General features: G+C 53.7%; 48 protein-coding genes and 2 pseudogenes (1 of these 50 running past the window's edge). 31 read left to right on the top strand and 19 right to left on the bottom strand.

The window, feature by feature from the left end; translation table 11 throughout:
- The 6 genes from acs to GX147_05030 form a co-directional block, all read left to right on the top strand.
- Nucleotides 1–1250, top strand: the 3' portion of a protein-coding gene (gene acs / locus GX147_05055; GenBank protein NLN60068.1) for an acetate--CoA ligase. Its footprint begins 721 nt before the window's first position; the window shows 1250 of its 1971 coding nt (coding positions 722–1971); its start codon lies beyond the left edge, outside the window; its stop codon occupies nt 1248–1250.
- A 119-nt stretch (nt 1251–1369) separates the two neighbouring features.
- The gene (locus tag GX147_05050; GenBank protein NLN60067.1) at nt 1370–2140 is read left to right on the top strand and encodes an electron transfer flavoprotein subunit beta/FixA family protein; all 771 of its coding nucleotides are present in this window, start codon (nt 1370–1372) and stop codon (nt 2138–2140) included.
- A gap of 27 nt (nt 2141–2167) precedes the next feature.
- The gene (locus GX147_05045; protein NLN60066.1) at nt 2168–3145 is read left to right on the top strand and encodes an electron transfer flavoprotein subunit alpha/FixB family protein; all 978 of its coding nucleotides are present in this window, start codon (nt 2168–2170) and stop codon (nt 3143–3145) included.
- 148 nt (nt 3146–3293) lie between these two features.
- A complete protein-coding gene (locus tag GX147_05040) occupies nt 3294–5462 on the top strand; it encodes a (Fe-S)-binding protein (GenBank protein ID NLN60065.1) in 2169 nt (722 codons plus the stop codon).
- Between the two features lie 295 nt (nt 5463–5757).
- A complete protein-coding gene (locus GX147_05035) occupies nt 5758–7170 on the top strand; it encodes a long-chain fatty acid transporter (GenBank protein ID NLN60064.1) in 1413 nt (470 codons plus the stop codon).
- A gap of 118 nt (nt 7171–7288) precedes the next feature.
- Entirely contained in the window at nt 7289–8986 is a 1698-nt protein-coding gene (locus tag GX147_05030) for a long-chain fatty acid--CoA ligase (protein NLN60063.1), read from the top strand.
- A 61-nt stretch (nt 8987–9047) separates the two neighbouring features.
- Here the strand turns inward: GX147_05030 and GX147_05025 are convergent.
- The 4 genes and pseudogenes from GX147_05025 to GX147_05010 all read right to left on the bottom strand — a co-directional run bounded on the left by GX147_05025 (nt 9048) and on the right by GX147_05010 (nt 14042).
- Nucleotides 9048–10255 (bottom strand): annotated as a pseudogene (locus GX147_05025) (2,3-bisphosphoglycerate-independent phosphoglycerate mutase).
- Nucleotides 10256–10272: 17 nt separating this feature from the next.
- Nucleotides 10273–11055 carry a crotonase gene (locus GX147_05020; GenBank protein NLN60062.1) on the bottom strand — a complete coding sequence of 261 codons (783 nt, stop codon included), beginning with the start codon at nt 11053–11055 and terminating at the stop codon, nt 10273–10275.
- Between the two features lie 134 nt (nt 11056–11189).
- Nucleotides 11190–12476 carry an acetyl-CoA C-acetyltransferase gene (locus GX147_05015; GenBank protein NLN60061.1) on the bottom strand — a complete coding sequence of 429 codons (1287 nt, stop codon included), beginning with the start codon at nt 12474–12476 and terminating at the stop codon, nt 11190–11192.
- Between the two features lie 87 nt (nt 12477–12563).
- Nucleotides 12564–14042: a long-chain fatty acid--CoA ligase gene (locus GX147_05010; protein ID NLN60060.1), complete on the bottom strand. Its 1479-nt coding sequence runs from the start codon at nt 14040–14042 to the stop codon at nt 12564–12566.
- A gap of 191 nt (nt 14043–14233) precedes the next feature.
- Between GX147_05010 and folD the strand changes: the two genes are divergently transcribed.
- Together folD and GX147_05000 are read left to right on the top strand one after the other, a co-directional pair.
- Complete coding sequence (gene folD, locus GX147_05005; protein NLN60059.1) at nt 14234–15082, top strand: bifunctional methylenetetrahydrofolate dehydrogenase/methenyltetrahydrofolate cyclohydrolase FolD; 849 nt, start codon at nt 14234–14236, stop codon at nt 15080–15082.
- A 91-nt stretch (nt 15083–15173) separates the two neighbouring features.
- Nucleotides 15174–16286: an aminotransferase DegT gene (locus GX147_05000; GenBank protein NLN60058.1), complete on the top strand. Its 1113-nt coding sequence runs from the start codon at nt 15174–15176 to the stop codon at nt 16284–16286.
- Nucleotides 16287–16419: 133 nt separating this feature from the next.
- Here the strand turns inward: GX147_05000 and GX147_04995 are convergent, their stop codons facing one another.
- From GX147_04995 to GX147_04985, 3 genes are all read right to left on the bottom strand, one after another.
- Nucleotides 16420–16599, bottom strand: a complete 180-nt coding sequence (locus GX147_04995) for a Trm112 family protein (protein ID NLN60057.1) — start codon at nt 16597–16599, stop codon at nt 16420–16422.
- A 17-nt stretch (nt 16600–16616) separates the two neighbouring features.
- Nucleotides 16617–17225 carry an acyloxyacyl hydrolase gene (locus GX147_04990; protein ID NLN60056.1) on the bottom strand — a complete coding sequence of 203 codons (609 nt, stop codon included), beginning with the start codon at nt 17223–17225 and terminating at the stop codon, nt 16617–16619.
- Nucleotides 17226–17371: 146 nt separating this feature from the next.
- Nucleotides 17372–18352 carry a TIGR01212 family radical SAM protein gene (locus tag GX147_04985; GenBank protein ID NLN60055.1) on the bottom strand — a complete coding sequence of 327 codons (981 nt, stop codon included), beginning with the start codon at nt 18350–18352 and terminating at the stop codon, nt 17372–17374.
- Nucleotides 18353–18403: 51 nt separating this feature from the next.
- Between GX147_04985 and mnmG the strand changes: the two genes are divergently transcribed.
- The 7 genes and pseudogenes from mnmG (at nt 18404) to GX147_04950 (ending at nt 24987) form a co-directional block, all read left to right on the top strand.
- A complete protein-coding gene (gene mnmG, locus GX147_04980; protein NLN60054.1) occupies nt 18404–20341 on the top strand; it encodes a tRNA uridine-5-carboxymethylaminomethyl(34) synthesis enzyme MnmG in 1938 nt (645 codons plus the stop codon).
- A 621-nt stretch (nt 20342–20962) separates the two neighbouring features.
- Nucleotides 20963–21658, top strand: a complete 696-nt coding sequence (locus GX147_04975; protein NLN60053.1) for a DUF1538 domain-containing protein — start codon at nt 20963–20965, stop codon at nt 21656–21658.
- A 56-nt stretch (nt 21659–21714) separates the two neighbouring features.
- Nucleotides 21715–22416 carry a DUF1538 domain-containing protein gene (locus GX147_04970; protein ID NLN60052.1) on the top strand — a complete coding sequence of 234 codons (702 nt, stop codon included), beginning with the start codon at nt 21715–21717 and terminating at the stop codon, nt 22414–22416.
- Complete coding sequence (locus tag GX147_04965) at nt 22409–22747, top strand: P-II family nitrogen regulator (protein NLN60051.1); 339 nt, start codon at nt 22409–22411, stop codon at nt 22745–22747. The genes GX147_04970 and GX147_04965 overlap by 8 nt, the downstream gene beginning before the upstream one ends.
- 305 nt (nt 22748–23052) lie before the next feature.
- Nucleotides 23053–23689: pseudogene (locus GX147_04960) on the top strand (class I SAM-dependent methyltransferase).
- 278 nt (nt 23690–23967) lie between these two features.
- On the top strand, nt 23968–24585 hold the full coding sequence (locus GX147_04955; GenBank protein ID NLN60050.1) for a hypothetical protein: 618 nt from the start codon (nt 23968–23970) through the stop codon (nt 24583–24585).
- A 261-nt stretch (nt 24586–24846) separates the two neighbouring features.
- A complete protein-coding gene (locus tag GX147_04950; protein NLN60049.1) occupies nt 24847–24987 on the top strand; it encodes a hypothetical protein in 141 nt (46 codons plus the stop codon).
- Nucleotides 24988–25014: 27 nt separating this feature from the next.
- On the opposite strand, the gene GX147_04945 is transcribed toward GX147_04950, so the two are convergent.
- Nucleotides 25015–27129, bottom strand: coding sequence for a glutamine synthetase type III (locus GX147_04945; GenBank protein ID NLN60048.1), 2115 nt, complete (start codon nt 27127–27129; stop codon nt 25015–25017).
- Nucleotides 27130–27573: 444 nt separating this feature from the next.
- Between GX147_04945 and GX147_04940 the strand changes: the two genes are divergently transcribed.
- The 9 genes from GX147_04940 to GX147_04900 all read left to right on the top strand — a co-directional run bounded on the left by GX147_04940 (nt 27574) and on the right by GX147_04900 (nt 41953).
- A complete protein-coding gene (locus GX147_04940) occupies nt 27574–28428 on the top strand; it encodes a L,D-transpeptidase (GenBank protein ID NLN60047.1) in 855 nt (284 codons plus the stop codon).
- A 138-nt stretch (nt 28429–28566) separates the two neighbouring features.
- Entirely contained in the window at nt 28567–30978 is a 2412-nt protein-coding gene (ppsA, locus tag GX147_04935; protein NLN60046.1) for a phosphoenolpyruvate synthase, read from the top strand.
- 240 nt (nt 30979–31218) lie between these two features.
- Nucleotides 31219–32037, top strand: a complete 819-nt coding sequence (locus tag GX147_04930; GenBank protein NLN60045.1) for an electron transfer flavoprotein subunit beta/FixA family protein — start codon at nt 31219–31221, stop codon at nt 32035–32037.
- An 81-nt stretch (nt 32038–32118) separates the two neighbouring features.
- On the top strand, nt 32119–33522 hold the full coding sequence (locus GX147_04925; protein NLN60044.1) for a 4Fe-4S dicluster domain-containing protein: 1404 nt from the start codon (nt 32119–32121) through the stop codon (nt 33520–33522).
- Between the two features lie 148 nt (nt 33523–33670).
- Complete coding sequence (locus GX147_04920) at nt 33671–35593, top strand: (Fe-S)-binding protein (protein NLN60043.1); 1923 nt, start codon at nt 33671–33673, stop codon at nt 35591–35593.
- Nucleotides 35594–35987: 394 nt separating this feature from the next.
- Nucleotides 35988–36464, top strand: a complete 477-nt coding sequence (gene nuoE, locus GX147_04915) for an NADH-quinone oxidoreductase subunit NuoE (protein NLN60042.1) — start codon at nt 35988–35990, stop codon at nt 36462–36464.
- On the top strand, nt 36461–38224 hold the full coding sequence (locus GX147_04910; protein ID NLN60041.1) for an NADH-quinone oxidoreductase subunit NuoF: 1764 nt from the start codon (nt 36461–36463) through the stop codon (nt 38222–38224). The genes nuoE and GX147_04910 overlap by 4 nt, the downstream gene beginning before the upstream one ends.
- Nucleotides 38225–38232: 8 nt before the next feature.
- A complete protein-coding gene (locus GX147_04905; protein NLN60040.1) occupies nt 38233–41682 on the top strand; it encodes an FAD-dependent oxidoreductase in 3450 nt (1149 codons plus the stop codon).
- A gap of 61 nt (nt 41683–41743) precedes the next feature.
- Nucleotides 41744–41953 carry a hypothetical protein gene (locus GX147_04900; GenBank protein NLN60039.1) on the top strand — a complete coding sequence of 70 codons (210 nt, stop codon included), beginning with the start codon at nt 41744–41746 and terminating at the stop codon, nt 41951–41953.
- A gap of 524 nt (nt 41954–42477) precedes the next feature.
- Here the strand turns inward: GX147_04900 and atpB are convergent.
- The 6 genes from atpB to GX147_04870 all read right to left on the bottom strand — a co-directional run bounded on the left by atpB (nt 42478) and on the right by GX147_04870 (nt 46572).
- Nucleotides 42478–43140, bottom strand: coding sequence for a F0F1 ATP synthase subunit A (atpB, locus tag GX147_04895; GenBank protein ID NLN60038.1), 663 nt, complete (start codon nt 43138–43140; stop codon nt 42478–42480).
- A gap of 3 nt (nt 43141–43143) precedes the next feature.
- On the bottom strand, nt 43144–43539 hold the full coding sequence (locus GX147_04890) for an ATP synthase subunit I (GenBank protein ID NLN60037.1): 396 nt from the start codon (nt 43537–43539) through the stop codon (nt 43144–43146).
- Nucleotides 43499–43753, bottom strand: coding sequence for an AtpZ/AtpI family protein (locus tag GX147_04885; protein NLN60036.1), 255 nt, complete (start codon nt 43751–43753; stop codon nt 43499–43501). The genes GX147_04890 and GX147_04885 overlap by 41 nt, the downstream gene beginning before the upstream one ends.
- A gap of 125 nt (nt 43754–43878) precedes the next feature.
- Complete coding sequence (locus GX147_04880; GenBank protein ID NLN60035.1) at nt 43879–44826, bottom strand: GDP-L-fucose synthase; 948 nt, start codon at nt 44824–44826, stop codon at nt 43879–43881.
- Entirely contained in the window at nt 44823–46106 is a 1284-nt protein-coding gene (gene hemL, locus GX147_04875) for a glutamate-1-semialdehyde 2,1-aminomutase (GenBank protein ID NLN60034.1), read from the bottom strand. Before hemL ends, GX147_04880 begins: the two co-directional genes overlap by 4 nt.
- Nucleotide 46107: 1 nt before the next feature.
- On the bottom strand, nt 46108–46572 hold the full coding sequence (locus GX147_04870) for an Lrp/AsnC family transcriptional regulator (GenBank protein NLN60033.1): 465 nt from the start codon (nt 46570–46572) through the stop codon (nt 46108–46110).
- 316 nt (nt 46573–46888) lie between these two features.
- Here GX147_04870 and GX147_04865 point away from each other — a divergent pair, with 316 nt between their 5' ends.
- Nucleotides 46889–47251 carry an ATP synthase F0 subunit C gene (locus tag GX147_04865; GenBank protein NLN60032.1) on the top strand — a complete coding sequence of 121 codons (363 nt, stop codon included), beginning with the start codon at nt 46889–46891 and terminating at the stop codon, nt 47249–47251.
- 62 nt (nt 47252–47313) lie between these two features.
- Here GX147_04865 and GX147_04860 read toward each other — a convergent pair whose 3' ends face one another.
- Nucleotides 47314–47685, bottom strand: a complete 372-nt coding sequence (locus GX147_04860) for a peptide chain release factor-like protein (GenBank protein ID NLN60031.1) — start codon at nt 47683–47685, stop codon at nt 47314–47316.
- Between the two features lie 209 nt (nt 47686–47894).
- Between GX147_04860 and GX147_04855 the strand changes: the two genes are divergently transcribed.
- Nucleotides 47895–48902 carry a ribonuclease Z gene (locus tag GX147_04855; protein NLN60030.1) on the top strand — a complete coding sequence of 336 codons (1008 nt, stop codon included), beginning with the start codon at nt 47895–47897 and terminating at the stop codon, nt 48900–48902.
- A 206-nt stretch (nt 48903–49108) separates the two neighbouring features.
- Here the strand turns inward: GX147_04855 and GX147_04850 are convergent, their stop codons facing one another.
- Both GX147_04850 and GX147_04845 read right to left on the bottom strand, forming a co-directional pair.
- The gene (locus GX147_04850) at nt 49109–49891 is read right to left on the bottom strand and encodes a tRNA1(Val) (adenine(37)-N6)-methyltransferase (protein ID NLN60029.1); all 783 of its coding nucleotides are present in this window, start codon (nt 49889–49891) and stop codon (nt 49109–49111) included.
- Nucleotides 49892–50055: 164 nt separating this feature from the next.
- The gene (locus GX147_04845) at nt 50056–51297 is read right to left on the bottom strand and encodes a DUF1015 domain-containing protein (protein NLN60028.1); all 1242 of its coding nucleotides are present in this window, start codon (nt 51295–51297) and stop codon (nt 50056–50058) included.
- Nucleotides 51298–51414: 117 nt separating this feature from the next.
- Here GX147_04845 and GX147_04840 point away from each other — a divergent pair, with 117 nt between their 5' ends.
- The gene (locus GX147_04840; GenBank protein ID NLN60027.1) at nt 51415–51903 is read left to right on the top strand and encodes an alpha/beta fold hydrolase; all 489 of its coding nucleotides are present in this window, start codon (nt 51415–51417) and stop codon (nt 51901–51903) included.
- On the opposite strand, the gene GX147_04835 is transcribed toward GX147_04840, so the two are convergent.
- Nucleotides 51900–52238, bottom strand: coding sequence for a hypothetical protein (locus GX147_04835; GenBank protein NLN60026.1), 339 nt, complete (start codon nt 52236–52238; stop codon nt 51900–51902). The genes GX147_04840 and GX147_04835 overlap by 4 nt on opposite strands.
- Entirely contained in the window at nt 52130–52504 is a 375-nt protein-coding gene (locus tag GX147_04830; GenBank protein NLN60025.1) for a hypothetical protein, read from the bottom strand. Before GX147_04830 ends, GX147_04835 begins: the two co-directional genes overlap by 109 nt.
- A gap of 384 nt (nt 52505–52888) precedes the next feature.
- On the opposite strand from GX147_04830, the gene GX147_04825 reads away from it, so the two are divergent.
- The 4 genes from GX147_04825 to GX147_04810 form a co-directional block, all read left to right on the top strand.
- Nucleotides 52889–53746 carry an ABC transporter substrate-binding protein gene (locus tag GX147_04825; protein NLN60024.1) on the top strand — a complete coding sequence of 286 codons (858 nt, stop codon included), beginning with the start codon at nt 52889–52891 and terminating at the stop codon, nt 53744–53746.
- 64 nt (nt 53747–53810) lie between these two features.
- Nucleotides 53811–54503 (top strand): 4Fe-4S binding protein, encoded by a 693-nt coding sequence (locus tag GX147_04820; protein ID NLN60023.1) that lies wholly within the window; start codon nt 53811–53813, stop codon nt 54501–54503.
- 16 nt (nt 54504–54519) lie between these two features.
- Nucleotides 54520–55347 (top strand): radical SAM protein, encoded by an 828-nt coding sequence (locus GX147_04815; protein ID NLN60022.1) that lies wholly within the window; start codon nt 54520–54522, stop codon nt 55345–55347.
- Nucleotides 55348–55849: 502 nt separating this feature from the next.
- Nucleotides 55850–57671, top strand: a 1822-nt coding sequence (locus GX147_04810; protein NLN60021.1) for an ABC transporter permease subunit, incomplete at its 3' end; no start/stop codon positions are given.

The raw sequence follows: 57671 nt of genomic DNA, 5'->3' as shown, positions 1-57671 counted from the left end.
GAGACCTCTGGTGGCACGACGAAATGGCCACGGTGGATGACAAATGTGAGCCTGAGTGGATGGACGCGGAAGACACCCTGTTCATTCTCTACACCTCCGGTTCGACGGGACAGCCCAAGGGCGCCCTCCACACCACGGCGGGGTATCTGGTGTTCACCGCCTACACGTCCAAGTATGCCTTCGATCTCCACGAGGAAGACATTCACTGGTGTACCGCCGATATCGGCTGGGGCACGGGACACAGCTACGTCGTCTATGGCCCCCTCTCTCTGTGCTCCACCTCGGTCATGTTCGAGGTCGTTCCCATCTATCCGACCCACAGCCGGTTCTGGCAGGTCGTGGAGAAGTACAAGGTCACGTCCTTCTACACGGCGCCCACAGCCATCCGCGCCATCGCCAAGGAAGGCGACGAGTTCCTGAAGGGAATCGACCTGTCCTCGCTGAGGGTCCTGTCTTCCGTGGGCGAGCCCCTCAACCCGGAAGCGTGGCATTGGTTCTATACGAAGATCGGCGGCAGCCGCTGCCCCATCGTCGATACGTGGTGGCAGACCGAAACGGGCGGCCACATGATCCTGCCCCTGCCCGGCGCGATTGAAATCAAACCGGCCATGCCGGCCTTCCCGATCATGGGTGTCATTCCGGCCCTGTGCGACGATGTGAGCGGCGTAGAGCAGACGGAGCCGGCCGCCCGCGGCGCCCTGTGCTTCAAGACGGCGTGGCCCGGCATCACCCGGACCATCTACGGCGACCACAGGCGTTACGAAGAGACCTATTTCGAGCCCTACCCGGGATTCTACTTCTCCGGCGACGGCGCCCTCCGTGACGAGGACGGCTATTACCGCATCACCGGCCGTATCGACGACGTCATCAACGTGTCCGGTCACAGGATGGGTACGGCGGAGATCGAGGCGACCCTCAACGCCCACGAGAAGGTGGCCGAGTCGGCCGTGGTCGGTTATCCCCACGAGGTCAAGGGCCAGTCGATTTATGCGTACGTTACCCTGAAAACGGGCATTGAGCCTTCGGACGCGCTGAAGAAGGAACTGGTCGCCTACGTTCGGACGATCATCGGTCCCATCGCGACACCGGAGAAAATCCAGTGGGCCGACGGTCTGCCCAAAACCCGCAGCGGCAAGATCATGAGAAGGATTCTCAAGAAGGTCGCCGCCGACGAAATCGACGATCTGGGTGATACGAGTACCCTGGCCGATCCGGCCGTGGTCGACGACCTGGTCAAGAACAGGCAGTAATCGTTGAAAGTGTTTTTCCGGTTCCCCGGTTTTCCGCGGGGAACCGGAAACTTAACTAAGAGTGTACCAGGGGTGAGGACGACCTTGCACCCGGCGTACATGGTATTGAGGAGGATGAAGTGAATATCATTGCATGCGTGAAGCAGGTGCCGGACACGGAAACCCTGATCAAGGTGAAAGCCGACGGCTCGGGGATTGAAGAGGGCGGCATCAAGTGGGTCATGAATCCCTACGACGAATTCGGCGTGGAAGAAGCCCTCAGGTTGAAGGAGAAGCATGGCGGAGAGGTGACCATCGTTACCCTCGGACCGGGAAGAGCGATGGAAAGCATCCGGACGGCCCTGGCCATGGGCGCGGACAAGGGAATCCACATCGATGACGCGTCCCTGAACGACGGCGACGCCTACACGACGGCCGCGGCTCTGGCCGCAGCCATCAAGACCGTTCCCTGCGATCTGATTTTCTGCGGACAGCGGGCCATCGACGATGACAGCGGCCAGGTCGGTTCGATCCTGGCGGAGATGCTGGACCTCCCGCAGGTCACCCTGGTGACCAAGGTGGAAGTGATGGACGGACGGGTCAAGACGCAACGGGCCATTGAAGGTGCCCAGCTCATCATCGAGAGTCCTCTTCCCTGCGTGTTGACGGCGCAAAAGGGATTGAACGAACCTCGTTACGCCTCGCTTCCGGGCATCATGAAGGCAAAGAAAAAACCGGTGGACATCAAGGACGCCGCCGCGCTGGGTGTGACCGCGCAGGACAAGGCCAAGATTGTCAAATTCGTACCACCTCCGGCCAGACCTCCAGGCAAGATCATCACCGGTGATGATCCGGCTGCGAAGGCCGCTGAGCTTGCGAAGCTGCTGCGGGAAGAGGCGAAGGTTATTTAATGAAAAGGATATACGGAGGTAAGAAAAATGGCTAAAGGTGTATGGATAGTTGCAGAGCAAAGAGAAGGCGCCTTCCGTAAGATCTCCTTCGAGCTTGCAAGCACGGCGCGAAAGCTGGCCGACGAACTGGGCGACGAGGTATGCGCCGTTCTTGTCGGTTCCGGGATTGAGGGTATTGCAGGCGAACTGGGAAAATACGGTGTGGATAAAGTGTATGTGGCGGATGACGCCATGTTTGAACCCTATACGACGGACGCGCACGCGCTGGCCGTTGCCGCGATCGTGAAAGAAAAGGATCCGGCGATCCTGCTCCTCGGCGCCTCGGCCCAGGGCAAGGACCTTGCCTCCCGTCTGGTCGGGAAGCTGGCGACGGGTATGGCGACGGACTGCACAGCCCTGCGTCTTGACGGGGGTAAAATGGTTGCGATTCGTCCCATGTATGCCGGCAAGTGCTACGGGGAAGTCGTGGTTTCCTCCTTCCCCCAGATGGCCTCCCTGCGACCCAATGTGTTTGCGGCGGTGGAAAATGCGAAGGCCGGCGCCGTCGAGAAATTTGATCCGGGAATCGATGCGTCCCAGTTGAAAACAAAGGTTGTGGAAGTGCAGAAGGAGACGAGTGGCAAGGTCGATCTGACGGAAGCAAACTTCATCGTGTCCGGCGGTCGCGGTGTGCAGGGCCCCGAGGGTTACGCGTGCCTGGAAGAACTGGCGGAGGTCCTCGGCGCAACGGTCGGCGCATCCCGCGCTTCGGTGGACGCCGGATGGCGCCCCCAGTCGGATCAGGTTGGCCAGACGGGCAAGGTGGTTTCTCCGAATCTGTATATCGCTTGCGGTATCTCCGGTTCGATTCAGCATCTCGCCGGTATGAGTTCGTCCAAAGTGATCGTGGCCGTGAACAAGGACGCGGAAGCCCCGATTTTCGCTAAGGCGGATTACGGCATCGTGGATGATCTGTTCAAGTTCGTTCCCGAACTGACCAAAGAGTGCAAGAAACTCCTGGCCTAGAGCGGAGGACATGGATTTTGCTTCCTGCTTTTTCAGAGGAGGTGTGTGACGATACCTGGGCACCCCGCCTGTCCCTAGCGATGGGCGGGGTTTTCTCGGAAAAGCGAGCTGACCGGTCTGCTTTAGTATATATACTCACGGAGGCGTTATGGAACATACAACCTTTTCCGTCGGAAACGAGGGGAGACAGGTATTCTGGAACGCGGATTATTTTGAACCCGTACTCTTTTTCTTTACGGCCATCGCCCTGGCGATTATGGCTTACGGCTTTTACCGGCGCTGGCGCATGTGGAAAGCCGTCGGGAAGGCGGAACCGGAAAATCGGTTCGAAAACCGCGGCGAACGGCTCAAATACCTGCTGAAGAATGTCGTTTTACAGGCCAACACCTCGAAGGAACTCTATCCCGGCGTCATGCACGGCCTTATCTTTTTTGGTTTCTTCGTCCTGATCTGGGGCGCCGCGTTCGACGCCACGGAATTTCATATCACGGAACCTCTTGGATGGGCTTTTCTTCGGGGTAATTTTTATCTGATCTTCTCCCTGATCATGGAAATTTTCGGTGTGTGTGTCCTTGTGGGTGCGCTCATGGCCATCGACCGGCGCTACCTGGCCAAACCGGACCGTTTGGGTTACAGGGGCAAACCGGACAGCGGGCCCGATGACGCCATTGTTCTACTGCTGCTGGTGGCGATCATCCTGACGGGGTTTATCATCGAGGCTTTGCGTATCCATGTGACCAAACCCCCCTGGGAAATCTGGTCCGTTGTCGGTTACGGGGTGTCGAAAATGTTCGCCGGCGTCGAGTTGGGAACGGCGAAGGCCATGCACAAGTGGACCTGGTGGATTCATGCTTTCATGTCTCTCGGCTTCATCGCCTACATCCCCTACTCGAGGTTGCTGCACATTTATACGACCCCGGCCAATCAGTACATGAAGACCATGCTGCCCGTCGGCCAGATCGAGCCGATCCGGGATTTTGAAAACGCCGAGTCTTTCGGCGCCGGACAGATTCAGGATTTTACGTGGAAACAGATCTTCGACGGTGACGCCTGCACCGAGTGCGGGCGCTGTCAGGACGGCTGCCCCGCCTACCTGTCGGGCAAGCCCCTGTCGCCGAAAAAACTGACCCAGGATATAAAGAATTACTGGTTGGAGAAGGCCCCGGAGGCGATTGCGGAAAGGAAGGCGGTTGTGGAAACCGATGGGGAGGGGAATCCCAAGACCTCTCCCAAACAGGGTTTCTTCTGTCGATGGCTGGAAAGGGTGGACAATTTTGTGGACGGTCTGAAACCCGCCGCCGGGGGAGAAAAAGCCCTGGTCGGGGAGCAGATCGATCTCCATGAACTGTGGGCCTGTACGAACTGCATGTACTGTATGGAGCACTGTCCTGCCGACATCGAACATGTGCCGAAGGTGGTCGGCATGCGCCAGTACAAGGTTCTGATGGAGGCGGATTTCGCGCCGGAACTCCAGCTGACCTTCCGGAACATGGAAAACAACAGCAACCCCTGGGGTATCGGCGCCCATTTGCGAGCCGACTGGGCGGCGGATCTGGGTGTCAAGACCCTGGCGGAAGACCGGAATGTGGAATACCTCTTCTACGTCGGCTGTTCGGGCTCGTTCGATGACCGGGGTAAGAAGGTGACCGTGGCTTTCGCGAAGATCCTTCAGGCGGCGGGTGTCAGCTTTGCCATCCTGGGTACGGAAGAGGGGTGCTGCGGCGATTCGGCCATGCGCGGCGGGAACGAGTACCTCTACCAGACCATGGCCCAGATGAACATCGAAACCATGGCGGGCTACGATGTGAAGAAGATCATCGCCACCTGTCCCCACGGCTATAACGCCCTGAAGAAGGATTACCCCCATTTCGGTGGGAACTATGAGGTCTACCATCATTCGGAGATCATTGCGGATCTGATTGCGAAGGGTAGAATCACCCTGAAAAAACCCGTGGAAGGGAGCTTCACGTATCACGATTCCTGTTTCCTCGGCCGGTACAACGACATTTACGATCAGCCCCGCCGGATCCTCAAGGCCGTACCCGGCATGAGGATCACGGAGATGGACCGCAACCTGGCCCGGAGCTTCTGCTGCGGCGCGGGGGGGGCTCGCATGTGGATGGAGGAGGATATCGGTGAACGCATCAATGATATGCGGACGGATCACGCAATTGCCGCAGGGGCCGACACGATCGCCGTTGGATGCCCGTTCTGCCTGACCATGATGAGCGACGGCATCAAGGACCGCAACAAGGAAGAGAGCATGACGGCCCGGGATATCGCCGAAATCGTCTGGGAAGCGATGGGACTGGAATAGAAAAACGGTTTGCTTCAAGCAAACGACAGGCGCCCCCTGAAGGATCATCCTCAGGGGGCGTTTTTGTCCGTATCCCCTTGGGGGAGGAAAAGGATTCCCCCTTGCATTCCGAAATCTCCCCGTGTTAAGGAATCTCAAGTTTTCAGCAACCATCCCTTCATGCCATGTAGCGCCGACAGGGGGACGGGGGTCTTCTTTTCTGAAACGGTGCCAGGTTGTACGCTTGCCGGGCGAAACGGTGATGCGGGAGCGCAGATTCTTGTTCCATGATCAAATCAAGAGAGGGGGAAGGAAGATGAGAAAGGGATTGGTCTCTTTTGCCATCATGGTCCTGGCTGTCTTGGTGGCAACCGTAACGGTGAGGGCGGGCAATGTCGATACTTACGGTATCGGCGCCAAGGCCACGGCCCTGGGTGGTGCCTTCAGCGCCTATGCAGACGATCCGTTTGCAGCCTATTACAACCCTGCGGGCCTGACCCAGATCGAAAAACCCACGCTTTCTATGGGGGCGAACGTCGTGAAGCCGGTCATACGGGTCTACGATTATCGGGTGACCGGTATGGATTATGTGCCTGACGGTGTCGTTGGTCCTGCGAACATGTACGATCAGTCGCGACTTCTCGTTGTTCCCCATCTGGGATTCGCCATGCCCATCGGGGAGGGATTCTCCGCCGGCGTGGCCGCCTACGTTCCCTATGGCCTGGACATCCAATGGAAGAAGGATGTGGCCGCCACGGGGTTGGGTTCCGGTTTTTGCTGCAATCCCGGTTCGTATAATTCCTATCGCTCCTACTATTTGCGGGAGGTCGTTTCACCGACCCTCGCCTACAAGTTCCACGACAAATTTTCCGTCGGCGCGGGGCTGTCTTTCGGGAAATCCAAAAGCGGCGTGGAGCGCCGCGCCTTTTCACCCCTTTCTTCGCTTCACAACAAGCGTGTCATCACCGAACTGGATGACGATTTCAACTGGTCCTTCAATGTGGGACTCATGTATAAACCGGTTGATTTCCTGGTTTTCGGCCTCACCTACCGGGGAAGAACGGATACGAAGTTCGAGGGAACGACGAAGATGAAAGGGGTGGGAGGGGAAATCACCGTTATGACGGAAGGAGGCCCATTGACCGTGCCGTTGTCCAACACAAAGGTGCGCGCCAAAACCGAAATTGACCACCCGGAGCAGATCCAGGCGGGGATCCGCTATATCCCCAGTGAGAAAATTTCGATTGAGGCCGATGTGACGTGGACCCACTGGTCCGTCATAGACGGGTACACCGTGAAATTCAACCGTCCCTTCCTCAATGTGCCGGCCCTGGGACCGATGAACCCGGCCAAAACATCCGAATACTTTAAACGGGACTGGGACGATACGATCCAGTTCCGCCTTGGAGCCGAATGGAAAGTCAACACGATGATCGCCCTTCGCGGGTCTTACCTCTACGACCCGACCCCCATCCCGGACCGCACGATGGACATCCAGTGGCCCGATGCGGACAAGCATACGTTTGCCCTGGGCACGGGCCTGAATTTTGGCCGTATCAGCGTCGATGCGACAATCCAGTACACCTGGATTCCCGAGAAGCGTAAAATCAAGGGGGAAAGCGCGAACCTGAACGACACGTATGAAAAGGGCGGCGGGGATCCCCGGGTTGCCCTGGAGGCGGACGGGCATCTCTGGGGCGGCGCCATGACGCTGAACTATACCTTTTAACCTGATCTCACATGTCGCGTCCCATAACGGATGAAGGAAAAACCGATACCTGGGAATTCCCCGATGCGATCGTGCTTTTTCCTGAATCCGGGCCTATATACGACTTGAGAGGGGCATGATGGAAGCGGACAGTCCCTATTTAAAAAAACCCTGGCTGAAGCACTACGAACAGGGCGTGCCCGAGTCCATCCGGTACGAGGAAATATGCCTGCCCGAAATCCTGGAGCGGACGGTTCGGCATTTTCCCGACCGGACGGCCCTTGTGTTCGAGGGCTATCGGTTGTCTTTTCGCCGGATGCAGGACATGATCGACCGCTTTGCCGGCTGCCTCGTTTCATTCGGCGTCAAGCGGGGCGACGCCGTGGCGATCCTCCTCCCCAATATGATTCCCTGTGTCGTCGCCTATTACGCGATCATGAAAATAGGGGCCGTCACGGTCATGAACAACCCCCTGTACTCGGACCGGGAACTGGAATACCAGTTCAACGATTCTGGCGCCAAAGTGTTGATTTCCATTGACCTTTTGGGGAACCGCATGATCGATCTCCGGTCCAGAACGAAGATCAGGCAGATCGTCATCACGTCCATCGGAGACTATCTCCCCTTTCCCAAGAATCTTCTCTTTCATTGGGTAGCGAAGAAAAAACGCCTGGCGGCGTCAGTGAAGCCCGCGCCGAATGTGTTTTCCTGGAAGGACTGCATCGCCGGTCACGAACCCTATACACGGGACATGAAAATCGCCTTTGACGACGTGGCCATGTACCAGTACACCGGCGGGACGACGGGAATATCGAAGGGGGTTGAATTGACCCACGGGAACCTGTCCCGCCAGGTGCAGCAGGCGGCGGCCTGGTTTCCCAAATTCGAGCGGGGGGGTGAAATCGTTCTGGGAGCGCTTCCCTACTTTCATGTTTTCGGTTTGACCGCCTGCATGAATTTTGCCCTGTTTATGGGCTGGCCCCAAATTCTTGTTCCCAAGCCTCAGCCGGACCCCCTGCTGAAGGCCATCAAAAGGTATAAGCCGACGTTCGCGCCTCTGGTGCCGACCATGTACGTGGGTCTTCTTGGTCATCCGCGGCTTGGAAAGACCGATATAAAATGTATGAAAGGGGCCTTTTCCGGCAGCGCTCCCCTGGCCGTCGACGTGATCCAGGAGTTTGAAGCGATAACGGGCGCGGTGATCGTGGAGGGATTCGGTATGACGGAGACTTCGCCGGTGACCCATGTCAACCCCTTTGCCGGAGGCGCCCGGAAGGTGGGAAGCGTCGGTATCCCCATTTCCGATACCCTGGCGCGGATTGTGGACGTCGAGCAGGGCGTCCGGGAAATGCCGGTCGGTGAACCGGGGGAGCTGATAATCAAGGGACCGCAGGTGATGCGGGGATACAAGGACAGGCCCGACGAAACGGAGAACGCCTTACGGGACGGCTGGTGTTATACAGGCGATATTGCGGTCATGGACGAGGACGGCTACTTTTTCATCGTGGACCGGAAAAAAGACGTGATCCTCTCCGGGGGATTCAATGTCTATCCACGGGAAATCGACGAAGTGTTTTATACCCACCCGAAGGTTCAGGAAGCCTGCGCCATCGGCATCCCCGACCCAAGGCGTGGTGAAAATGTGAAGGTGTTTGTGGTGCTCAAAGAGGGGGAGACCGTGACTTATCAGGAATTCCTCGATTTCTGCAAAACACGGCTCGCCGTCTATAAACTGCCGACGGAAATTGAATTCCGCAGTGAACTGCCGAAATCGGCGGTGGGGAAGATTCTGCGGAAGGAATTGCGAAACGAGGAAATGGCCAAACGGGGGAAGTAGCGACGCCGATGGAAACGGCAGCACAAAAGAGGAAGGGTTCAAAAGGGGCGGCCTGCCGCTTTTACGCGCCGAATTTTTCCAGGCGTCCGGCGTGAGCGAGAGCCAGACCCATCAAGTAAACCATGGGCATTCTGCCCAAGGCCCCTCCGGCGCAGTCCCTTTCCCCAAATCGAATGACGGTGTCGGGACGACAGGTCTTCGCGTAGAGCATGGCCGGTACGGGATGCCAACTGTGACGGCCCATGGCTGCCGGGGTGGAGTGGTCTCCCGTTACGATCACCACGTCGGGATTCAAAGCCGTTATCCTGGGGATGAAGGTATCCACCTCTTCAATGACCCTGACCTTCGCCTCGAAATCTCCGTCCTCTCCCCGCGAGTCGGTCGGCTTGATATGGACGAAGAAAAAATCGTAGGCCGGATAATGTTTTTCCAGAGCCTGGATCTCTCCCTCGATGGTGGATGTGGGGGGCGCGACGGTCATGCCCAGAAGCCGTGCGATACCCCTGTACATGGGGTAATTGGCGATAGCCAGGGCATGAAGACCGAATCGCTCCGTTACGCCGGGAAAACGATGCAGGCGGGAAGGCCGCGAAAGAGAACCATGTTGGCCTTCTTCTCATCCGCCAGAACGGATTTGCATTGCTCCATCAATGAACGGACAAGGACCGAAGTCTTCTCCGCTTCCGGGATCAGGGCGACCGGCTCGTGAGGAATCGTTCCCGTTTTTTGGGGGTCCGTGTCAGCAATTTCTTCACGCAGATCGTTCCCTCGCAATACGAACAGGGCGCGGTGCTCCTTTTCCGTTACAAAAAACGCCTCGACACCGTCCGGTAGTTTTATCCCGTTTTTCAGTTTGTTGCAGATGCGCCGGTTCTCCTCCGTATCGATCCGGCCCGCCCGACGGTCGATGACCCGGCCTTCCCCGTCGATGGTGGCAAAATTCGTACGCATGAACAGATCCCGGTCCGTAATGGGAAAGTCCACGCCCGCCGCGGACAGAAGGCCCCGTCCGACATTGGTTTTGACCGGGTCGTAGCCGAACAGGGAAAAATGGGCCGGCCCGCTTCCCGGGGTGATCCCGTAACCGATGGGATCCAAAAGACCGCAGACGGACTTCCGGGCCAGGGCGTCCAGGTTGGGCGTCCGGGCGGTTTCCAGTTCGGTCCATCCTCCCTCTTCCACGGGGAGGCCTCCCAGCCCGTCCATGATGAGGTAGACAATTTTTGATTCGTTCCTGATAATCAACTTGTCAATCAAATCCGGTCCCATATTCCCTTGCTCCCCTACTATCGGCCGGTAAAGACCGGCTTCCTCTTTTCCAGGAAAGCGGTCATCCCTTCCTTCTGGTCGTCCGTGCTGAAACACTGGGAGATGCACTGCATTTCAAGACGGTTTGCGCTGTCCACGGAGATGTCGTAGCCATAATTGATGGCGTGTTTGGCCATTTTCACGGCAAAACCCGATAAGCCCGCCAGTTTTCTTGCGAATTTTTTTGTTTCATCGACCAGCAATTCCGGTGGATATAGGCGGTTCACCAGGCCGATCTCGAATGCCCGCTGGGCGTTGATCTGCTCGCCACTCAGGATGAGTTCCTTGGCCCGGCCCACGCCGATCAGTCTCGGCAGCCGTTGGGTGCCACCCCATCCGGGGATGATACCCAGCAGGATTTCGGGCTGACCGAATACGGCTTTTTCGGAGGCGAAACGTATGTCACAGGCCATGGTGATTTCCGTTCCCCCGCCCAGGGCATAGCCGTTGACGGCGGCAATGGATGGTTTGGGCATGGTTTCGATCAAACGCAGGGTTTCGTGTCCCAGTTCCATGAAGGAGAGGATTTCGGCCGGCTTCATATTCTGCATCTGGGCAATGTCCGCGCCGGCGACGAAGGCTTTTTCTCCTGCCCCGGTCAGAATCAGGGCCTTGACGGCGTCGTCCTTTTTGCACGTCAGAACGGCATCGTAAAGTTCCCCCATGGTTTCACCGTTCATGGCATTCATGGCCTTCGGCCGGTTGAAGGCGATTGTGGCAACCCCCTCTTCGAGGGTGAATAAGAGATTCTTGAATTCCATAGGAAGACTCCTTGTTTTTTCGTTAGAGGTTAAAGACGTCTTACGTCCCGGAAGGGACGCAAGACGCATGTCAACCGTGATTTCATGTGGCTGGATTCCGGCTCAGCGCCGGAATAACAGGGGTTTGCGTATCATTAAACCTTTTCCAAGACGATTGCCATACCCTGACCACCGCCGATGCAAAGCGTGGCGAGACCCAGGGCGGCGTTTTTCTTCTGCATCTGCATGGCCAGGCTGTAGGTGATCCTGGCGCCGGTGCATCCGATTGGGTGGCCTATGGAGATCCCACTGCCGTTCAAGTTGCACTTGTCCATGTCCACATCCAGTTCTCGGATACAGGCAATGGCCTGGCAGGCAAAGGCTTCGTTCAGTTCGATGATATCCATGTCTTTCATGGTAAGGCCGAGCTGTTTGAAAACCTTACGGGTAGCCGGAATCGGACCGAGGCCCATATAGGCGGGATCGACGCCGCCGGCGGCGAAACCCTTGATTTTAGCCAGAGGCTTCAGCCCCAATTCTTTTGCCTTTTCAGCACTCATGACGACAAGCGCGGCCGCCGCGTCATTGATGCCGGAGGCATTGCCTGCCGTAACCGTGCCGGTTTTGATGAAAGCGGGGGCGAGTTTTGCCATCTTTTCCAGGCTTGTCTCCATGGGTCTCTCGTCGACCTCGAAAATTGTGTCACCCTTCTTGGAAGGAATAACGACGGGGACGATTTCATCGCTGACGGCTCCGGAGGCGATGGCGGCGCGGGCCCGCTGGTGGCTGAGAAGGGCCATTTCATCCTGTTCCTGACGGGAAAGGCCGTACTTGTTCGCGATATTTTCTGCCGTCATTCCCATGTGATAACCGTTGAAGATTTCATACAGGCCGTCATAAACCATCATGTCCACAATTTGACCGAAGGGCATGTTCATCCGGTATCCCCAGCGGGCATTGGGGACAAGGTAGGGGACGTTGCTCATGTTTTCCATGCCCCCCGCAACCATAATATCCGCAGTGCCTGACATGATAGCCTGAGCGGCGACGGTAATCGCTTTCAAACCGGATGCGCAGATCTTGTTTACGGTCATGGCGTTTGTTTCCTCGGGAAGGCCGGCGTAAATGGATGCCTGGCGGGCCGTGTTTTGCCCTTGCCCCCCCTGGATGACATTGCCCATGCTGCATTCATCGAAGTATACGGGATTCAGCGATGATTCGTAATCGTAATACTTCTTGTTGATATCCGTCATCTCCATACCGGCGAAAACATCGGGGCGGCAGGAATCGATAAGCTCGTTCACGGCGGGTCGCAGTCCGGCCCTTTTGATTGCTTCCTTGATGACCAGGGCGCCCAGATCAACGGTGCGCACCCCTTTCAGCGAACCGCCGAAGCTGCCAACGGCTGTCCTTGCTCCACTTACAATGACCACTTCTTTCATGTAACTTCTCCTTTCAAAAATCGATTTTATGCAATCATTCGAACGCGGCTTGCCGGCACGATCAGCCTGAATCCATGATCGCGGCCGTCAGTCCGCAAGTTCCTCGACAAATTCCAGTTCCCGGGGGAGTTTGTAGGAGGAGAGATAAGACCGGCAATGCCTCATGATGCTTTTTTCGTCGCCGCCGGCATCGGGGTCCTTGACAACCAGCGCCTTAACGACTTCACCCCGCATCAGGTCCTGCTTGGCGACAACTCTTGCCTTCGTGACGGCGGGGTGCATTTCCAACACCCTCTCCACCTCCCGGGGATAGACGTTGTAACCGCTGGTGATGATCATGCGTTTCTTTCGGCCTGTGAGAAAAATGAACCCGTCTTCGTCCATTTTGGCCAAATCCCCCGTATGGAGCCACCCGTTTTTGATCACCTGCGCGGTGGCGGCTTCATCCCCGTAATAGCCCTTCATGACATTGTCGCCCCTGACGATGAGTTCGCCTTCCGAGTTGCGGGAGACTTCCCGGCCATTCTCGTCGACGATTTTGATCTCCGCTCCCGGAATGGCTACGCCGATCGATCCGGGTTTGTGGGCTTCGCCTCTCCGGTGGCAGGCGCAGACGGGAGAAGCTTCCGTCAGGCCGTAACCTTCTCGCAGGATAACCGGAAATTTCTGCTCGAACATGGGAATATATTCAGGCGGCATGGCAGAGCCCCCGGTAATGCAGAAACTGAGAGAACGGGTGTCGTAATTGCCGACATCCGGACTCATGGCCAAGGCCAGGAAGAGACGTGGTACGGCGGCGATATAGGTTACTTTATCCTGTTCGATGCTCTTGAGGATCGCCTCGACGCTGAAACGATCCATCAGTACGATACCGGCGCCGACACGGAGAGCCGCCAGCATATTCACGGCGGCGCCAAAGGAATGGAAGAGGGGGATCACGGCCAGACTGCGATCTCTTTCCGTTGACTGGTATAAATCACGGACCAGGGTTGACTGGCTGAGGAGGTTCCTGTGCGTGAGAACCGCCCCAAGAGGCTCTCCCGTCAAACCCGCCGTGTAAATTATGACAGCCGGATCATCCGGGTCCATTTCCGTTCTGTCGAGGGACGGGTTGCCTCTTTTGACCAGGTCCCAGAAAAGACAGGTCCTTTCCGGCCCCTTCGTGGTTATCAATTCCGGATTCAAGGGGAGCTGGTCGCAAATGGCTTCATACTTTCCCGCGAGGATATCTTCCGTGATCAAACATTTCGCCTCACAATCATTCAGAAGATGAAGCAGTTCGTGGGATGTGGACATGACGTTCAGGGTCACGGCGACGGCCCCGATTTTCACGGCGGCGAAGTAGGCAATCACAAATTCCGGGCAATTGGGGAGCAGCAGGGCCACCTTGTCGCCCTTGACGATACGGGAAGCGAGGAAATGGTTGGCCAAGGCGTTGACGGCCCGATCGAGATCCTCGTAGGAATACGCCTTTCCTTCGTAGATCATTGTGATATTTGAACCGAACCGTTCTCTGCTCGCCTCGAGCATGCTTCCCAAATCCATAATGCCGAACCTCTTTTTCATTTGGGCACCTCTTAGCACAAGACGCGAATATTTACCAATAAATAAAATGGGATTCCCTTTGCGGCACCCTCGGCCGTTTCTCTTTTTTCTTGCCTGGTTAGCCCTTTTCCGTTATAAGCCATCGAGGTCCGGCGATACGGGTCCATCGCGTTCGGAGATGGCGGAGCGTTTACAGGACAGGGAGGGTTTCCATGGCGAACATCATTGACGGCAACAAAATCTCCGGGGAAATACGCGGCGAGATCAGGATGAAGACGGAGCGACTGAAACAGGACACGGGCATCGTTCCGGGCCTGGCGGTCATCCTGGTTGGGGACGACCCGGCGTCGAAAATATACGTGAGGCGGAAAGAAAAGGCCTGTCGTGAGGTGGGTTTTTATTCCAGGGAATACGTCCTTCCCGCGGATACAGATGAAGGCACCCTTTTGTCCCTGGTTGGAGACTTAAACCGTGATACCGTCATACACGGCATTCTGGTCCAACTCCCCCTGCCGGTTCAAATCAATCCAGCCCGGGTCATCGAGGCGATTGATCCGGCAAAGGATGTGGACGGGTTTCATCCGGTCAATATCGGGCGTTTACTGATCGGCCAACCCTGCCACATGGCCTGTACGCCCAAAGGCATTGTATCCCTTCTGGACCACTCCGGAATAGCGATCGAGGGAAAAGAGGCCGTGATCGTCGGACGGAGCAACATCGTTGGAAAGCCCCTGTTTCTGATGCTGTTGGCCCGCCATGCCACAGTGACCGCCTGTCACACGAAAACAAATAATCTTGCGGATGTGACCCGCCGGGCGGAAATCCTGATTGCCGCCGCCGGAAAGGCGGGGATGATCCGGGGAGACATGGTTCGGCAGGGGGCGGTGGTCGTCGATGTGGGCATCAACCGTCTCGATGACGGTCGTCTGGTCGGGGATGTGGCCTTTGAAGAAGTGTCGGACCACAGCTCGTTCATCACGCCCGTACCCGGTGGTGTCGGTCCCATGACCATCGCCATGTTGCTCCGCAATACCTTCGACGCGGCTTCCAAAATCCCTTAGCTTATTTTCTTGGCCGCCTCTTCTGCTGAAGGGGCATGGATATGTTTTGGCAACACAAACGTGCAGATACATTTTTATGAGGGGAGTCGATATGGAACAGAGCAAAGGGGGAAACAAAACGTTTGTTGAGGCATCTGGCCATGATCCGCTTCAAGGCGGACCCGAAGTAAGGGAACTGGAAACCAGGTTTGCTCAGTATTGCGGCGTGAAACATGCCGTTGCCTGTGCTTCCGGCGCCGATGCCCTGACCCTGGCTCTTGTGAGCCGTGGTGTGGGGCCGAGGGACGCCATATTCACGACACCGTTTCATGGTACCACCGCCGTGTCCGCTATCCGTCTCCTGGGCGCGACGCCGATATTCGTCGATATCGATCCAGCGACCTTCAACCTCGACCCGGAACAATTGGCGCAAGCCATCGACGCGTTAATCAAAAAAGACGCCTCCATTTATCCCCTGCCGACTGAGGCTGCGGGCGGCAGACTTGAGCTGAAGGGCATCATCTCCCCCGATCTTTTCGGGCTTCCCGCCGACTATGACGCGATTAATGCCACCGCCGGAGAGCACGGCCTCTTCGTGATCGAGGACGCTTCCGAGGCTTTTGGCGCCCAATACAAGGGCCGGTATGCCGGTTCTCTTTCCGATATGGCTTTTGTTTCCTTCTTGGACGGGACGCTGCCGGAAACGGGCGGGCTGTGCCTGACGGATCAAGAGCACCTGGCCGAATGGATGCGATTGCCGAAGGAGACTGGGATGCCGCATGCCACGGTCGGGCGTGTAAACCATATGGCGGCCCCCCAGGCGTTGTCGATCCTCACGCGCTTTGATGCCCTGCCGGAGGAAATCCGTCTGCGTCGTGAGCTGGCACGCCTTTATACGAAATATCTGGACGACAATCCTCTACTTGTAACACCGTATGTTCCGAGGAATGTGCTTCCCGTTTGGTCGCGCTATTCGCTCCTCACCGAGTCGGACGAGGAAAGGTCCGTCATGCTCAAAAAGCTGGAAAGAGCAGGGTTTACGACGGGTATCTACTACGACAGGCCCCTGTATCTGCACGATGATTTTGCCGACCTGCAATACCGCGAGGGGGATTTCCCCGTCAGTGACGACTATGCTTCCCGGATTTTCAGCATCCCCCTGCACCCCGGTCTCACGGCGCAAGAGCAGGAGCGGATTCTTGATCTTCTCAATGACTGGGAATAATGTGAACGGAAGAGAAGAAAAACGGTTTTTCGGTCTCTGGAAGGGAGGCCGGAAGACGTGTAATCGGAGTGGGGATGCCCGGGAAATGACCGGGGGAGCCCCCGGGTGAGACAAGAAATCATCCCTTCAGAAATCAGGGGTCCGGCCCATACTTTTCGGCTTCTCCGATGAGCATGACCGGAATGCCGTCACGGATCGCATAGAGCAGGCGGCAAGCCTCACAGACCAGTCCATCGCCGTTTTCGGTAAGGGAAACCTTTCCCTTGCATTGAGGGCAAACAAGCAATGCCAGCAATTCCCGGTTCATGACCACCCTGTACCGCCTCTTTTCTAATCGAAGAAAACCGAATAACCGATAACGCCGAAATGTGATTCAATGCCCGCGTTGGGTTTATCGATATCCGCGTTGGACATATGGCGGAATCGATAGCCCACGTTGATCGCCGACCGCTTGCTGAGGTTGTAGTATATACCCCCGCCCACCATTTCGGAAAAAATGAAACCGTTTTCCTGCTTGTCCGTGACAACCGAAATATAGTGGGGGCCGACACTGCCCAGAAGATAGGCCGACAGCTTTTCCGTAACCGGATACCGGTACTGAAATCCCAGGCCGATACCGAATTCGAAATCCGATTCCGGCTCGACGACCGGGTTGATCTGCGGTTCAATGTAAAAGGTGAGGTTCCCCTTGTGAGATTTCAATGACGGGAAAACACGATCCATGTTGATCCCCAGGTGCCAGATCAGCAGTACGGTTTGGTAATGGCCCTCATTGATGGTTCCGCTTCCAAATCCCGTGATCAGGGCGGATTCGGCAAACAACCGATTCTTGACAGGGGGGGATACGCTGTTTTCTTCGGCCGTCGCGGTCATACCGCCGAAAAAAACGAAGAGCGCGATTATACTGAGAACGGACAGAAAGCGGTGGCGAATGTTCATGGCCTGTACCTCTCGAAAGGTATTTTGTGAAACTGCCAAGCTTACCCTGGTAAACCGACATTATACCCTAGGATATCACCCGTTTGGCTACCCCAGCTAGCATGGTCACGGGCTGTTGTCAATGGGAAAATCTTAACTCCGGAAAATTATTCCGTTTCGGTTCCATATGACCGGAATCCTTGATACGTTCTGCGGCGATTCATCTCATGATTGATCCCGTTCAGGACATCCATCTTGTTCACAGCCCAGGAAGGACCGAGAAGGATGTCCCGGTAGCCGTCAGCGGTCAGACGGTGGATGACGATGTTGGACGGGAGAATTTCAAGCATATCGCAAACGGTTTCGATATACGTTTCCCTGGACAGTAAAGACAGACGTCCACGCTCAAATTCATGCCCCAGAGGCGTTCCTTTCAGGGCGAGGAGGGAATGGATCTTGATTCCCTGAACAGGGAGTTTTGCGAGCGTCCGCGCCGTTTCCATCATATCACCATGACTTTCTCCGGGAAGTCCCACGATGATGTGGGCGCAGATATGAATTCCCCGTTCTGCCGTTCGGTGTACGGCATCCAGGAATTGCGCCGCCGTATGGCCGCGGTTCAGTGCCCGAAGCGTCCGGTCATGGATGGACTGAAGACCGTATTCCACCCAGATATGATGGTGCTTCCCGTACGTTTCCAACAAATCGACAACGGCGTCTGGAACGCAATCCGGTCGGGTGCCGATGGAAAGACCGAGGATGTCTTCCCTGGACAGGGCTTCGTTGTAAATTGTCCGAAGATGATCGACCGGCGCGTAGGTGTTGGTGAAGGTTTGAAAATAAGCAATGAATTTTCGGGCGCCCCGGATTTTCATGTAGTGCGCCTTGCCGATTTCGATTTGCCGAGACACGGAGGGGAGGGGCCCCCCTTGACGAAGTTTTGATCCGCGGCCGTCGCAGTAAGTACAACCGCCATAGGCCACCCGGCCGTCCCGGTTCGGGCATGTGAATCCGGCGTCAATCTGGAGCTTGTAGACTTTACAACCGAAGGTGTTGAGGAAATAGCTCTTGAGATCGTAATAACGCTTTGTATTGTGCCAAAAATCCGGTTTTTCCAATGGCTCCTCTTTCTGATTGTCTTTTTTCACGGGGATCCTATAAGATACCCGCCATGAGTGCAAGGAGATCCATGGGGGATAATGAGCGTTCTCGATTATGATGTGATTGTCGTCGGGGCGGGTCACGCAGGCTGTGAAGCCGCTTTGGCGGCGGCCCGGATGGGATGCGACGTGCTCGTTTTCAACATCTCTCTGGACGCCATGGCGCTCATGCCATGCAATCCGGCTATTGGCGGGTTGGCAAAGGGGCAGCTCGTCAAGGAGATCGACGCCCTGGGCGGCGAGATGGGGAAGATCGCCGATTTGACGGCCAACCATTTCCGCCGTCTCAATGCCTCGAAAGGTCCCGCCGTACAATCCACGCGGGTCCAATGCGACAAGCAGCGTTATCGGCTGGCCATGAAGCTCGTTCTCGAGCGACAGGAACGGTTGCATGTCCGGCAGGGGCTCATTGAACGCCTGATTGTTGAAGGCGGCAGGGTTATCGGGGTCTGCGACGAGACAGGATTTTTCTACGGAGCCAGAACCGTCGTCGTTACGACGGGAACCTTTCTCAACGGTTTGGTTCATGTCGGTACGTCCAGCTTTCCCGCGGGCCGGGCCGGAGAGATTCCCGCTATCGGTCTCGCCCAATCTTTCAAGGCCCTCGGCTTTGACATAGGCCGCCTGAAGACCGGCACGCCGCCCCGCCTGAAGGCCTCGACGATCGACTTTTCCAGAATGACACGACAGGACAGTGATCCCGATCCGGAGCCCTTTTCATTTTTGACGGAACATGTAGGGGCCGAGCGCCGCCCTTCCTATTTCAGTTCGACCACGCCTCTGACCCATGAACTGATACAGACCAACATAATGCTTTCCCCTCTATATTCGGGACGGATTCAGGGTATCAGTGCACGCTACTGTCCTTCTCTGGAGGACAAGGTGATGCGTTTTGCCGGCAAGGAGGGGCATCCCGTCGTGCTCGAGCATGAGGGACTCGACACGGAAGAGATGTACGCCAAGGGGCTGGGAAACAGCCTGCCTTTGGCGTTGCAGAAACAAATCGTCCACACCGTACCGGGGCTCGAAGAGGCCGAGATCATGCGGCCCGCCTACGCGATCGAATATGATTTCGTTCAGCCTACCCAGCTGAGACAGACGCTGGAAACAAAATCGGTCCGGGGCCTTTATTTGGCCGGGCAGATCAACGGGACATCCGGTTACGAGGAAGCGGCGGCCCAGGGGATCTGGGCGGGTATAAACGCGGCTCTGGCGGTTCAGGGCCGTCCGCCGTTTATCCTGGACCGGGGGGACGCATACATGGGGGTGATGGTGGACGATCTCATTGTCCGGGGAATTGATGAACCTTACCGGATGTTCACCTCACGGGCCGAGTACCGGCTGATTTTACGGGAGGATAACGCGACGATCCGCCTCATGGGCCGGGGTTTCGAGCTGGGCCTGATTTCCCGGGAGCATTTCGAAAAGACGGAGGAGCGTGTTGCCCGGATCCGGGAGGGTATCCAACGTCTTTCGGAACGAAAAATCTTCCCGACTGCCTCAACGGCGAAGAATCTGGAAAGGCTGGGTGTCGCCCCGATCAGGAATCCCCTCAGCCAGTTTCAGCTGCTGCGTAGAAAGGAGATTCACTATGACGACCTCCGGGTTTTTCCGGACTGGGAGGCGATTCCCGATCCTCAGGTGAAGCGCCAGATCGAGATCGAAGCCAAGTATGAGGGATACATCAAGCGCCAGGAGGACATGGTGCAGAGGATGAAGGAAATGGAGGCGTTCAAAATCCCGTCGGGGATGGTCTATACCTCAGTCGCCGGCTTGTCCAATGAGCTGAAGGGCAAACTGTCCAAAATTGAACCCGCCACGATTGGTCAGGCGGAACGTATCCCGGGAATGACCCAGGCGGCGATCATGGCGCTTCTGGTGACGCTGAAGAAGAGAGGAGCGGAAGGGAAGAAGCGGGAGTCGGAAGCAAGGAATCGGGAAGACATAATCAAAGGGCCGAATGCCGGGGCCTCCTAAGAAAACCTTGGAAAGCCTTCGAGAAGGCCATGTGGAGGGCTTGCTGCTGCGGATGAAAGATTAATTCCGGAAACGGTGGGGGATCGGATGATCGGGAGAAGGGTGATCAGGCGTCATGCTTTGTGAAAACCGGATTCATGGCAGGTCGTTTCCTTGCCGCGGCAAATTGGCTTGACGAAACGACGATGTATTTGGTAGCAGTAACGACCATTTGATGCTTTTGGCAAAAGTCACCCCACATTTCCCATACCCATGTCATCCGAGCTTTTGACCCAAGCTCAACGATAGACGCAACGCAGGGAATTGCATGCCAGGAAACATGCTTCGCCGCCGACGTTGACTTCAACAAGCCGCCGCGCTGCGGAATATGCGGCGATACCGGACAAGGCAACGGGGGGACAAAGTGGAATCCGCTTTAACGTATTAGAAAAATTACGGATTAATCTATTTAATCTATGGGAGCCCTTTCAGGGATATCGGAAGGAAAGGGACGGGAAATGATCGACGATATCCCACCTATGTTTGTGTAAATAGGACCGGTTCTCTTGGACCGTGATGCAACCCCCTGACATCAGCTTTCCATGCGATGCCCCGCAACGGAACTGCGGTTCGGAGTGTATTATGAGACAATTGTTAAAGGAAATATTTATCGAAGTAATCCAATCCATTGCGCCACTGATTGTTGTGGTCTGTATTCTTCAATTTACCTTGGTGAAGGCACCCACTCCATTGTTTCTCCAATTTCTCATCGGTTCCCTCATGGCTATAGGGGGCCTTATACTTTTCTTTCTGGGCATCGATATCGGGATTCTGCCCATGGGAAAATTCATCGGAGCCGAATTGCCCAAAAGGAACTCGCTGATGTTGATAGCCGGCTTGGCCTTTGCATTGGGGTTTGCGGCCACCGTCGCGGAACCGGACGTATTGGTCCTTTCGAAACAGGTCGATGCAATCTCGCAAGGCTCGGTTTCCGGGAACATCATCCTTTACTCCATGGCTCTTGGTGTGGGGATTTTGGTCATGATCGGTATGCTGCGGATCGTGTTTGGCTTTTCCATGGTATATCTGCTGGCAGGTCTTTTTACGGTCATCCTGGTTCTTTCCTTCTTCACCCCTGCGGAATTCGTTCCCTTGGCCTATGATGCGGGAAGCGTAACCACCGGAGCGCTAACGGCGCCTGTGGTGATCTCGCTGGCCCTCGGTCTCAGCTCCGTTCTCTCCGGAAGATCCTCCGTATCGGAGGGTTTCGGCCTGCTGGGATTGGCATCGATCGGACCCATCATCATCATCATGCTTTTGGCGATATTCATCTATTGAGGAGAATTCATCTATTGAATGAAATAAGTATTTTAGACGGTCTTCAAGGTACCATAATGAGCGTGGCCATGGCGGTCCTTCCCCTGGTGCTGCTCTTTGTGACCTTCCAGGTTCTGATGCTCAGACTGCCCCGCAGTTCTTTCGTTACGATACTCAAAGGCACGGCATTGACGTCTGCCGGGCTCTTGGTTTTTTTGCAGGGGGTGCATATCGCTTTTTTCCCCTTCGGCCGGGCTATAGGAGGGGCTTTGGGAACCTTATCCGGTAGCTGGCAGTTAGTGTTCCTCGGTTTTCTTCTCGGATTTTTGACGACCTGGGGGGAGCCATCGGTACGGATACTGGCTGACCAGGTGGAAAAGGCGTCAAGTGGGTCGATCCGTAAGTCCACGGTACTTTACACGATCTGCGTGGGTGTGGCGTTGTTTGTCGGCCTCGGAATGCTGCGGATTGTCTATGATATCCCGCTGCTTCATATTGTTATACCGGGCTACGTACTGGTTATTATCATGCTGTGGTTCAGCGACAAGGAGTTTATCTCGGTCGCGGTGGATGCGGGAGGCGTGGCGACGGGGCCCATGGCAAACACATTTATCCTCGCGCTCGCCCTCGGAGTATCCTTTTCCATAGGTGACCAGCCCCCCCTTGTTGCAGGCCTGGGGATGGTTGCCCTTATCGCATTGGCCCCCATCATCTCCGTTATGGCCTTGGGTTGCGTGATTAATTTAAATAAGCATCGAAAGGAGCAGAAACGTGTCTGATATTTCTCTTATCGTCACTATCGTACCAAAGGGATGGGGTAACGTGGTACTTGAAGCCTCGTTAAGGGCGGGGGCTCATGGGGGCACAACGCTGATGGGACGCGGATCCGGTATTCACGAACATCAGACCCTTCTGGGCATTCCCATCGAACCGGAAAAGGAAATCGTATTGACTGTGGCCTATTCGAACACAACCGAAAGCATTCTGAATGAAATCGTTCGTGTCGTTGACCTGAACAAGCCGGGAGCGGGAATCGCCTTTGTCGTTCCCGTAGACAAAGTGGTCGGTGCAACACATCTCTTCGGTAACGCCCCCAAACCAGACGCATAGGCCACTGCACCGATTAGCTCGGGACAAGGAATCGATCCGACGGACGGGGAGCAGCTCCATAACCGCGTGGAAGCTCATGCGATCAGCCCTTCCGTAAGGGGTGCCGGTGAGACAGGGCCGGTGACCCCGCCACCTTCGAAAAAGACTGTTATCGGGATCGTATCATTCGGGACACGAATTCAGAAACGAGGGGGTGAATCTCAACTCACGGGTGGTACACTTTTCATGGCCAGTGACAGCAATGCCCGCTCCCAAAAACGGCAGCTCAACAGCGATGGTGTGTCAAAGAACCTATGGAGTATCAGATGACACAAATCTATGAAGATGGGTCGTACCTTGCAAACAATCCTGGTTGGCATGAAGAAGATTCGCCATGGAAAGCAAAGCAGATAAGTAAAATCATCAAGAAAAATTCTCTGAATCCAAGAACGATTTGTGAGGTCGGGTGTGGAGCAGGGGGGGTACTGAACCAATTATCAGGCCAATATGCTGATGATAGGGAGTTATTTGGATATGAAATATCACCCCAGGCATTTGAATTATGCTGCACATTTTGATATTGTAATGGCAATAGACGTTTTTGAGCATGTAGAGGATTGTTTTGGTTTCCTAAGAAAATTGAAAGAAAAAGCTGAATACAAGATATTTCATATTCCGCTCGATTTGTCAGTTCAAACTGTTCTTCGTTCTTCTCCAATTATTCACGGGCGGAAATCAGTTGGTCATATTCACTATTTCACAAAGGAAACTGCACTTGAAACCCTAAAAGATACTGGATATTTAATTATCGATTATTTTTATACGGGAGGTTCCTTGGAGTTGCCGAATAGAGGTTGGAAAGCCAACATTTTGAAGATCCCAAGAAAGCTTGCGTTTTTGTTAAACAAAGATTTGGCAGTTCGATTGTTAGGCGGTTATTCTCTTATGGTGTTAGCCAAATGAATGCTAACAAGGCACTCCACCGGACGGCAATTCCGCTGCGCTCCGTAAAAACCAGTGAGTTCAAGCGTTATGCATAGACAGGAGGAGAGCATGGCGCAATTGTTTAGGAAAATAGCGTACAGTCGCGTACTGGCCGCATTGATATTGGTCATTTCGAGTGTCTTTATATCTCCATGTCTGGCGGCTAATAATGCAAGCTAAAAAATCAAGAAAAATATCAAACGGAAAACCAAATAACACAGCAAAAATCAAACAATAAAGGAAGGAAGGAGAATAGTATGTCAGATTCAGAATGTCATAAGCATTATTCTCAGGACAACTATGAGAAGTTCAAGAGTTGCCGTCTTTCTATAATACATGCGATCTCCATATTATTGATCATACAATTTTTCATAGGTTGCACAACCAGTGTAAAACTCAATAACTTTAGACCGACACCAACTACCAATCTCGATATCTATCGAGGGAAGCGAATATATTTGATGAATTTTGACAACCAAGCCAATGATACCAGTATATGGTACTATTACAGCGCAAATGGAAACTTCAGATATTCTTATGATGATGATGTAATCCACAATTACTTTTGGTATTCAATGGAAGACTATTTGTCAAATATCGGCACATTGGTCTCTAATGCATATAACCCGGATAGTTTAGCTCCTGCTTTATCGATGACACTTTTATCAATCACCGACCTACAATTCAGAACAAAAATAACTATTCAAAAACGAGGCATTACAACATTACAAAAAATATTCACTGTCAGCGAATCGCCAATGCTCAAAAAAGATCGAAATATTCAAGCAGCGGAACAAAGATCGTACAGAATGGCAAATAGATTGTTTGAAAACATATTGCTTGATGGTGAAGTACAATGGGAATTGGCTTATTAACCCAACTCTCGGGAATGGATTGAAAGACGAAAAAGATTGCCTATGGTGCTGATTTCACAAGTAAATAACTTGAAGAGACCTATCCTTTGGTTTACAATGGATTTGCAAAGATTCACAATAAAAACAAAGAGAAAGGGTTCATCTGGAGCATACCAGCATCGTCTCCCAATCGTAAGCCCCTGTTCATGAACCAACGGCCCCACCAAGAGAAACGATGCCAGGGAAGCCCCAAGGAAACTCCATTATACAGAGGTTTAGATCATGCGACAACTATCCTGCCACAGGGGGGGCATTGCTGGTCTGGATGCCGACAGGGAATGGGCGGGCATCGACATGATTCCTTTCAGTCTGCCCGTGATGCCGGACGCAATGCCGGTCCGGACCGTCCGGGGCGCGCGGTAAGCGCCTTGTCGCCGGACGGCTCAATCCTCAGACGTTGAAAAGCAGGTCGCCGTAAGTCGGCAGGGGCCAGTAAACCTCACCCACCATTGTTTCCAGTTTATCGCCGGTTTCCCTGAGTTTTCCCATTTTCACAAAAACCTGATCCCGGTAAAAACAGGCCCGACCGAAGGTGTCGCCGCATATGTCCGCGGCCTGCGCCAGCGTCTTTTCGAGGGCGACGGTGTCGTTTCGGAATGTGGCTGTCAGGGTGGAGACCTCCGTCAACAATTCTTCCTGCACCGATATATCGGCCTTGATACCTGTCGTTTTAATGGTGTTGATGGAATCCGCCAGCATGGTGGTGTATTCAATCACGGCAGGAAGGATTTGCCGCTTTGCCATTTCGAGCATTGTCAGGGCCTCGATGTTGATGGCCTTCATGTAGTTTTCAAAGTTGATTTCGCAGCGGGATTCTATCTCGTGCCGGGTCAGTATATGGTGTTCTTCAAAAAGCGCGATGTTTTTATCCGAAATCATGGTCCGGATGGCCGCCACAGTGGACGTGATGTTGGGGAGTCCTCTTTTTTTCGTTTCTTGAACCCAGGCGTCGGAGTCGCTGTTGCCGTTGAAAATGATCTTTTTGTGGTTTTTTACGATTTCCTGCAGCAGTTTCTGGACCTCGTCCTGAAAATCCTTGGCCTGTTCCAGGCGGTCCGCAATCTGTTTAAGCATATCCGCCACAATGGTGTTCAGGACGAAGCTGGCCGTCGCTGTGGACGCCGAGGATCCCACCATTCTGAATTCAAATTTGTTCCCTGTAAAAGCAAAAGGGGAGGTTCGGTTTCTGTCCGTGGAATCCTTCGGTAAATCCGGCAGGGTCGTGACTCCGATTTTCAACAGGCCATCCTGGCTGGAGTTGGTCGTTCCGCCACCCGCGATCTGTTCCAGAATATCGGTCAATTGTTTTCCCAGATAGACCGAGACAATGGCAGGTGGTGCTTCATGGGTTCCGAGGCGGTGCTCATTGCCCGCCGTCGCGGCCGAGGCCCGGAGCAAGTCGGCATATTCATCAACGCCCTTGATCACGGCGCACAAATACACAAGGAATTGGGCATTCTCATGCGGTGTATATCCGGGCTCGAGCAGATTCTGGCCGTCATCCGTCGCCATGGACCAGTTGACGTGTTTCCCCGAGCCGTTCACGCCGGCAAACGGTTTCTCGTGCAACAGACAGACCAGGCCGTGCCTTAACGCGATTTTCTTCATCATTTCCATGGTAAGCTGATTGTGGTCCGTCGCGATATTGGCGGTGGTAAAAATTGGCGCCAGCTCATGTTGTGCCGGTGCAACCTCGTTGTGTTTTGTTTTGGCGGCGACACCGAGTTTCCAGAGTTCCTGATCCAGCTCCTTCATGAAAGCGGAGATGCGTTCCTTCAGGCTGCCGAAGTAATGATCTCCCATTTCCTGACCCTTTGGCGGCTTGGCGCCGAAAAGCGTTCTTCCCGTGAAAATCAGATCCTTTCTCAGGTCGTACATTCGTTTGTCGATCAGAAAATATTCCTGTTCCGGTCCGACCGTGGTGATGACTTTGGAGGCGCTTTTGTTGTCGAAGAGTTTCAAGACGCGAAGAGCCTGTTTGGAAAGGGCTTCCATGGAACGCAGCAAGGGGGTTTTTTTGTCCAAAGCTTCTCCGGTGTAGGAACAAAAAGCAGTCGGAATACAGAGACTTCCATCTTTGACGAAAGCGGGGGATGTACAATCCCAGGCGGTGTAGCCCCGGGCTTCAAAAGTGGCCCGCATCCCGCCGGAGGGGAAGGAAGAGGCGTCCGGTTCACCCTTGATCAGTTCCTTCCCGGAGAACTCCAGGATTACCTTGCCTTCGGGGGTTGGCGAGATAAAGGCGTCGTGTTTCTCTGCCGTGATGCCGGTCATGGGCTGAAACCAGTGGGTAAAATGGGTCGCTCCCTTTTCGATGGCCCAACCCATCATGGCGATGGCCACAACATCCGCCACGGCAGGATCGAGATCAAGTCCTTCATCGATCGTTTTTTTCAGGGCCTGGTAGGTTGGTTTCGGCAAGTGCTCCTTCATGATGGCGTCACTGAACACACTGGAACCAAAGATCTCGTGCAGGGAGCCTTCGCCGTTATTGCTTTTAGTCATAATTTTATCCTCTTCAATCCTCCTGATCTTCCGTGGGATGCGTCCGATGCCGACCGGAGAGGCACCTATCAAATTCAAGGTATTTTTTCGACAGATATTCCGCCTGTTTTGTTTTCGTTTCCAGTCAATTCATAACATATCTTTTAACCCATACGGCACCTCTATCATGGATGCCCATGTGGGATCAATTGCCAAAAATTCTTGTGATCTCCCCTTGCCTTGTTTTTCGGTGCCCCGGCGTGTGCTGACCGTTGTCGGGTCTGAAACGACGGGTAGGCGTCGCCAAAATTCGGCAGGTATCCCTTCATTCGTTGCAGGTCGTCATGATCGGGGGCTGACGGCCTGTTTTGTAAGGGCAGATCGGCAGGCACATCATGCCAAAACCATTGAATCCGGGGAGGGGAAATGGTATAAGCTCAACAAAATTTCTGTTGAAAGATAAGCATGCCACAATTGTCCGTTCGTTTGACCCTGGCTATCCTCCTCATGTGCGTCATCATTGCATACAACCCGCGGCTTATCTCTCTTCCCGGCCCGCTTCCCGAGGATTCGGCCATGGAAGACCTGGGACGCATTGTTTATCCGAGTTTGAAGAATATCCCCTGGCGTCCCCATTTCATCCTCCCCGACGAAAGCCTGGAGCGGCTCTTTGGTAACCGATGGGTTTGGGTGGCCCGTTTCAACCGCCTTGACCGCCGTCACGCCTATCCGGGCATGACCATCAAGGTGCCTCTCAATCTCGAAGACATTGAACATTACACACCGCTGCCGGAAATGTACGGAAAAGCGAAGCCCTTTCGAAAATACATCCTTATTGATGTGACGGAACAGTGGATCGGGGCATACGAATACGGGAAACAGAAGTTTTCCATGCCCGCCGTTACAGGAAAGGCGAAACATGAAACGCCTCCCGGTATTTTCCGTGTGGACGCACTCGACAGGCACCATCGATCGTCTCTTTATGATACGGCTGACGGCAAATCAAAATATCCCATGGACTATGCCATCCGTTTTTATGTCTCTCCCGATGATACGGGATACTGGATTCACGCTCGGGATATGCCGGGGCGGCCTGCATCTCACGGTTGCGTCGGGCTGTTTGATGAAGAAATGCAGAACCGTGTCTACAAGGTTCCTGCCGAACCGGTTCTGAATGACGCGAAAAAACTGTATGAATGGGTTATGGACGGTGAGGAAACCAGGGTGGAGGCCGGCGGTGTACAGTTCATGATGAACGGACCTGTTCTTGAAGTGTCCGGGAGTCTGCCCGTACGTCTGGATTTTTCACAAAGGATGTAAGCCACTGAAGGTAAAGAGTAATTTGTTAATTGGTGCCGCCATTTAGAGGATATTTTGTTGACTGTTGTGGGTAAAACTGATACACGGGATCACCAAAATGCATGGAGATCCGATTCCAACCAGCTTAGGAGGAAACCGATGATGGATGAGCAACTGATTTTGTGGTTCGATGAGATAGAATTGAAGGATATTCCACAGGTAGGGGGCAAAAATGCATCCCTCGGCGAGATGAGAAGAGAGTTGACTTCCAAGGGGGTGAGCGTACCCGATGGATTTGCCGTAACCGCCGCGGCCTATCGATATCTGCTGGAATCCGCGGGAATCGGCAAGGAAATCAAAAATGTTCTGAAGGATCTGGACACACACGACCTGGATAATTTGCGAAGTAAAGGCGAGCAGATCCGGTCCCTGATTTATAGCGCGAAATTTCCCGATGATCTCCGTAATGAAGTTTTGAAGGGATATAAGCGCCTGTGTGAAGAGTACGGACCGGATACGGATGTCGCCGTCCGCAGTTCCGCCACGGCGGAGGATCTGCCCGACGCGAGTTTTGCCGGCCAGCAGGAGACATTCCTGAACGTCCGGGGCGAGGACGCCCTGATTGATGCGTGCAAGAGGTGTTTCGCTTCCCTGTTTACGGATCGGGCGATTTCCTACCGGGTGGATAAGGGTTTCGATCATCTGACTATCGCTTTATCCATTGGGGTACAAAAGATGGTTCGCTCGGATCAGGGGGCCTCGGGGGTTATCTTTTCTATCGACACCGAATCGGGTTTCAAGGAGGCAATTCTGGTTACCGCTTCCTATGGTTTGGGGGAGACCGTCGTTCAGGGGATCGTCAATCCTGATGAATTTTATGTCTTTAAACCGACCCTGAAGGAAGGTTTCCGTTCCATTATCCAGAAGAAACTGGGGACCAAGGAGATCAAGATGATCTACTCCGATTCCAAAAAGGAGAGCGCAACGGAGATTGTCCCGGTGCCCGAAGAGGATCGCCACAATTTTTGCCTGAGCGATGACGAGGTCCTGAAACTGGGCCAATGGACCGCCATCATTGAAGGACATTATTCAGAAAAGGCGGGTTATTTCAAACCCATGGATATCGAGTGGGGCAAGGACGGTATCACCCAGGAACTTTTCATCCTGCAGGCGAGGCCTGAAACCGTGCAATCCCAAAAGGACGGGAGTGTCCTCGAAAATTATGTTCTCTGTGAAGAAAAAACGCCCATTCTGCTCGGAACCAGTGTCGGCTCCAGGATTGGCGCAGGGCCGGTGCACATCATCGAATCGGTAAAGGAGATCAAGACTTTCAAAGCGGGCGAGGTCCTGGTGACTGAAATGACCGATCCTGACTGGGAGCCCATCATGAAGATCGCCGCAGCCATTGTGACCGATCGGGGAGGCAGAACCTGCCATGCGGCGATTGTAAGCCGTGAACTTGGGGTCCCCTGTATTGTGGGTACGGAAAACGGTACGGAGGTCTTGAAAAATGTCAAGGAGGTGACCGTTTCCTGTGCCGAGGGTGAAGTGGGAAGGGTATACGAAGGCATTCTGAAATATGATGTGAACCGGGTTAACGTCACCACGCTCAAGCGCCCATCCACGAAGATCATGATGAATGTCGGCAATCCGGAAAATGCTTTTTCCCTTGCCTCCATACCAAATGACGGCATAGGTCTGGCTCGCCTGGAGTTCATCATCAGCCATTTCATCAGTGTTCATCCCATGGCCCTCGTCAATTTCAACCAGGTGACGGACGAAGCTGTTCGTGCGGAAATTGACAGAATTACGAGAGGATATGCGGACCGGAGAGAGTTTTTTATCGACCGTCTGGCGCAAGGGGTGGCCAAGATCGGTGCCGCCTTCTACCCGAATGACGTGATCGTGCGTATGAGTGATTTCAAGAGCAACGAATATTATAACCTCGTCGGTGGTTCTTTCTTTGAACCCGTCGAGGAAAACCCGATGATCGGTTTCCGGGGTGCTTCCCGCTACTACGATGACCGCTATAGAGATGGTTTCTTTATGGAATGTGATGCCATGAAGCGTGTGCGGGACGTCATGGGGCTCACCAATGTCAAGTTGATGATCCCTTTTTGCCGGACGTTGACGGAAGCCGGGAAGGTTGTCCGAACCATGGCTGACCGGGGCCTGGTCCAGGGCGAGAATGGTCTTGAAATTTATATGATGGTGGAGATTCCCAGCAACGTGATCATGCTTGAAGAATTCGGGGAAATATTCGACGGCTTCTCCATTGGCTCCAATGACCTGACCCAGCTGACGTTGGGGTTGGACCGTGATTCCGCAGAAGTGGCCCACATTTTCGACGAACGGGACGCCGCCGTGCAGGAACTGATCAGGATGGCCATAAGCAAGGCAAGAAAAATCGGTAAAAAAATCGGTATCTGTGGTCAGGCACCCAGTGATTACCCCGAAGTGGCGAGACTTCTGGTCGAATACGGCATCAACAGCATATCCCTCAACTCCGATACGGTACTCAAGACCACCGCGGAAATATTGGATGCGGAACGAAAATTAGGGAAAGCCTAGGAATTATCGGCTGCAAGGCATATGATGTGAGGGAGGCCGGGATCGAACGATCCCGGCCTTTTTCATAGGCAATAAAGGATCCGGCTTGGAAAATCCTCTCTTGAACAATCCTCCGGCGCATTGAATTCGGCGGTGTGCCATCCCCCATCAAATGTATTTGAAAAATTTATTTGTTTGTACGAATATGATGCCGAAACGCCGTGATGGTCGCGTCAAAATAAAATCGAACGGGAGAGAACCATGCATTATGTTGTCTGTGTGAAAATGGTACCGGACACAACACAGGTGATCATCGACCCTGTAACGAACACCCTGGTCCGCGAAGGGGTGCCGTTTATTACGAATCCTTTTGACAATCATGCGGTGGAAGAGGCCTTGCGTTTGAAAGAAAAATATGGCGGCTGCGTGACAGCCATTTCGATGGGTCCCCCCGCGGCGGACGCGGTTCTGAAAAAGGCCATGGCCCTTGGTGTAGACGATGCCGTATTGCTCAGTGATCGTGCCTTCGGGGGCGCCGATACATTGGCGACAAGTCTGGTTTTGTCGGAAGCGATCCGCAGGCTCGACGGGCAAAAGCCGGTGGATATCGTTTTATGCGGTAAACAGACGATCGACGGTGACACGGCCCAGGTGGGACCGGGAATTGCGTGTCGGCTGAAATATTCACAACTGACGTTGGTGGACCGTATTCTGGAGATTCACAAGGAAAAACGGATCATTGTTGTTCGGCGCGTTCTCGAGGAAATGCACGAGATCGTCGAGTCGAGGCTGCCTGTATTGATTACGGTGGTTCGCGAAGTGAATGTGCCCCGTTACCCAACGGTCCCGGGGCGTCTGGAGGCGCTGGAAGCAAAAGTGCCGATCTGGACGAATGACGTTCTGAAACTGGATCCGGATATGATCGGCTTGAGAGGATCCCCGACACAGGTGCGCAAGATTTTTGCCCCGCAGCGGGACAAGGGTGAGATCGTCGATGGGGAGGGAGAAAAGATGGACAGGGCGGTGGACATGGTTTTCAAAAAGCTTCTGGACTGGGATTTCATATCGTTGGGGCACTGACGGAGCGAAGAGAACTGTTGAACATGGATTTGCCGGTTTGCAAATCCTGCCTATGTCCCCTCATGGGCCGATTTTTTAGGAGTGACGATGGAAAAAAAAGTCAAGAGACCCCGCGGCAAGGCTGAATTGATCCCCGGAAAGTGTATTGCATGCGGAGCCCGCTGCCAAGCGGCCTGCAAGGTGGATGCCATAGAAATGAACGAAAAGGATGAGCCCATCATTCTGACGGACAAGTGTATCGGCTGCGCGAAATGTGTCAAGGTTTGCCCGGCGGAGGCGCTTCGGATGGCTTTTACTCCGGAGGAGCAGAGGTTGCTGGAAGAACTCGACAAGGGGAGTGCTGAGCACAGTGAGCCGGTTGAAGACGAGGATGCCTCGGCATCGATGACGGAGAAAACGGAATCGTCTCTCGATGCCTGGAGAGGTGTCTGGGTGTTTGTGGAACAGGCCGAAGGCAAGGCCCATTCGGTGTCCTGGGAACTTCTCGGCGCGGGTCGGACCCTTGCCAGGGACTTGCAGGTCCAATTGTCTGCGTTCGTTCTCGGTTCGAACATCAAACATCTGGCGGATGAGGCTTTTGCGTACGGGGCCGACGTTGTTTTTATGACAGAGGATCCGCTTCTGGAACACTATCGTACGGAGCCCTATCTGCACGGGGCCTTGACCCTGATTCGGAAATACAAACCGGAAGTGATATTGATTGGGGCAACGGGGTTGGGGCGTGATCTGGCGGGAGCCATTGCCACGGAGTTGCAGACGGGACTGACCGCGGACTGTACGGGTCTGGCGATCGACAAGAGCCGCCGGCTTCTGGAGCAGACGCGCCCAGCATTCGGGGGCAACATCATGGCGACGATTCTAACGGAAACGGCACGCCCCCAGATGGCTTCCGTCCGTCCCCACGTGATGCCGAAGCCGGATGTACACCCCGGTCGAACGGGGCCTGTCATGACGGAACCCTTCGGGTTGCAGACCGATCTTCTGAACAGCGCCGTGCTGGAGATCATTCCCCTGAAAACTGAGGGCGCCATCGATATTTCGGTGGCCAATGTGATTGTCAGCGGTGGCCGGGGTTTTCAGAACGCGGAGAATTTCAAGATACTGTACGATCTGGCAGATCTTCTGGGGGGTGTGGTGGCCTCTTCGCGCAGCGCTGTGGATGCCGGCTGGATGCCCCATGAACGTCAAGTCGGCCAGACGGGGAAAACCGTTCGTCCCAAACTCTACATTGCCTGCGCGATTTCCGGGGCGATTCAACACCTGGTTGGGATGCAGGATTCGGAGCATATCATTGCGATAAACACAGACCGCAATGCGCCGATCTTTCAGGTTGCCCATTTGGGCATCGTCGGGGATGTTTTCGAAATCCTCCCCGCTCTGATCGATAAATTGCACACGAGCTGGGCACACCCGGTCTCATCGGACATCTCGAATCTGTTCTGGCTGGATCTGGAAAAACAGCCCGGACAGGTTACAGGTCCGTAGAAGACAAAAGGTGTCGTGAAAATCGTCATGAGGCTTTACCGGTAAATAGAAAGGAGTTCCCTTGAGTTCCGTCGAATCCTTGTTGTTCCTGTTCATTCTTGTCGGTGCGGTGGGTTTCTTTTTGCGCAACCTGTACCGCCTCTTTGCCATGATCTGCCTCGGGCGGAGTGAGAATCGTTTTGATCGTCTCTGGTCGCGATTCCGGGGTATGCTGGTGTATGGCTTCGCCCAGGTTCGTGTTGTAAGTGAAGGATTCGGCGTGAACCACCTGCTTCTGTTCTGGGGTTTCATGTTTCTCCTTCTGATGAATGTGGAGTTTCTGGTCTCAGGTGTCTTCCCCCGCTTCTCCTTCTGGTTTTTGGGAGATATCCCCTATGGGGCCATGCTCTTCATGGCCGATATCATGTCGGTTGTGGTGCTGGTATGCGTTTTCAACGCCGTTATTCGGCGGATGTTCTTCCGTCCCGCCTATATCGACCAGACAGTGGATGCCTTTGTGATTTTGGGTCTGGTTGCCGTTCTAATAGTTGCCTACTTCGGTTATCATGCCAGCGAAATCCGGTTGAACGGAAAAGCGATTTCCCGCTGGACCATGCCGGTTTCTTCTCTCCTGGCGCCTCTCTTCCGGGGACTGACCCAGGAAGGGGGCCATGCCCTGGGACGGATATTCTGGTGGACTCATGCCCTGGTACTCTTGTTTTTCCTCAATTATCTGCCCTACAGCAAACATTTGCATATCCTGACGGCGATACCGAATATCTTTTTCAGGAATGCCTCATTTGTAAATACCGTTCCCCGGATGATCTTTCGTCGCGGGGAACGCTTTGGCGTTTCAAAGATAGTCCAATATTCATGGAAGGACCTGCTGGATTTCCTGTCCTGCACGGAGTGCGGCCGGTGCCAGGCGGCCTGCCCCGCCCATAACACGCACAAACCCCTGAATCCCAAGGAGGTTGTTCATGAGGGAAAACTCAATCTCTTGGCCAATGGCCGGATTCTGCTTGCTTCCAGACCCCCGGACACGCTTGTTTCCGCTCCCGATTCGGCCGAGATGGCTGTTCCGCTTATCAATACGCGTGACGAAAGCATTTCGGTTGATGCCATCTGGTCCTGTACGACATGCGGGGCCTGCATGCAGCAGTGTCCTGTTTTTATCGAACATGTACCGAAACTGATTGGGCTCCGGCGTCATCTGGTTGTGGAAAAGGCTGCCTTCCCGGAAGAATTGATCGCTTTTTTCGAAAATTCGGAACAGCGATTCAATCCCTGGGGAATCGCACCGAATGAACGGGAAAAGTGGGTCCATGACCGGGACATCAAGATCCTTTCACATGGCGCCCAAGTCGAGTATCTCTTCTATGTGGGCTGTTCGGGATCCTTTGATCCAAGGGGCAGGATGGTGACGACGGCTGTGGCGAAGATCCTCAACGCCGCCCGTCTTTCCTGGGGTGTGCTGGGTAATGAGGAGAAATGCTGTGGCGATTCTCTGCGGAGACTGGGGAACGAATATGTTTTCGATATCCTGGTGAGGGACAATATAGAAATCTTCAAAAAGTACGGGATCAAAAAAATCATCACCTACTGTCCTCATTGTTTCAGTACATTGAAAAACGATTACGGGCAGTACGGCGTCGATTTCGAGGTGATCCACCATTCCCAACTCATTCACAAGCTCCTGCAGAGCGGCGTACTCAAACTGAAAGGGGAAACGGGGATGCGCGTCACGTACCATGATCCATGCTATCTCGGACGTTATAACAATATCTACAAGGAGCCGAGAGCGATCATCGCCAGGGTCTGCGGCGGAAAGGCGCCTGTAGAAATGAGCCGCCACGGTTCGGAGAGTTTCTGTTGTGGCGCAGGCGGCGGCCGCATGTGGCTCGAGGAAAATCAGGGAAGCCGAATTTATGTCGAACGGACAAAAGATGCCCTGGCAACGGATGCGGAAGTGATCAGTGTGGCGTGTCCGTACTGTATGACCATGTTTGAGGACGGACTGAAGGACGAAAATGCTTCCGGACAGATTGTCGTAAAGGATATTGCGGAGATTGTGGCGGAGCGTCTGGTATAGCATAGCCCCTGATAAAACAGCCGAAAATACAGGACCTTAGGTGTGGAAGAGACGTCCATTTTGCCTCTCCCGTTCCGTTTTTTCTCCTTGACCTTCACCCGCCTTTTTAGTATATGTCGCCGCGATTGAAAGGTATTCTCATCATTGAAAACACAGGTAACTGTCCGCCATGATCGCTGAATGCCCTTTTATACATAGAATGTCGGGTGGTACCCAATTCAAGTTTCTCCCCCCGGCCTATGGTGGTTAGGCGACTTTCCACCGTAATCGTTTGATAAGCGTCTTCGAGAAAACGCCTTCGTTCAGGTAAAGGCGGATACCCGTTCCGTACGGGTCTCTGCTTCTCCGTGTCGGGTTTCACGGTGGCGTTGAGTCTTCTTCCAAGGAGTTGAAAATGGAACAACTGGATTTTAGTTATGTCGATGAGGTACTGGAGCGTTACAGGGGCCATAAGGGAACGCTCATCACCGTGCTTCAGCAGGTTCAGGCGCACAAGGGCTACCTGGAAAAGGAAGCTCTGGAACGTGTTGCCAGAAGTATGGGAGTTTCAACCGCCAGCATTTATGGAATTGTCACTTTTTACGCCCAATTCCGCCTGACGCCCGTCGGAAAAAACCTGGTTCGTGTCTGTCATGGGACGGCCTGTCATGTTCAGAATGCCGACGGCCTTACCGAAGCCATTGAGGGTGCGCTGAATGTCAAGTCGGGAGAGACGACGCCGGATATGCTGTTTACCGTCGAGTCGGTGGCTTGTCTGGGATGCTGTAGCCTGGCCCCCGTCATCATGGTTGGGGAAAAAGTCTATGGGAAACTCTCCACGGACAAGGTTCGCAAAGTTATGAAAGAGTACAAGAAGAAGGAGGCTGAATGATGAAAATCCTCCGTATTGGATACAATTCCTGCGGGATTGCCGCAGGAGCGGAAGAAACCCTGAACAAGCTACATGAATTGCTTGACGGGAACAGTGATTTTGAGATCAGGAAAACAGGCTGTAACGGTATGTGCTATCTGGAACCGATTATCGATGTGATCGAGGAAGAGAAAGTATACACCTATGGTAATCTGACGGCTGACAAGGTTCAAAAATTCATTGATGCTCTGGCTAAAGGGACACACCTTGAAGACTGGATCATCCTTCACCCCGATCACCCGACGACGCAATCATCCTATCAGGACAAGCAGGTCAAGTTGGCCACCAAGAATATCGGTGTCATCGATCCGGAAAACGTCGATGACTACGTTGCGGCCGGTGGTTACCGGGCCCTGGAGAAAGTTTTGAAGACCATGGACCGTCAGGATGTTATCGATCAGGTTCGTGCTTCCGGACTCCGGGGGCGTGGAGGAGCAGGTTTTTCCTGCGGAATGAAATGGCAGTTCGCAAAGGATGCCCCGGGCGAGGAAAAATATATGATCTGCAACGGCGATGAAGGGGACCCCGGTGCCTTTATGGACCGCTCCACCCTGGAAGGCGATCCCCACGGCGTGATCGAGGGGATGACCATCGGTGCCTATGCGGTGGGCGCCCAGGTTGGGTTCTTCTACGTCAGAGCCGAATATCCGCTGGCTGTGAAGAGGCTTCGCCTGGCCATCAATCAGGCGGAGGCGAGAGGCTATTCGGGGAAAAATATTTTGGGCACCGACTTCAGCTTTACCCTCCATGTCATCGAGGGAGCCGGCGCGTTTGGCTGCGGGGAGGAAACGGCCCTGATCGCGTCCATCGAAGGGAAACGGGGCATGCCCCGCACCCGCCCACCTTTCCCGGCGACGCAGGGTATCTGGGGGAAACCCACGAACAACAACAACGTCGAAACTTACGCCAACATCCCCTACATCATCAGGGAGGGGGGAGCCGCCTTTTCCAAGTACGGCACAGACATGTCGAAGGGAACCAAGGTGTTCGCTCTCGCCGGCAAGATCAATCGCGGGGGAATGATTGAGGTGCCGATGGGGATAACCATCAACGAAATCGTCAACGATATCGGCGGCGGCATCATCAACAACGGCAAGTGCAAGGCCGTCCAGATGGGCGGGCCTTCGGGCGGATGTATTCCCTCTCATCTTCATGATACGCCGATCGATTACGAAAATATTACCGCGACCGGGGCCATTGTCGGTTCTGGCGGTATGGTCTTTATGGATCAGGGCACCTGCATGGTCGACATTGCCCGTTATTTCCTCTCCTTTACGGTCGAGGAGTCCTGCGGCAAATGCACCTTCTGTCGCGTCGGTACAAAACGGATGCTTGAAATCCTCGAGAGGATTACAGCGGGAGAGGGCACTGAGGAGGATATCCCCCTGCTTCAGAAGCTCTGTGACGCCATCATCAAGGGATCGCTCTGCGGTCTGGGTCAGACCGCTCCGAACCCGGTTCTGACCACACTGCGTTATTTCCGGGACGAATACGAAGCCCATATCCGCGAGAAGAAATGCCCGGCCAAAAAATGCAAGGCCCTGATCACTTACCGGGTGGTGGCCGATAAATGTACTGGCTGCACACTCTGTGCGAAGACGTGTCCCGTCGGTGCCGCAACCGGTGAACGCAAGCAGGTTCACCAAATCGACGATGAATTATGCACCCGTTGTGGCTTCTGCAAGGACGCATGTAAATTCGACGCGATCATTGTCGAATAGGAGGAATTATGGCGATCAAAGTTAGAATAAACGGTAGAGAATATGAAGCGAGACAAGGTGAAACCATTCGCGAAGTGGCCAAACGAAACGGAATCGGCATTCCCGTTCTCTGTGAGCGCGCTCAGATCGACCCTTTCGGAAGCTGCCGGGTCTGTCTTGTCGAACAGAAAAACGCGAGATATCCCGTGGTGGCCTGTGCGGCGCCGGTTTTTGACGGTATCACAATCAATACGGAGACCGAACTGATCCAGAGTCTTCGAAAACTCGACATAGAACTGCTCTTTTCCAATCATTTTGCGGATTGTGTGGCCCCGTGCAACATGACCTGTCCAGCGGGCATTGATATCCAGGGTTATGTGGGACTGGCCGCCAACGGCGAATACCACGACGCGGAAAAGCTCATCAAGGAGAAGGTCCCCTTTCCCGGTATCCTGGGCCGGGTCTGTCCCGCTCCATGTCAGAAGGAATGCCGCCGCAATCTGGTGGATGAAACGGTTTCGATCAAGTCCATCAAGCGATTCATCTCGGACAGGAATTTCGAAAGGGGTACCCGCTACAACCCACCGGTCGCTCCGTCAAGCGGTAAGACCGTGGCCATCGTCGGCGCCGGGCCGGCCGGGATGTCCTGTGCCTATTACCTGGCCCAGCAGGGACATCAGTGCATGATCATCGAAAAACTGCCGAAAGCGGGCGGCATGACCCGGTACGGCATCCCCGATTACCGCCTGCCCCAAAATGAGCTGGATGCGGAAATCGCGGAAATCGAGTCTCTGGGCGTGGAATTCATCTACAACACGGAATTGGGCAAGGATGTGACAATCGATGGTCTGCGGCGATCCTTTGATGCGGTCTTCCTGGCCGTCGGCGCCCATGTAAGCAAGTCCATGGGAATTCCCGGCGAGGAACTCGAAGGGGTCTATCAGGGGATCGACTTTCTGCGGGATGTGAAACTCGGCAAGCAATTTGACCTAGGCGAAACGGTGGTGGTCGTGGGCGGTGGAAATACGGCTATCGATGCCGTTCGGACGTCTCTGCGTCTGGGTGCGAAAAACTGCTATATCGTTTATCGGAGAAGCCGTGCGGAAATGCCGGCCGATCCCATTGAAGTGCACGATGCGGAAGAGGAAGGCGTGCGCTTTCACTTTCTCACCAATCCGGTTAGGATTCACGGGAAGAAGAGAATGGAATCCATTGAATCCGTTCGCATGGAACTGGGTGAACCCGATGCATCGGGCCGGCGCAGCCCGGTCGTCATCGAGGGGTCGGAATTCATGCTCCAGGCGGATACGATCATCATGGCGATCGGCCAGGAACCGGATGTCGCCTGTATCGGCGCCGATTGCGAGGTCCGGACGACCAGATGGTCGACCTTTGTGGTCAATGAGGACACTTTCCAGACGGATATTCCGGAGGTGTTCGCCGGCGGTGATGCCATGAGGGGCCCCTGCACGGTGGTCGAGAGTATCGCCGACGGGCGCAATGCGGCCACCCAGATCAACCGTTTTTTGAAAGGACGGGATTTGACGCCCATTCCCGGCGTCTACTCGGTTCAGCGCGGAAAATCCTTGGGAGATCTCAGACCGCTCGAAGAGGAGTGGAAGAACCGTTATCCTGCTGAACCGCGTGCCGAGATGCCCATGGTTGATCCCAAAGAGCGTATCAAGGATTTCAAGGAATGCGAGCTGGGTTTTGCTGAAGGGGAATTGCGCCGGGAAGCCGGTCGATGCCTGGAATGCGGGTGTTTCTCCCAGTATGACTGCGAACTGCGGCAGATCGGCAAGGTCGTCGACGCGGAACCGACAGCGCTGAAAACGAAAGGAGAAATTCGATTCGAACCGGACTTGAGGCATCCTTTCATTATGAAAGATCAGAACAAATGCATCCTGTGCGGTGCCTGTGTACGGGCTTGCGATGAACTGAGGCATGTTGGAGCCTGGGGTTTCGTCGACCGCGGTTACGTGACGACGGTTCAGCCTTCGTTCGGGGTCGCCTTGCAGGAGACGGACTGCGAGTCTTGCGGTACCTGTGTACAGAACTGCCCCACGGGATCGCTCGATGAAAGGTTCCCCGGTACCAAGACGGTCCCGGAGGATGCGATCGAGATGCCGGGTGTCTGCACCTTCGGGGGATTCGGTTGTCATCTCAATCTGGCCACGGTGAACGGCCGCCTTGTCTCTGTGAAGGCACCGGAACGCGATCCGAATAACGGTCTCCTGTGCAGGTACGGGCGTTACGGTACCCGCTATATAAACAACCTGCCCCGGATTACGGAACCGATGAAACGGGACGGGGATATCCTGAAACCCATCTCCTGGACGGAAGCACACAAAATTCTTGTGGGTAGTGTGGGCCGCATACCGGGTAAAGACTGGGGGATATATGCGGGAGGTCGGCTGACCTTGGAGGAGTTGGCTCAGCTCGATGTCTTCGTTGATAAAAACATGCCGGAAGGGTTGAAATCCTCTTTCTCCTCCGACTCCCTCAAGGTTGGTGAGGCGATCAACGAAACGTTTGGCACGGTCGGCTCACCCTGGAGTTATAATGTGGTGGATGCGGCCGACATGGTTCTTGCGGTTGGTTTCGACGATGAAGACATGATGACGGTTCTCGGTGTCAAAATCCGCGGCGCGAAAAAGAACGGCGCTACCCTGTATGGTCTGGGGATGGAAGCCCCGAGGACGCTGCATCATGCTTTCGACATCTTCGACGTCAGCCATTCGCCCGCGGCGACACTGGCCGGTGTCTGTAAAACGGTTGCGAAATCCGTCAAGACTGCGGAGACGAAGGGGCTGTTCAAAGGACTCAAGGTGGCCGCCTGCGAAGAGGATGACGATCTGCTGTCGGCCCTGAACGGGGCACAAAATCCTGTTATCGTCATTTCCGGCAGGGCTGGGGGCAACACGGCACGGTGGGCGGCGAATCTTGCGGTGTTAAAGGGTTGTCCGGTTCTCGGCCTGCCTTTGACGCCAAACGCCCAGGGTCTTCTGGAAATGGGCTTTGCCGAGGATATAGCGGCCCGAAGAGGCTTGTTCATCCTGGGAGAGGATCCCGTCGGCTGTGCGGTGAGCGGGAAAGTTGCAGATGAAGTTGTCGGTAAAGCGGATTTCATCGTGGTGGCTGACGCGTTCCTGACGCCGACCGTGGAAAAAGCGGACCTGATACTCCCCCTAAAGGTTTCCGGGGAAAGGGCCGGGACATTTTTGTCCGGTGAACGTCGCCTGAACCGCTTTGCCCAGGTTCTGAAGGCGGATTATCCAACCATATTCGACAGGATTCCCGAAGTCGGTAAGACGGAAAAACTGAGAATGGCGCTTCGTGCCCGTTTCATCAGTCTGAGGACGGCCAAACAGGGTGTGGTTCGTCCCGCCCCCCTTGCGGATGGGGAGATCCGTTATACGAACGGGGCCGATTATCTGAGTGCCCAGGTGAACTGGGAATTCGAGCAACTTGAATTGTAAGAAGGGTTTAATATCTGAATTAGAAAGCCCCCCGGTCGTAATAAACTACCGGGGGGCTTTCTTGTTTCACTCCGTCAACATCATCGAACGCCTCCATCGGGAGATTCGGCGACGGTCCCGGGTTGCGGGCATCTTCCCCGGCATGGATAGTTATCTTCGCCTTGTCAGCGCCTACCTGATTGAATATGGCGAGGACTGGTCGACAGAAAGATGTTATGTGAAACCGTCGCTCATAGAAGAGCAACGGGCAGCACTACGAAAGGCAGCGTAATCGGAAGATGTAGATGGACTCGTTACCCGAAATTGCAAGCATTACTTGACGTGACCGATCCGCATAACACGCCTTCAAATATTGCGGCTAAACCATTGTATAAAGCCATATATTCAATAACTTATACCATGGTGTTCATTTGTTGTGGTGTATTATGGGGATCCGTATAATATGTCGGCTTCAAGCATATCCATGGAACGATACGTATCCGCTTAATTTCATTGCGGTAAGTAGAAATGCCCCCTATGCAGGCGGGATATAGAGTAAGAGGCTCCGAGAAGGTTGCCAACAAGAAATTATGAATCAGATTGACGGATTGGGTTAAGAATATCAAGGAGAAGTCATCTCCTCCCGACCGGGATAAACGGATTCAGAGAGAAGCAAGGTTTCTCCCTGCGGTCGAAATGACCCCGTATACAGGCGTATAAATTCTATTGGATATCCGGGTATAAATTCTGTTCTTTTCCATCCGTACAAAAAAGAGACCGGTCGTGATGACCGGTCTCCGGTAAGTCGATAAAGGGTCAGGAATGGGCTTCTTCCATTGCCCCTGCAATGTACATCATGGACAGGAGCATGAAAACCAAGGTTTGGATGAAGCAGATCAGGAGCTTCAGAACCAAGATCGGCAGGGGGATCAGCAGGGGCACCAGGATGATCAGAACGGCCAGAACGATGTGTCCCCCCTCGATGTTTCCGAACAGACGGAAGGTCAGGGAAACGGGACGGGCCAGATGCCCGACGAGTTCGATGGGGAGAATCAGAGGCGCAAGCCAGGGACTGGGGCCGACAAACTGTTTCAGATATTTCCAGCCATGGATCTTGACGCCTACGATATGCGTCAGGAAAAAGACGACCAGGGCCATGCAGAGGTTGGTGTTCAGATTGCCCGTGGGTGATTCGAAGCCCGGAATAAGACCCAGGAGATTCGAGGTCAAAATAAAAAGACCGATCGTCGCGATCAAGGGGAAGAACTTCTTGCCGTGCTCGCCCATGGTGTCGAGCAGCAGTTTGTACATGGCGTCGATAATCACTTCCATGACGTTCTGAACGCCGCCCGGATTGATGTTCAGGCGCCGGGTTGCAAGGAAGGACAGAATCACCAGTCCGATCATGATCAACCATGTGTAGGTCACATGGGTGGGCATACCGGGGAATGCAAGTTCCAGAAAAGACAGGGGATGCATTGTTTATTTAACCTCCTCCAGACAGTTTTTTTTTGACAGGGTCATGATCGCCGTCAGCACCAGGTTGATGACCACCACGGAAAGGCCGACCAGAAGCCCTAAAATGTCCACTTTATTGCTTGTCACAATGAAAAAAAGAACCACGGCCGTCAGGGCCAGCCGAATAAAGTATTTGAACATCATCGCCGACTTGGCCGAACCGCTGAGCCGTGCGAAAACATCCTTCATGTTTTTGTAAAGCCAGTAGAAATTGATGATACTGATCAGACCACCCAGAAAGACGCCCAGAGCGAAACGAGGAGACAGGAAAAGAAGACTGATAAGGAGAAACATCCCCAACAGGATCCAGTTGAAGATCTCAATTTTTCGCTGGAGGGGGTCTTTTTCTATGGGGTTCACTTTTTATACCCTTTATGAAGGGTGTATCATCCTTAATTTTTTTAATTAAAAGATAGACATTGCGAAATCCGACAAACACACCCAGGATAAGCAAAAGAATGGTGAAATAAGGGGCGGTTCCAAACTTGCGATCCAGGTAGCTGCCTAAATAAACGCCGCCAAAGATCACGATAGCCATGAAGATGCCCACGGTACTTGCGTAGGTCATCTGCATGAGAGATTTCTTTGTCTCCTTATCCATCAGCGTGGGGCTAATAACATGAAAACAAGGTCAAGTCAAACAAAATTCCTCACCGGACACATGGGGTTACCTTTGGTATGACCATGACCGCACCGGACTCAAGGAGCCCCCAAATTCGCCACATACCAGTCGATCGTTTCTTGAAGTCCCTCCCGCAGAGGTGTCTCGGCTGAAAAAGAGAATTCGCGGAAGGCCCGTCCCGGGTCGACGGCCCGGCGGGGCTGTCCGTCCGGTTTGTTCTGATCCCAGAGAACGCGTCCCTGGAAACCTGTCAACTCCACAATCAACGCGACGAGATCGGCGATGGAAATCTCGCAGTTGGTTCCGATGTTGACGGGCTCGCTTTTGTCATAATGCACGGTGGCGGTTGCGATGGCCCGGGCGGCATCTTTGACGAAGAGGAATTCCCGGGTGGCCCGCCCGGTTCCCCAAACCGTGATCTCATCCTGACCCTCCCGAACAGCCCGGACGCATTTATCTACCAGGGCGGGAATCACATGAGATGAACGGGGATCGAAATTATCTCCCGGGCCATAAAGATTTGCCGGAAGCAAAAAAATCGAATTAAAGCCGTACTGCGCCCGGTAGGCCTGGGACTGTACCAGCATCATTTTTTTGGCCAAGCCGTAGGGAGCGTTTGTCTCTTCCGGATAACCAACCCAGAGGTCCTTTTCTCGGAAAGGGACGGGCGTGAACTTGGGGTAAGCGCAGATCGTCCCGATGGCGACGAATTTATCGATTCCCCTCACCCATCCCTCGTGGAGAAGCTGGGTGCCCATCATCAGGTTTTCATAGAAAAGGGTTGCCGGATTTTTCTGGTTGAAGCCGATCCCACCGACTTTGGCCGCCAGATGGATGACGATGTCCGGTCTTGTGTCATCGTACATTCTGGCAATGTCGTGACGATCGACCAGATTATACTCCGGTAAATCCGCAATGGCCAGTTGTTCGCAGTTTTGCTGCCGGAGCTGGGTCAGCAGGTGGCGGCCGAGAAAACCCTTGCCGCCTGTAATCGTGATGCGCTTGTTCCGGATTGGTGGAGTCATAGATTCCTCAACACGTCATTGATGATTTCAAGGGTTTTTTCAATATCCGCCCTTGTGTGAGCAAAAGAGAGAAAGGAAGCTTCAAAGGGTGAAGGGGCGAGATAAATACCCCGTTTCATCATTTCTTCAAAAAAAGTAACAAAAAAGGCTCCGTCGGCGTGTTGGGCTGACGCCAGATCCGTCACGGGGTCATCGGTAAAAAAGAGGGTAAACATGGATCCGGTCTGGTTAATCGTGATGGGAAGGCCTTTTGTTTTGAAAAGGTGCCGGATCTCAGCGCATAGATGGCCTGTTCGGTTGTTCAACGCATCATATTCCTCCCTCATTTCTTTGAGGATGGTCAGGGTGGCGCATCCCGCCGCCATGGCCAGGGGGTTGCCCGAGAGGGTGCCGGCCTGGTAAACCGGGCCGACAGGGGCCAGGCAATCCATGATTTCCTTTTTGCCCCCGAAGACGCCGACCGGAAGCCCCCCGCCTATGATTTTACCCAGGCAGGTCAGGTCCGGTTGAAGCCCCTTTAGAGTCTGAAAACCGCCGTAAGTCAGGCGGAAGCCCGTAATGACTTCATCGAAGATGAGGACAATCCCGTGTTGCTTTGTCAGATTTCTCACGTATTCCAGAAAACCCGGTTCGGGAAGGACAACGCCCATGTTGCCCGGAACGGGCTCTACGATGACGCAGGCGATATCCTGACCGTATCTTTCAATCGCTCCCGTGAAGGTTTCCCGATTGTTGAAGGGAAGAGACAGGGTCAAGGCGGCCAGAGACGACGGTACGCCGGGACTTCCCGGGATGCCGAGGGTGAGTAACCCCGAGCCGGCCTGGACAAGAAGAGAATCGGCATGACCGTGGTAGCATCCGTCAAATTTAACGATCTTGTCCCTTCCCGTGAATCCCCTTGCCAGACGAATGGCACTCATGGTGGCTTCCGTTCCGGAACTGACCATTCTGATCCGCTCGACGGTGGGAAAGGCTTTTTTGATCAGGACGCCCATGGTCGTTTCCGCTTCCGTCGGGGCGCCGTAACTGGTGCCTTGCCCGGCGGCCGCCCGAATGGCCTCGACCACCCGGGGATGGGCGTGCCCGAGGATCATGGGTCCCCAGGACAGGACATAGTCGATATATTCATTGCCATCGACATCATGGATCCTCGATCCCACCGCATGATGGATAAAACGCGGCCGGGTTCGAACGGCTTTGAAGGCCCGAACGGGGCTGTTGACCCCCCCGGCAATCACTTCTCCGGCTTCCTGAGCCAGGCGTTCGGACAAATTCGTCATGTCAAAAATACTCCATGCTGGTTTTTTTTAACTCCGCCAGACTTTCCAGAACAACATAGTCCGAAATGGACACCGCCGTCGACATGTCGTTCAGCAGCGTGTCCATGGAACCTTCTTTCAGGTGAATCATGGTGAAGAGATTGTATTTACCCTGGAATGCGGGCTCTCGCTGGTAGCAATGTGTGACTTCCCGATACGCGGCCAAGCGGGTTCCTGTCTCGTTACAGTGCTCCGCCGGAACGGCCCAGGCAACCATCGCATTACGGGTAAAGCCGGCTTCCCGGTGGCGGATCAGGGCGGCCAGTTTGCGAATCACCCCTTCCCTTAGCCAGTGCGTAAGCGTTGACAAGACCTCGTCTTCCGGGATGCCTTCGGTTTTCTCCAATGCCGCGAAAGGGCGTGGCACCAGGGGCAGGTCCTTCTGGAGGAAACGGATAATTTTTTTTTCTCTATCGGTCAAATTCACGTCAAGGCCCTGCCGTTTCAGATTGTAAACATTGCTTATTATGGAGGCATGACAAAATCAAGTCGTTTCATGATGCCGCCTCTCATGAATGTCACGACCGTTTGGTCGCTTTGACATATCCCCTCCGGTTCCCCCTTTCCCCATCGGGAATATCCCTTGACATTCTCCATGCTCTTCGCTAAAAAGTGCTAAATAGGTGGGTAGCTTTCGATGTTGGTTGATAGTGGCTATCCAGAATATCGAAAGGAAAGGGGGTGAAGAAAGTTTTTGTTCGGGTTTTATTCGGTAAATAAAAAAAGTCAGACAGGAGGAAAAAATGAAAAAAGTATTTAGGTACAGTATCTGGACGGCAGTGGCTTTTCTGGCATCGGCAACCATGGCTTTGGCGGCAGAGGCGGCTCCGGGTGCGGTGGTCGACTATACGAAGGCGATCGTACTGGGGTGTAGCCTCATCGCGGCGGGTTTGGCGATGGGTTTGGGTGCAATCGGTGCCGGACAGGGCATGGGACAGGCCACCAGTGGCGGCAGTGTTGCAGTGGGCAGAAACCCAGAAGCTCAGGGCAAGATCATGCTGACCATGATGGTAGGTTTGGCCATGACTGAGTCCATCGCAATTTACGCGCTGGTTATCTCTCTGGTTATTCTTTACGCGAATCCGATCATCAAGTTGCTCGGGTAATAGCGATCCGTTATCATTGAAGGGGGAAGGAAGCGATAAACAGAGTCTTTCTTCCCCCTTTTTTATTCCAAATCATCCACCTGTGGTCTGCCCCTTAACATCTTCTTTTCCGAAGTCTGTCGTTTTTCCTCCAGCATCTTCTCTTTGGCCCGCTTTGAGCGTTTCCGTTTTTGCCGGCGAATCTTTTCGATCTTTGCCTTTTCCGACCTGAGAAATCCTTCTTTGAGCCGTTCGATGCGGTCCAGAAGGAGCCGTCGGGCAAGAAAACGGTTCAGGGCCTGGGAACGCTCCTGCTGACATTTGACGGCCAGCCCGGTCGGGATGTGGACCAACTGGACGCAGGTTGCGGTCTTGTTGACCTTCTGCCCGCCGGGGCCGGAAGAGCGGACGAACGTCTCCTGGAGATCCTCTTCCTGGATCCCGAGTTTTTCCATACGCTCCGAAAGAGCCTGTCTTTTTTCCACTGATACGACCAAGTATCGGTCTCCCTCTTTTGACTATCGATTCCTTTTCCTGTATGGCCGGAAGAAAGTCAAGATCAAGTTAGGTCATCTTTTTCATACGGGGGAGATGGCGGTGGCTCCATGACTGTGGCGCAAAATAAAAATGTCTGGTATTTTCATCAACTGGGGGGGACTGTTTTATGTTCGATGTCCGACTGATCAATGATCCCTTTGAGGATCCCGGGGTTTTTGTGGAACTCAGATACCGGAGGGAAGCCCTGCTGTTCGATTTGGGCGACCTGCGCGGCCTGGCGCCCCGTAACCTGCTCAAGATCAGCCATATCTTTATTTCCCATACCCATATGGACCATTTCATCGGCTTTGATCATCTGCTTCGGGTGTGTCTGGGACGAGACCGGACCCTCCGGCTCTTCGGGCCGGAGGGGTTCATCCGGAATGTTGAAAACCGTTTGGGTAGTTACACCTGGAATCTGGTTGAAAATTACGAAAATGATTTAGATCTGGAGGTGACGGAAGTCCAAAAGGAGAAAAAAAAGACCTGCTTCTTCCGGTGCCGAAATGCTTTCCGGCGTGAAGAAGGCTCAGAGGGTGCAATCGGAGACGGGATGCTCGTCGATTATCCCTTGTATCGGGTTCGGACGACAATTCTGGACCACCGCATTCCCTCCCTGGCTTTTGCCCTCGAAGAGAAATTCCGGATCAATATCCGCAAGGATGTTCTGCGGGAGATGGCTATTCCGCCCGGCCCCTGGCTGATGGAATTGAAAGATCGGATTGCTGCGGAGGAGGACCCCTCTTCGACGATTCGAGCTTCCTGGAAGGGGGGATATGACGGACGTGGGTGTGAGCGGATCTTTACGTTGGGCGAACTGAAGGAACGCCTGGTCCTGATCACAAAGGGCAAGAAAATCGCCTATATCGGCGACGCGATTTTCAGCCCGGAAAATGAAGTCAAAATGCTCTCTATAGTCCAGAATGCGGATCTGCTTTTCATCGAGGCATCCTTCCTGCACGAGGATGAAAAGCGTGCCCGGGAAAAATATCATCTGACGGCGCGTCAGGCGGGAACCATCGCCCGCAAGGGCGGAGTGAAAAGGCTGGTCCCTTACCATTTTTCGCCAAAATATCAGGGAAAGGGGGCGAAGCTGCAGGAGGAAGCCGTCCGGGCTTTCAGGGAGGAACATTGAGTGTGCTCCCGGTACAGAGGTGCCCGCCTATTTCAACGGGTCCCGTTGTTTTCTGAAGGTCATTTTGCCGGCTGTTTCAAGACTCCGTCAATGGAAGAAGGTCGGACGTGTGACCGCCGGGAATGTGTGGTCGGAATGTAAACAGGAAGGTTTGAGCGGGTTTTGCCTTATTGTCGTTTGCCATGGCATGTGCGTCGCCGATGTTTTTACTCACAGTTCTCGCGTTCCGATGCCCCCAGACTCCTGAACAGCCCTTTCATTTCATCTGAATATTCCTTTCCCGTTCTGTAAATAAAGAGGGGGGAAAGAATACGGAGTTCTTCCCCCCCCTCCTTGATTCCTTCCACAAGGATGAATTGCGCTTCCGAATCGGGATAGGAATGGACGACGCGGATTCGTTTGGGCTCGATTTTTTCACGACGCATGCGCGAAATGGCTTCGGCACAGCGTGGGGCCGGATAGATAAAAGTGATCCTGCCCGAGGGTTTAAGCAATCGGCGGGCCCCATGGAGAAAATCGGCAAAGCCTCCTTCCACTTCATGACGGGCAATGGCTTTCTGGCGGTCGGGATTGATCTTGCCTGATCGTAGGCGGCGGTAAGGGGGATTAAAAAGGGCCGCGTCAAAGGAACCCGGAGAGAAATGATTCCCCATCCGCCGGATGTCACCCTCCTGTATCGTGATCCGGTCTGCCATGCCGTTCAGGGCGGCGTTCCGGCGGGCCATGTCCGCCAGTTCTTTCTGGATCTCGATACCGCAAATACGAACGGTCGGGTTGCGGCGAGCCAGGAGCAGACTGATGACGCCGCTGCCGGTGCCGATTTTCAGAATGTGTTCGTCCGGTAGTTCACGAAAAAACGAAACGAGAAGGAGGGCGTCAATGGAAAACCGGTAACCCCTGGACGGCTGGATGATTTTCAATCCGGCGTCAAAGAGTTTTTCCAGTGTCTCCCCCTCTTTTTTCAAAACCGATCCGTCATCAGCGGCCATGATAATGTCCTTTCGGACCCCACCGTTACATACGGTGATGTGGTTAAAACAGCCTTGCCTTTACCAATTTTGTCATGTCGGGTGCAGAGAAGCATCTTCCAGCGGGTGACGGCAAAGGATCGAGCTTGCTGAAGACCTCGTTTTGTACCAGGTTGCCGCCCTCTTTAGTCCAGCAGGTGGACAAAAATACCGCTTCTGAGCTTGGGTTCGAACCAGGTTGATTTTGGCGGCATGATCAGTCCTGCGTCAGCGACCCGGATAAGTTCGTCCAGCGTTGTCGGATACATGGAAAACGCCACCCTGAATTCCCCGCCGTCCACCAAGCGTTCCAGTTCCGTCATGCCCCGGATGCCGCCCACGAAGTCGATCCGTTTGTCCGTCCTGGGGTCTCTGATTGCCAGGATCGGTTCCAGAAGACTGTTTTGAAGAATGGATACATCCAGACTGCCGATGGGGTCTTCCTCCGGATATATTGCCTGTCTGGCTTTCAGTCTGTACCACCGGCCGTCCAGGTACATACCGAATTCGTGCCGGGCTTTTGGGCTCTTGTTCTTAAAATCGGCGGATACGATGAAAGCCTCCGCTATACGTGCCAGAAACGTTTCGTTATCAAGACCGTTTAAGTCTTCAACCACCCGGTTATAGTCCAGAATCCGGAGCTGGTTGTGCGGGAAGGCTACGGCAAGAAAGAAATTGTACTCCTCGTTGCCCTGGTGGTGCGGGTTATGGGTTCGGCGTAATTTTCCGACCGATGAGGCTGCCGCAGCCCGGTGATGCCCGTCGGCAATGTAGAGGGTGTCAATTCGGGCGAATTCATTCCGGATGGCCTCGATGAGGCGTTTATCCTTAACCACCCAGGCTGCATGGCCGATGCCGTCGTGGGCTGTGAAATCGTATTCCGGTGTTTCGGAAATAATCCCGGCGACGATTTTGTCCAGGGATTCCCGGGCTTTGAAGGTCAAAAAAACGGGACCGGTGTGAGCGCCTACCGTGTCGATGTGTCGGGTTCTGTCCATTTCCTTGTCCGTCCGGGTCAGTTCGTGCTTTTTAATCAACCCCTTCTCGTATTCCTCGACGCTGTAACCGGCGACGATGCCGTACTGTTCGTGTCCGTCCGTGCTCTGGCGGTAGATGTAGTAGCAGGGCTGGTCGTCCTGGAAGAGGATTTTCCGATCGATCATCCTCTGCATGTATGATTTTGCAAGCTCGTGCACGTCATCCCCCGCCGGATCCGTTCCCACGGGCAAATCGATTTCGGGTTTTTCCACATGGAGAAAACTGGCGGGATTGCCCGCGGTGAGTTTTTTCCCTTCCTCCACATTCAGGACGTCATAGGGATAGGAGGCGACATCCTTGACAATGTCTTTCCGCGGCCTCAGGGCTCGAAATGGAACGACGTTGGACATGCTTGTATTCTCCTGTTGCGAAATTGGCGTCATACTGCCATACTGCATAGCCGAAATCAACCGAAAAGGGGTCCTGTTCCAAGCGGGACGAAGGCCTCAAGGGGGAGAAAAGCAACGATGAACCGTGTATTTATCCATGGATTGGAAAGCAGCGGCCTGGGGACAAAGGGCCAGTTTTTTCGTAAACACTACCCGGATATGCTGATCGAGGATTATGAAGGACCTTTCGAGGCGCGCATGGAAAAACTAGACCGGCTGCTTGCTGGGAAAGAGGATCTGATCCTGGTCGGATCCAGCTACGGCGGTCTCATGGCGGCGGTTTACACCTGCGGGAACGAGGAACGGGTGAAAAAACTGATCCTTCTGGCCCCGGCTCTGACACTGCCGCAATTTGATTCCTGCAAGCGGGCGCGTCTGACCCTGCCTGTCGTTGTTTACCACGGCAAACAGGATGCAATCGTTCCACCCGAGGCAACCCGGAAAATTGCCGAAGAGGTATTTACCAACCTCTTTTACCATGCCGTAACGGATGACCATTCCCTTCATGAGCATTTTGAAAAGATGCCCTGGGACTGCCTCCTGCTATTCCGGGGACACAACACTTAATTATTCCCTATCTTCTTTTTTGGTCCCGACTTTTGCTTCTGCAACGGCCGCCCGATCAGCTTTTCAATATTTTTAACAAAATCATGGCTTCCCGCCGGTCTGCCCGTGCGTGTAGATCGCATCACGCAAGATAAAGCATCTTTGCTTTTATCTGTGTCCAGCAAATACTCCCGCCAGTCTCTTACCAGACCATACAGATCCCTGCTTTTTAACAGGACATCCTCATCTATATGACCAACGTGATACGCCGCGCTTGACCACTGATATTCCCATGCATATCCGGCCATACCGGCTTCGACCGGATTGTTTTCCACATACCGTACCGCAGCCAGCAAATGCCGTTCATCCAGAACGCAGGAACTAAATCTTCCCTGAAACAAGTATCCCCGACATTATCTTTGAAATTTTTCATTCTTGTATATCGCTTATGTGCTTCCCCAAAACCTCGGGCAAGAGATGTCTCGTTGTTTGGTACGACAATAAAATGAACATGATTTGTCATCAGGCACCAGGCAAGAATATCCATCTCGTTACGCTTGGTTTCTTCTTTAACAAATTGCAAATACTGATGCCGCTCTTCGTCATCGCAAAAAATATCCATGGATCGGACACCCCGCTGAGTGACATGATGAGGAAAACCCACGGCTACAATTCTCGATATTCTTGACATGAAAACCTTATAAATCTTGTAAGAACTTTAATCAATCAAATTAAGTGTTATGTCCCCCGAACCCCGGGGATAAATGTTGATTCATGTGAGCTATGTAACCGTTTGTTTCATAATTAATATGAATTGGACTTATGCATGGCATGCCGTGTAATCAGCACACAGGCAATAAAACACAAGGATATTATTCATCATATAGAAAGATTGATCAAAACAGGTGAACTTTGGGGGCGATGACGGGCCATCGTGAAAGTTTGCGGGAAGAGAGCGCTTTTTCGTCGTCAAATCAGGTTTAATCAACGAAGAAAGGATGAGGTGATGCAGGAAGAGCACGTTGGGGTTAACAGAAGACGGTTTTTGAAAACGGCGGCAGTCTCAGCCCTGGCATTGAACCTGGTTCCCGGCCGATTAGGGGCAACGTCCTTTCAGGCTGACACACTTCAAGTCTGGTCGTGTGGTGGGTTGGCCGAAGCTTTTAACAAGGCCAACCTCGTATACAAGGAGCAAGTCGGTGTTCGAATCGATTATACAGGGGCGTTTGCAGCCGCTCTCGGAAAATCCTTGCTGGGCGGCGCCGTAACGGAGGTGTTCGCAGGGCGGGTTCTGAAGCTCGCGAAGAAGTTGCGCGAGGAAGAGAAAATGATCTATTTTCGCCCCTTTTGCTTTACGGAATACGTGATGATCACACCCAGGGGGAATCCGGCGAACATTCAATCTTATGAGGACCTGGCCCGGCCGGGGGTCCGCGTTATTCTCCCTTTAGGTGCCTCTCCTCCCGGAGGTGAAGCGGTCATGGGCATTCTGAAGAAGAGCGGCATGGCCGAGGATATTCTCAAGAACACGGTCGAGAAGGAAAGCTGTGTTATCAAGATGATGCCCAAAATCATCAGTGGCAAAGGACAGGCTTCCATTGTGGAAAGACGTCTCATCCGTATGGCCGAATTCGAAGGTCAGGTCGAGGTCATTCCACTGCCGGAGAACATTTTCCATCCCGGTCCCTTGACCTTCACCATCGGTGTCATGAAATACGCCAGGGACAGGCGGTTGGCCGATCATTATGTGGATTTCGTCTGTTCCCGTGAAGTACAGGATATCTTTGAGCGACAGGGATTCATTTCCGCGTATTCCGACCGGGGGAAAGCGCTGGTCGAGAAATTGGGGGTGAAAGATGTCTAGCCGCAATCAAACCAAGATTATATCCACACCCTTGATCTGGGTGCGCCGGATGGTCCAGGTGGGGATGCTCTTTGTACTGGGGCAATGGTCATTCTACGGGATTTTCCGTTGTCCCTATCCTGTTCCCTTTGTGGATTGTCAAGTATGTCCCGTCATCACCTGTTGGGGAAGGATTACCAGCCTTTTCTGGGGACTCTGGCTCTTCGTCCCCCTGTCCGTTATTTTATTCGGACGGGCGTTCTGCGGCTGGCTCTGTCCTGGTGGTTTTGTCAATCAATTGATCGGTAAGGCCGCGATTTTTAAATTGCGTACCCGGAACCGCTTCTCAAAGTGGGCTCCCCTGGGACTCTGCCTTGGGTTGGCCGTTACGCTTTTCTTGTGGCTGGTTCTGGGAAATCCCCGCTGGATAATCCCGATCCGCATCGGTGAATTTTGGCCTTCCATCGGCCTCTCTTTCGAGCACGCTTCTACGGCTTGGTTGATCCGGACCTTTACGGTTCTGGGGCTGGTGGCAGCCGGATTGGTGATCGCAAATTTATGGTGCCGTTTCGTCTGCCCGACAGGCTGTTTACTGGAGTGGTTCAAGAGGGTTGCCATTTTCCGGGTTTTCAAAACCGATGCCTGCAATAACTGCGACGCATGTCTCAAAATCTGCGAAATGGGAACCCGTCCTGATGAGGTTAACTGTACGAATTGTGGTGATTGTCTCAAGAGCTGTCCGGAAAATGCCATCAAGATCGGCAGAAAGCGGATGTAAGATGCCCAATACGGCAATCAATCATCATCGGCGGCGCATGGCCGACCATCCTTGCTTCTACGGTTCGGCTCAAGGCAGATGGGGGCGGATTCATCTGCCGGTGGCTCCGGAATGCAATGTTCACTGTTGTTTTTGCAATCGTCGTTACGATTGTGCGAATGAAGGACGTCCCGGTCTTACCCGCCGTATTCTCAACCCGGACGAAGTGCTGTCCTATCTTGATGAAATTATGAAAGATCGGACCGATATTTCCGTGGTCGGCATCGCCGGCCCGGGAGATCCGCTCTGTGATCCGGAACGGACTTTGAAAACCGTGAAAGCGGTTCATGCCGCTTACCCCGATCTTCTGCTCTGTTTGTCAACCAACGGCCTGAATCTCACGGATCATATCGCGGATTTGGCCGAGGCGGGCGTCACCCATGTTACCGTTACGATCAATGCCGTCTTGCCACAGATCGGCAGCCATGTTTATGACTGGATCAGGATCGGGGGTAAAGTGTATCAGGGCAGGGAGGCGGCCGAGAGGATGATTTTTCGCCAGCGGGAGGCGATTTACAAGTTAAAGGCGAAGGGAGTGGTCGTGAAAATCAATACGGTCATGCTTCCCGGAGTCAATGTGGACCATATTCCGCGCATTGCCGCCGAAGTGGCCGGTTGGGGGGCCGATGTCATGAACTGTATTCCCTTGATACCTCTCCCGAATACCCCTTTTGCCGGCCTGGGGAAGATGGCGAAGGGCCGGATTGACCATACGCGCAGCCTTGCCGCTTTATCCATTCCTCAGATGTACCACTGTCGCCGGTGTCGGGCCGATGCCGTCGGGCTTTTGCATCAGGGTGAATAACAGGATCTGAGGTCGATGGTAATGTCTTCAAGCTCTCATGGTCATCCCTGAAAAATAATTCAACTCTTCGGCCACCTCAAACAGGGCCATCGTCTCCGGTGCTATTACCTCAAGGGAACCGAAGGCGACCCTCTGTTGCCCGGTTTGCGGTTTCAACCTGATGAATCCTCCCAGAGCTTTTTTATTCCTTTTCGAAGAGTGCTTTGGCGGTCACTGTTAGGCCATCAAGAACCTCTTGCTAACCCCCTTAAACGCCTGCTCCGTCGCAAACGGAGTTTTTCAGGGATGACTAATTATTCCAGCCACCAATGAAATCTTGCAGGAACTTTAAGCAATCAAATTAAGTGTTATGTCCCCCGAACCCAGGGATCTGCGGCAGTGACTGGAAGAAGTGTCAACAGCAAGTATTATTCAATTGCAAAGATGAGTCCGGTTTGACATATTGTTTCCGCTTTAACGCTGCTGTCTGGTACGTCGGAAAGGAGATAGGGATACGGAAAAGATGCATCGGCATGTGAAATGTATTCTCATCATTTTATTTTTGGCTGGTTCCGGTCTGCTGTGGGGATGCCCAAACGAGAAAAACAAAAATACTCTTTCCGATCCGTTTCAGATGAATGCACCCGGCTATTCCATTGGCGTGCCCCAGGGTGCCGCATCCATGATAATTGTTGAGCAAAAATTTCCGCAAAGCAAAATAGAATATTACCAAACGGTTCCCGATGGTTATCTGGCGGTTAAGCAGGGGAAGATTGATGCCTTTGCCTTTGGCCGACACACGCTTCAGTATATAGCCGCCCGCGATTGCAATCTGGCCGTAATGGACCAAAAGATCGGAGATCAGCGGATTGTTGTCGGAACGGCTCGGGGGCAGGACGAACTCATGGAAAAGGTCAATGCGTTTATCAAGCAGTATCGGGGGGACGGAACCTACGAGGATATGTACAACCGGTGGATTCTGGGGAAAAATGCGCGAATACCGGATCTGCCGGAAACAAAAGCCCCTGTTCTAACCCTGAAAATCGGCACGGACGGTTTAAATGAACCGATGAACTTTTATGCCAATGGCGAACTGACAGGATTTGATATTGAGTTCGCAAAACGACTTGCGCTTTTTTTGAACGCAAAAATTACGTTTCAGACCATGGACTTTTCCGCCCTGGTCATCGCCGCACAGACCGGGAAGGTCGATTTGTTGGTTGCTGACTTGAACGCCACTCCCGAGCGGGGGCGGAATATGCTCTTCTCGGATACCTACGTGGATTCGGAAACCGCCCTGCTTGTCCGGAGGGACCGGCTGATCGCCCGGGACGATAAACGGATAGACAATATTTCACAACTGTCAGGGAAAAGGGTCGGTGTTATCACCGGTGCGATGTATGAGAATGTCCTGAAAGAAACAATACCCACGGCGACTCCCGTCTATTTTTCAACTTTTACGGATCAGATTGAGGCGGTCCGAACAGGAAAAATAGATGCCTTCCTGGTGGATGATGTGGTGGCAAAGGATATGATCCGCCAGACCACCGGCGTCACTTACCTCCAAGAATGGCTGAGTACCAATGAATATGCGTTTGCGTTTGCCAGGGAACGGGTGGCGTTGCAGGTACAGGTCAATGCCGCGCTGCGGAAAATGGGGGACGAGGGGACGCTCCGGGAGCTGGCGCAAAAATGGTTTGGTGAAGATGAGCGGGTCAAGGTACTGCCCGACATCGGCCTGCCTGATGGAAAAGATGTCATCCGGTTTGCCACGAACAGTAATTGTGCACCGTTTGCCTATATGAAAGACGGCAGGATGGTCGGCTACGATATCGAGACGGCGATGATCATTGCCCGGAAACTCGGGCGGGGTCTGAAAATTACGGATATGGAGTTTTCTGCGATTATCCCGGCTCTGAAGACAGGAAAAAGCGACATGGCCGGAGGGTTTATCACCATTACGCCGGAGCGTTCGAGATCGGTTCTGTTCAGCAGCCCGAACTATACGGGGGGGACAATCGCTGTCGTCGCGTCGCAAACCAAGGGCGTAAAGCCTCTGCAAGCGGACGGTTTTTGGGTGCGCATGGACCAGAGTTTTAAGCGGACGTTTGTCATCGAGGATCGTTACAAACTGATTCTGCGAGGTTTGGGGGTTACCCTTGTCATTTCCCTGTTGTCGGCGGTATTCGGGACGGTTCTGGGATTTGCCATCTGCATGATGCGCCGGGCAAGGACGAAGTGGATGCATCTTCCGGCAATGGTGTTCATCCGGGTGATTCAGGGCACGCCGATCGTCGTTTTGCTGATGATCTTGTACTATGTCGTTTTCGGTGGCGTCGACATCA

This window comes from Deltaproteobacteria bacterium (assembly GCA_012522415.1).
Lineage (GTDB): Bacteria > Desulfobacterota > Syntrophia > Syntrophales > JAAYKM01 > JAAYKM01.
This window is presented reverse-complemented; position numbering and strand designations above follow the sequence as displayed.

Bases quoted from the DNA above. Each gene is read 5' to 3' on its own strand.
- GX147_04930 (NLN60045.1), top strand. From the start codon at position 31,219: ATGCATTATGTTGTCTGTGTGAAAATGGTACCGGACACAACACAGGTG.
- GX147_04825 (NLN60024.1), top strand. From the start codon at position 52,889: ATGCAGGAAGAGCACGTTGGGGTTAACAGAAGACGGTTTTTGAAAACG.
- nuoE (NLN60042.1), top strand. From the start codon at position 35,988: ATGGAACAACTGGATTTTAGTTATGTCGATGAGGTACTGGAGCGTTAC.
- GX147_04950 (NLN60049.1), top strand. From the start codon at position 24,847: ATGCGACAACTATCCTGCCACAGGGGGGGCATTGCTGGTCTGGATGCC.
- GX147_04970 (NLN60052.1), top strand. From the start codon at position 21,715: ATGAGCGTGGCCATGGCGGTCCTTCCCCTGGTGCTGCTCTTTGTGACC.
- GX147_04850 (NLN60029.1), bottom strand. From the start codon at position 49,891: ATGGCCGCTGATGACGGATCGGTTTTGAAAAAAGAGGGGGAGACACTG.
- GX147_04910 (NLN60041.1), top strand. From the start codon at position 36,461: ATGATGAAAATCCTCCGTATTGGATACAATTCCTGCGGGATTGCCGCA.
- mnmG (NLN60054.1), top strand. From the start codon at position 18,404: ATGAGCGTTCTCGATTATGATGTGATTGTCGTCGGGGCGGGTCACGCA.
- hemL (NLN60034.1), bottom strand. From the start codon at position 46,106: ATGACGAATTTGTCCGAACGCCTGGCTCAGGAAGCCGGAGAAGTGATT.
- GX147_05015 (NLN60061.1), bottom strand. From the start codon at position 12,476: ATGAAAGAAGTGGTCATTGTAAGTGGAGCAAGGACAGCCGTTGGCAGC.
- GX147_05040 (NLN60065.1), top strand. From the start codon at position 3,294: ATGGAACATACAACCTTTTCCGTCGGAAACGAGGGGAGACAGGTATTC.
- GX147_04945 (NLN60048.1), bottom strand. From the start codon at position 27,129: ATGACTAAAAGCAATAACGGCGAAGGCTCCCTGCACGAGATCTTTGGT.
- ppsA (NLN60046.1), top strand. From the start codon at position 28,567: ATGATGGATGAGCAACTGATTTTGTGGTTCGATGAGATAGAATTGAAG.
- atpB (NLN60038.1), bottom strand. From the start codon at position 43,140: ATGCATCCCCTGTCTTTTCTGGAACTTGCATTCCCCGGTATGCCCACC.
- folD (NLN60059.1), top strand. From the start codon at position 14,234: ATGGCGAACATCATTGACGGCAACAAAATCTCCGGGGAAATACGCGGC.
- GX147_05045 (NLN60066.1), top strand. From the start codon at position 2,168: ATGGCTAAAGGTGTATGGATAGTTGCAGAGCAAAGAGAAGGCGCCTTC.
- GX147_04975 (NLN60053.1), top strand. From the start codon at position 20,963: ATGAGACAATTGTTAAAGGAAATATTTATCGAAGTAATCCAATCCATT.
- GX147_04885 (NLN60036.1), bottom strand. From the start codon at position 43,753: ATGCAGATGACCTACGCAAGTACCGTGGGCATCTTCATGGCTATCGTG.
- GX147_04830 (NLN60025.1), bottom strand. From the start codon at position 52,504: ATGGATATTTTTTGCGATGACGAAGAGCGGCATCAGTATTTGCAATTT.
- GX147_04880 (NLN60035.1), bottom strand. From the start codon at position 44,826: ATGACTCCACCAATCCGGAACAAGCGCATCACGATTACAGGCGGCAAG.
- GX147_04905 (NLN60040.1), top strand. From the start codon at position 38,233: ATGGCGATCAAAGTTAGAATAAACGGTAGAGAATATGAAGCGAGACAA.
- GX147_04990 (NLN60056.1), bottom strand. From the start codon at position 17,225: ATGAACATTCGCCACCGCTTTCTGTCCGTTCTCAGTATAATCGCGCTC.
- GX147_04955 (NLN60050.1), top strand. From the start codon at position 23,968: ATGTCAGATTCAGAATGTCATAAGCATTATTCTCAGGACAACTATGAG.
- GX147_04860 (NLN60031.1), bottom strand. From the start codon at position 47,685: ATGGAAAAACTCGGGATCCAGGAAGAGGATCTCCAGGAGACGTTCGTC.
- GX147_04840 (NLN60027.1), top strand. From the start codon at position 51,415: ATGAACCGTGTATTTATCCATGGATTGGAAAGCAGCGGCCTGGGGACA.
- GX147_05010 (NLN60060.1), bottom strand. From the start codon at position 14,042: ATGAAAAAGAGGTTCGGCATTATGGATTTGGGAAGCATGCTCGAGGCG.
- GX147_04820 (NLN60023.1), top strand. From the start codon at position 53,811: ATGCTCTTTGTACTGGGGCAATGGTCATTCTACGGGATTTTCCGTTGT.
- GX147_05030 (NLN60063.1), top strand. From the start codon at position 7,289: ATGGAAGCGGACAGTCCCTATTTAAAAAAACCCTGGCTGAAGCACTAC.
- GX147_05000 (NLN60058.1), top strand. From the start codon at position 15,174: ATGGAACAGAGCAAAGGGGGAAACAAAACGTTTGTTGAGGCATCTGGC.
- GX147_04845 (NLN60028.1), bottom strand. From the start codon at position 51,297: ATGTCCAACGTCGTTCCATTTCGAGCCCTGAGGCCGCGGAAAGACATT.
- GX147_05020 (NLN60062.1), bottom strand. From the start codon at position 11,055: ATGGAATTCAAGAATCTCTTATTCACCCTCGAAGAGGGGGTTGCCACA.
- GX147_04920 (NLN60043.1), top strand. From the start codon at position 33,671: ATGATCTGCCTCGGGCGGAGTGAGAATCGTTTTGATCGTCTCTGGTCG.
- GX147_04865 (NLN60032.1), top strand. From the start codon at position 46,889: ATGAAAAAAGTATTTAGGTACAGTATCTGGACGGCAGTGGCTTTTCTG.
- GX147_04940 (NLN60047.1), top strand. From the start codon at position 27,574: ATGCCACAATTGTCCGTTCGTTTGACCCTGGCTATCCTCCTCATGTGC.
- GX147_04855 (NLN60030.1), top strand. From the start codon at position 47,895: ATGTTCGATGTCCGACTGATCAATGATCCCTTTGAGGATCCCGGGGTT.
- GX147_05035 (NLN60064.1), top strand. From the start codon at position 5,758: ATGAGAAAGGGATTGGTCTCTTTTGCCATCATGGTCCTGGCTGTCTTG.